The sequence below is a fragment of the Ilumatobacter nonamiensis YM16-303 genome, from assembly GCF_000350145.1.
Classification (GTDB): domain Bacteria; phylum Actinomycetota; class Acidimicrobiia; order Acidimicrobiales; family Ilumatobacteraceae; genus Ilumatobacter_A; species Ilumatobacter_A nonamiensis.
The window spans coordinates 1-55,188 of the sequence record NZ_BAOL01000040.1 but is presented as its reverse complement, the minus strand read 5'-3'; the positions used below and the strand labels follow the sequence as shown (position 1 = coordinate 55,188).

53 protein-coding genes are annotated in these 55,188 nt (G+C 66.9%); 38 read left to right on the top strand and 15 right to left on the bottom strand.

The window, feature by feature from the left end; genetic code table 11:
* Positions 1-21 precede the first annotated feature (21 nt).
* From ON45_RS21100 to ON45_RS05350, 8 genes are all read left to right on the top strand, one after another.
* The gene (locus tag ON45_RS21100; protein WP_083914405.1) at positions 22-1,023 is read left to right on the top strand and encodes a transposase; all 1,002 of its coding nucleotides are present in this window, start codon (positions 22-24) and stop codon (positions 1,021-1,023) included.
* A gap of 11 nt (positions 1,024-1,034) precedes the next feature.
* The gene (gene ndk, locus ON45_RS05380) at positions 1,035-1,445 is read left to right on the top strand and encodes a nucleoside-diphosphate kinase (protein ID WP_040492530.1); all 411 of its coding nucleotides are present in this window, start codon (positions 1,035-1,037) and stop codon (positions 1,443-1,445) included.
* 124 nt (positions 1,446-1,569) lie between these two features.
* Positions 1,570-2,604, top strand: a complete 1,035-nt coding sequence (locus ON45_RS05375; protein WP_040492529.1) for a rod shape-determining protein — start codon at positions 1,570-1,572, stop codon at positions 2,602-2,604.
* 25 nt (positions 2,605-2,629) lie between these two features.
* Positions 2,630-3,892 (top strand): rod shape-determining protein MreC, encoded by a 1,263-nt coding sequence (gene mreC / locus ON45_RS05370; protein WP_040492527.1) that lies wholly within the window; start codon positions 2,630-2,632, stop codon positions 3,890-3,892.
* A 13-nt stretch (positions 3,893-3,905) separates the two neighbouring features.
* Complete coding sequence (locus ON45_RS05365; protein ID WP_040492525.1) at positions 3,906-4,445, top strand: rod shape-determining protein MreD; 540 nt, start codon at positions 3,906-3,908, stop codon at positions 4,443-4,445.
* 85 nt (positions 4,446-4,530) lie between these two features.
* Positions 4,531-6,741 carry a penicillin-binding transpeptidase domain-containing protein gene (locus tag ON45_RS05360; RefSeq protein ID WP_040492524.1) on the top strand — a complete coding sequence of 737 codons (2,211 nt, stop codon included), beginning with the start codon at positions 4,531-4,533 and terminating at the stop codon, positions 6,739-6,741.
* Between the two features lie 45 nt (positions 6,742-6,786).
* Entirely contained in the window at positions 6,787-7,938 is a 1,152-nt protein-coding gene (locus ON45_RS05355; protein WP_040492523.1) for an FtsW/RodA/SpoVE family cell cycle protein, read from the top strand.
* A gap of 392 nt (positions 7,939-8,330) precedes the next feature.
* Complete coding sequence (locus ON45_RS05350; RefSeq protein WP_083914402.1) at positions 8,331-10,121, top strand: Rne/Rng family ribonuclease; 1,791 nt, start codon at positions 8,331-8,333, stop codon at positions 10,119-10,121.
* 36 nt (positions 10,122-10,157) lie between these two features.
* Here the strand turns inward: ON45_RS05350 and ON45_RS05345 are convergent, their stop codons facing one another.
* Positions 10,158-10,562, bottom strand: a complete 405-nt coding sequence (locus ON45_RS05345; protein WP_040492522.1) for a VOC family protein — start codon at positions 10,560-10,562, stop codon at positions 10,158-10,160.
* A 167-nt stretch (positions 10,563-10,729) separates the two neighbouring features.
* On the opposite strand from ON45_RS05345, the gene ON45_RS05340 reads away from it, so the two are divergent.
* From ON45_RS05340 to rpmA, 3 genes are all read left to right on the top strand, one after another.
* Positions 10,730-10,936 carry a hypothetical protein gene (locus tag ON45_RS05340; RefSeq protein ID WP_040492521.1) on the top strand — a complete coding sequence of 69 codons (207 nt, stop codon included), beginning with the start codon at positions 10,730-10,732 and terminating at the stop codon, positions 10,934-10,936.
* Between the two features lie 84 nt (positions 10,937-11,020).
* Entirely contained in the window at positions 11,021-11,332 is a 312-nt protein-coding gene (gene rplU / locus ON45_RS05335; RefSeq protein WP_040492520.1) for a 50S ribosomal protein L21, read from the top strand.
* 15 nt (positions 11,333-11,347) lie between these two features.
* Complete coding sequence (gene rpmA / locus ON45_RS05330; RefSeq protein ID WP_040492519.1) at positions 11,348-11,605, top strand: 50S ribosomal protein L27; 258 nt, start codon at positions 11,348-11,350, stop codon at positions 11,603-11,605.
* Positions 11,606-11,736: 131 nt separating this feature from the next.
* Here the strand turns inward: rpmA and ON45_RS05325 are convergent, their stop codons facing one another.
* The 3 genes from ON45_RS05325 to rpmB form a co-directional block, all read right to left on the bottom strand.
* The gene (locus ON45_RS05325; protein ID WP_040492518.1) at positions 11,737-13,524 is read right to left on the bottom strand and encodes a phosphoenolpyruvate carboxykinase (GTP); all 1,788 of its coding nucleotides are present in this window, start codon (positions 13,522-13,524) and stop codon (positions 11,737-11,739) included.
* 179 nt (positions 13,525-13,703) lie between these two features.
* Positions 13,704-13,925: a hypothetical protein gene (locus ON45_RS05320; RefSeq protein ID WP_040492516.1), complete on the bottom strand. Its 222-nt coding sequence runs from the start codon at positions 13,923-13,925 to the stop codon at positions 13,704-13,706.
* A 17-nt stretch (positions 13,926-13,942) separates the two neighbouring features.
* On the bottom strand, positions 13,943-14,134 hold the full coding sequence (rpmB, locus tag ON45_RS05315; protein WP_040492552.1) for a 50S ribosomal protein L28: 192 nt from the start codon (positions 14,132-14,134) through the stop codon (positions 13,943-13,945).
* 138 nt (positions 14,135-14,272) lie between these two features.
* Here rpmB and fakA point away from each other — a divergent pair, with 138 nt between their 5' ends.
* The 5 genes from fakA to ON45_RS05290 all read left to right on the top strand — a co-directional run bounded on the left by fakA (position 14,273) and on the right by ON45_RS05290 (position 22,361).
* Entirely contained in the window at positions 14,273-16,009 is a 1,737-nt protein-coding gene (fakA, locus tag ON45_RS05310; RefSeq protein WP_040492514.1) for a DAK2 domain-containing protein, read from the top strand.
* Positions 16,010-16,104: 95 nt separating this feature from the next.
* Positions 16,105-18,243 (top strand): ATP-dependent DNA helicase RecG, encoded by a 2,139-nt coding sequence (gene recG, locus ON45_RS05305; protein WP_051062523.1) that lies wholly within the window; start codon positions 16,105-16,107, stop codon positions 18,241-18,243.
* Positions 18,244-18,279: 36 nt separating this feature from the next.
* A complete protein-coding gene (locus ON45_RS05300) occupies positions 18,280-20,346 on the top strand; it encodes a prolyl oligopeptidase family serine peptidase (protein ID WP_040492549.1) in 2,067 nt (688 codons plus the stop codon).
* A 41-nt stretch (positions 20,347-20,387) separates the two neighbouring features.
* Positions 20,388-21,035, top strand: coding sequence for an endonuclease III domain-containing protein (locus tag ON45_RS05295; RefSeq protein WP_040492512.1), 648 nt, complete (start codon positions 20,388-20,390; stop codon positions 21,033-21,035).
* A gap of 3 nt (positions 21,036-21,038) precedes the next feature.
* Positions 21,039-22,361, top strand: coding sequence for a cation:proton antiporter (locus tag ON45_RS05290; protein ID WP_051062515.1), 1,323 nt, complete (start codon positions 21,039-21,041; stop codon positions 22,359-22,361).
* A gap of 20 nt (positions 22,362-22,381) precedes the next feature.
* On the opposite strand, the gene ON45_RS05285 is transcribed toward ON45_RS05290, so the two are convergent.
* A complete protein-coding gene (locus ON45_RS05285; RefSeq protein WP_040492510.1) occupies positions 22,382-22,573 on the bottom strand; it encodes a hypothetical protein in 192 nt (63 codons plus the stop codon).
* A 74-nt stretch (positions 22,574-22,647) separates the two neighbouring features.
* Here ON45_RS05285 and rsmD point away from each other — a divergent pair, with 74 nt between their 5' ends.
* From rsmD to ON45_RS05270, 3 genes are read left to right on the top strand one after another with little or no spacing between them, the layout of a single operon-like run.
* Complete coding sequence (rsmD, locus tag ON45_RS05280; RefSeq protein ID WP_040492509.1) at positions 22,648-23,166, top strand: 16S rRNA (guanine(966)-N(2))-methyltransferase RsmD; 519 nt, start codon at positions 22,648-22,650, stop codon at positions 23,164-23,166.
* A 12-nt stretch (positions 23,167-23,178) separates the two neighbouring features.
* On the top strand, positions 23,179-23,700 hold the full coding sequence (coaD, locus tag ON45_RS05275; protein ID WP_040492508.1) for a pantetheine-phosphate adenylyltransferase: 522 nt from the start codon (positions 23,179-23,181) through the stop codon (positions 23,698-23,700).
* A gap of 7 nt (positions 23,701-23,707) precedes the next feature.
* Positions 23,708-24,343 (top strand): ATP synthase subunit B family protein, encoded by a 636-nt coding sequence (locus ON45_RS05270; protein WP_040492506.1) that lies wholly within the window; start codon positions 23,708-23,710, stop codon positions 24,341-24,343.
* Between the two features lie 6 nt (positions 24,344-24,349).
* On the opposite strand, the gene ON45_RS05265 is transcribed toward ON45_RS05270, so the two are convergent.
* The 3 genes from ON45_RS05265 to ON45_RS05255 form a co-directional block, all read right to left on the bottom strand.
* Entirely contained in the window at positions 24,350-25,885 is a 1,536-nt protein-coding gene (locus ON45_RS05265; RefSeq protein WP_206537648.1) for an aldehyde dehydrogenase family protein, read from the bottom strand.
* Entirely contained in the window at positions 25,882-26,919 is a 1,038-nt protein-coding gene (locus ON45_RS05260; RefSeq protein ID WP_206537647.1) for an NAD(P)-dependent oxidoreductase, read from the bottom strand. The genes ON45_RS05265 and ON45_RS05260 overlap by 4 nt, the downstream gene beginning before the upstream one ends.
* Before the next feature lie 84 nt (positions 26,920-27,003).
* Positions 27,004-28,458 (bottom strand): aminotransferase-like domain-containing protein, encoded by a 1,455-nt coding sequence (locus ON45_RS05255; protein ID WP_040492504.1) that lies wholly within the window; start codon positions 28,456-28,458, stop codon positions 27,004-27,006.
* 19 nt (positions 28,459-28,477) lie between these two features.
* Here ON45_RS05255 and ON45_RS22970 point away from each other — a divergent pair, with 19 nt between their 5' ends.
* From ON45_RS22970 to ffh, 10 genes are all read left to right on the top strand, one after another.
* Positions 28,478-28,828 carry a hypothetical protein gene (locus ON45_RS22970; RefSeq protein WP_158412213.1) on the top strand — a complete coding sequence of 117 codons (351 nt, stop codon included), beginning with the start codon at positions 28,478-28,480 and terminating at the stop codon, positions 28,826-28,828.
* A 9-nt stretch (positions 28,829-28,837) separates the two neighbouring features.
* Positions 28,838-29,350 carry a YceD family protein gene (locus ON45_RS21095; RefSeq protein ID WP_051062513.1) on the top strand — a complete coding sequence of 171 codons (513 nt, stop codon included), beginning with the start codon at positions 28,838-28,840 and terminating at the stop codon, positions 29,348-29,350.
* Positions 29,351-29,488: 138 nt separating this feature from the next.
* Complete coding sequence (rpmF, locus tag ON45_RS22105; protein WP_083914393.1) at positions 29,489-29,668, top strand: 50S ribosomal protein L32; 180 nt, start codon at positions 29,489-29,491, stop codon at positions 29,666-29,668.
* Positions 29,669-29,693: 25 nt separating this feature from the next.
* Positions 29,694-30,677, top strand: coding sequence for a phosphate acyltransferase PlsX (gene plsX / locus ON45_RS05240; RefSeq protein ID WP_040492500.1), 984 nt, complete (start codon positions 29,694-29,696; stop codon positions 30,675-30,677).
* 47 nt (positions 30,678-30,724) lie between these two features.
* Positions 30,725-31,003, top strand: coding sequence for a phosphopantetheine-binding protein (locus ON45_RS05235; protein WP_051062512.1), 279 nt, complete (start codon positions 30,725-30,727; stop codon positions 31,001-31,003).
* A 25-nt stretch (positions 31,004-31,028) separates the two neighbouring features.
* Positions 31,029-31,703, top strand: a complete 675-nt coding sequence (rnc, locus tag ON45_RS05230) for a ribonuclease III (RefSeq protein WP_051062510.1) — start codon at positions 31,029-31,031, stop codon at positions 31,701-31,703.
* 1 nt (position 31,704) lies between these two features.
* Positions 31,705-32,541, top strand: a complete 837-nt coding sequence (gene mutM / locus ON45_RS05225) for a bifunctional DNA-formamidopyrimidine glycosylase/DNA-(apurinic or apyrimidinic site) lyase (RefSeq protein WP_040492498.1) — start codon at positions 31,705-31,707, stop codon at positions 32,539-32,541.
* 51 nt (positions 32,542-32,592) lie between these two features.
* A complete protein-coding gene (gene smc / locus ON45_RS05220) occupies positions 32,593-36,078 on the top strand; it encodes a chromosome segregation protein SMC (RefSeq protein ID WP_040492497.1) in 3,486 nt (1,161 codons plus the stop codon).
* 47 nt (positions 36,079-36,125) lie between these two features.
* On the top strand, positions 36,126-37,286 hold the full coding sequence (ftsY, locus tag ON45_RS05215; RefSeq protein ID WP_040492542.1) for a signal recognition particle-docking protein FtsY: 1,161 nt from the start codon (positions 36,126-36,128) through the stop codon (positions 37,284-37,286).
* A gap of 67 nt (positions 37,287-37,353) precedes the next feature.
* Positions 37,354-38,799, top strand: a complete 1,446-nt coding sequence (gene ffh / locus ON45_RS05210; protein ID WP_040492496.1) for a signal recognition particle protein — start codon at positions 37,354-37,356, stop codon at positions 38,797-38,799.
* Positions 38,800-38,815: 16 nt separating this feature from the next.
* On the opposite strand, the gene ON45_RS05205 is transcribed toward ffh, so the two are convergent.
* Positions 38,816-40,588, bottom strand: a complete 1,773-nt coding sequence (locus ON45_RS05205; RefSeq protein ID WP_040492495.1) for an SLC13 family permease — start codon at positions 40,586-40,588, stop codon at positions 38,816-38,818.
* A 116-nt stretch (positions 40,589-40,704) separates the two neighbouring features.
* Between ON45_RS05205 and rpsP the strand changes: the two genes are divergently transcribed.
* From rpsP to ON45_RS05175, 6 genes are all read left to right on the top strand, one after another.
* The gene (gene rpsP, locus ON45_RS05200) at positions 40,705-40,977 is read left to right on the top strand and encodes a 30S ribosomal protein S16 (RefSeq protein ID WP_040492539.1); all 273 of its coding nucleotides are present in this window, start codon (positions 40,705-40,707) and stop codon (positions 40,975-40,977) included.
* Positions 40,974-41,240, top strand: a complete 267-nt coding sequence (locus ON45_RS05195) for a KH domain-containing protein (RefSeq protein WP_085946507.1) — start codon at positions 40,974-40,976, stop codon at positions 41,238-41,240. Before rpsP ends, ON45_RS05195 begins: the two co-directional genes overlap by 4 nt.
* On the top strand, positions 41,209-41,757 hold the full coding sequence (locus tag ON45_RS05190; RefSeq protein ID WP_083914388.1) for a ribosome maturation factor RimM: 549 nt from the start codon (positions 41,209-41,211) through the stop codon (positions 41,755-41,757). Before ON45_RS05195 ends, ON45_RS05190 begins: the two co-directional genes overlap by 32 nt.
* 37 nt (positions 41,758-41,794) lie before the next feature.
* On the top strand, positions 41,795-42,541 hold the full coding sequence (gene trmD / locus ON45_RS05185; protein ID WP_040492535.1) for a tRNA (guanosine(37)-N1)-methyltransferase TrmD: 747 nt from the start codon (positions 41,795-41,797) through the stop codon (positions 42,539-42,541).
* 90 nt (positions 42,542-42,631) lie between these two features.
* Positions 42,632-42,979 (top strand): 50S ribosomal protein L19, encoded by a 348-nt coding sequence (rplS, locus tag ON45_RS05180; protein ID WP_040492493.1) that lies wholly within the window; start codon positions 42,632-42,634, stop codon positions 42,977-42,979.
* Positions 42,980-43,081: 102 nt separating this feature from the next.
* Positions 43,082-43,465 (top strand): YraN family protein, encoded by a 384-nt coding sequence (locus ON45_RS05175; RefSeq protein WP_051062507.1) that lies wholly within the window; start codon positions 43,082-43,084, stop codon positions 43,463-43,465.
* A 1-nt stretch (position 43,466) separates the two neighbouring features.
* Here the strand turns inward: ON45_RS05175 and ON45_RS22965 are convergent, their stop codons facing one another.
* Complete coding sequence (locus ON45_RS22965) at positions 43,467-43,613, bottom strand: hypothetical protein (protein WP_158412206.1); 147 nt, start codon at positions 43,611-43,613, stop codon at positions 43,467-43,469.
* Between ON45_RS22965 and ON45_RS05170 the strand changes: the two genes are divergently transcribed.
* Entirely contained in the window at positions 43,600-44,427 is an 828-nt protein-coding gene (locus ON45_RS05170; protein ID WP_040492492.1) for an enoyl-CoA hydratase/isomerase family protein, read from the top strand. The two genes, ON45_RS22965 and ON45_RS05170, sit on opposite strands and share 14 nt — an antisense overlap.
* A 52-nt stretch (positions 44,428-44,479) precedes the next feature.
* Positions 44,480-45,364: a hypothetical protein gene (locus ON45_RS05165; RefSeq protein ID WP_040492491.1), complete on the top strand. Its 885-nt coding sequence runs from the start codon at positions 44,480-44,482 to the stop codon at positions 45,362-45,364.
* Positions 45,365-45,387: 23 nt separating this feature from the next.
* Here the strand turns inward: ON45_RS05165 and ON45_RS21090 are convergent, their stop codons facing one another.
* From ON45_RS21090 to ON45_RS05145, 4 genes are read right to left on the bottom strand one after another with little or no spacing between them, the layout of a single operon-like run.
* Positions 45,388-46,248 carry an alpha/beta fold hydrolase gene (locus tag ON45_RS21090; RefSeq protein WP_051062506.1) on the bottom strand — a complete coding sequence of 287 codons (861 nt, stop codon included), beginning with the start codon at positions 46,246-46,248 and terminating at the stop codon, positions 45,388-45,390.
* A gap of 57 nt (positions 46,249-46,305) precedes the next feature.
* The gene (locus ON45_RS05155; RefSeq protein ID WP_158412204.1) at positions 46,306-49,680 is read right to left on the bottom strand and encodes a UvrD-helicase domain-containing protein; all 3,375 of its coding nucleotides are present in this window, start codon (positions 49,678-49,680) and stop codon (positions 46,306-46,308) included.
* On the bottom strand, positions 49,673-52,732 hold the full coding sequence (locus ON45_RS05150) for a PD-(D/E)XK nuclease family protein (RefSeq protein WP_158412201.1): 3,060 nt from the start codon (positions 52,730-52,732) through the stop codon (positions 49,673-49,675). Before ON45_RS05150 ends, ON45_RS05155 begins: the two co-directional genes overlap by 8 nt.
* A 34-nt stretch (positions 52,733-52,766) precedes the next feature.
* On the bottom strand, positions 52,767-53,765 hold the full coding sequence (locus ON45_RS05145; RefSeq protein WP_040492489.1) for a mevalonate kinase family protein: 999 nt from the start codon (positions 53,763-53,765) through the stop codon (positions 52,767-52,769).
* A gap of 50 nt (positions 53,766-53,815) precedes the next feature.
* Between ON45_RS05145 and ON45_RS05140 the strand changes: the two genes are divergently transcribed.
* On the top strand, positions 53,816-54,442 hold the full coding sequence (locus ON45_RS05140; protein ID WP_040492488.1) for a GNAT family N-acetyltransferase: 627 nt from the start codon (positions 53,816-53,818) through the stop codon (positions 54,440-54,442).
* Between the two features lie 10 nt (positions 54,443-54,452).
* On the opposite strand, the gene rpe is transcribed toward ON45_RS05140, so the two are convergent.
* Positions 54,453-55,136: a ribulose-phosphate 3-epimerase gene (gene rpe, locus ON45_RS05135; protein ID WP_040492487.1), complete on the bottom strand. Its 684-nt coding sequence runs from the start codon at positions 55,134-55,136 to the stop codon at positions 54,453-54,455.
* Between the last annotated feature and the right edge of the window lie 52 nt (positions 55,137-55,188).

Sequence of the window (55,188 nt, the reverse complement as noted above, 5' to 3'; positions counted from 1 at the left end):
CCATCGGGTGTCAGACACCCGATGGCACGCAACGTTGACGTACCCGCTCGTCATGATCGGGACATGGGACGATCAACGAGAATCGATGCACCCGGAGCGTGGCATCACGTGATGAATCGCGGTGCCGGGCGACGGGTGACGTTTCGGAACGACCGCGAGCGGGTTGCATTCGTGGAGTTGGTGTCCGAACTGGATCGAAGGTTCGAGATCGAGATCCACGCCTACTGTCTCATGAGCAACCACTACCACCTTCTCGTCAGGTCTCGCGGCGGCCGGCTGTCCGAGGCGATGGCATGGCTCGGCTCGCAGTACACGCGATGGGTCAACGTCCAGCGGGACGTGGACGGGGCGATCTTCCGCGGTCGCTTCCATTCGGTCCACGTGATACGCGATGCCCATCTCGAGTGGCTCTTCCGGTACGTCAACGCGAACCCGCTCGATCTCGGATGGGAGCAACCGCTCGCCGACTACCGATGGTCCGGACTTGCAGCGTCACTGGGTCGCGATGACCGCACGAATTGGCTCCACACCGAGTTCATCCGGGAGCGCTTCGGAGGTGACCGGTCGCAGCTCGAAGCCTTTGTCGAGCGGTCGCGGATCGACAGCGCCTCGCCGCAGTCGGCTCTCGCCGGCACGTGTGGAGCGGATTCCATCGTGGCAGCGGTGGCGACCGCTCGCGCTCCCGGTCCGGACGTGAACAGTGATGCCGACGTGCGCGCTGTCACGACGTACCTCTCGCTGGCCGTCGGGATCCCGGCCACCAGCGTGGCGACGATCGCCCACCTCGACGAGCGTCAGTCGACACGATTCGCACGACGCGCCGAGCGACGCTGCCATCGGCCGGGACCCGCTGCTGACCTCGTTCGCCGCGTCACCTCGTTGCTCGAACACGAACAGGATCTCGCCGAGCGGTCGTGCACCATTCCGTGTCTGACACCCGATGGCACGGAACCTGAATGGAAGCTGAATGATCCGCGTGGTGGGGTGGACCATCGGGTGTCTGACACCGGATGGTCCAGATAGGTTTGTCAGCCATGTCTGATCGCACTCTGGTCCTGTTGAAGCCTGATTCCGTCGAGCGCAAGCTCGTCGGTGAGATCGTGTCGCGTTTCGAGGCGAAGAACCTCGACATCGTCGCGATGGACCTGCGCACGCTCGATGCCGACACCCTCGCTCGCCACTACGAAGAGCACGTCGGCAAGGGCTTCTACGCCGAGCTCGTCGAGTTCATGAGCCGCGGCCCGATCGTCGCCATGGTCGTCGAAGGCCCGGAGGACACCTGGCAGGTCGTGCGCACGATGATGGGCACGACCAACCCCCGTGACGCCGCTCCCGGAACCATCCGCGGCGACCTCGGAATCCTGTTCACGGAGAACCTCGTCCACGGCAGCGACTCGCTCGAGTCGGCTCAGCGCGAGATCGGGATCTTCTTCCCCAATCTGTAACATTCGCAGGCGGTGGAGCACCAACTCCGTCCGTCCGAACTAGTTTCAGATCGCAGTCGAGTGCGACGCCCAGCGTGCGTCCGTTCGACGCCACCATTCACAGCTCGCGAAGGGAGGGCCCGACGTGGCCCGCAACAACCCACTCAGTCTGGGGCGTGACCTCGCCATCGACCTCGGAACGGCGAACACCCTCATCTACGTGCGCGGCCAGGGCGTGGTCCTGGACGAGCCGTCGGTCGTCGCCATCAACGTGAACGACGGCCGCCCTGTCGCGGTCGGGCTCGAAGCGAAGCGGATGATGGGTCGGACGCCGAACCACATCAAGGCCATCCGACCGCTGAAGGACGGTGTCATCGCCGACTTCGAGGTCTGCGAGAAGATGCTGCGCTACTTCATCCAGAAGGTCCACGCGTCCAAGTGGAGCAAGCCGCGCATGGTGATCTGCGTGCCGTCCGGGATCACCGGCGTCGAGCAGCGCGCCGTGCAGGACGCCGCCGAGTACGCCGGCGCCCGCAAACCGGTGCACATCATCGAAGAGCCGATGGCGGCCGCGATCGGTGCCGACCTGCCGGTGCACGAACCCTCCGGCAACATGGTCGTGGACATCGGTGGCGGCACGACCGAGGTGGCCGTCATCTCGCTCGGTGGCATCGTCACCGCGCAGTCGGTCCGGGTCGCCGGCGACGAACTCGACGACGCCGTCCTGCAGTACGTGAAGAAGGAGTTCTCCCTCGCGATCGGTGATCGCACCGCCGAGGAGATCAAGATCCAGATGGGCACCGCCTGGCCGATGGAGGAGGAACTGACCGCCGACATCCGCGGTCGCGACCTCATCTCCGGGTTGCCGCGCACCATCCAGCTCACGACCGAACACGTCCGCGAAGCCCTTGCCGAGCCGATCTCTGCGATCGTGGACGCCGTGAAGACCACACTCGACAAGACCCCGCCCGAACTCGCGGCCGACATCATGGAGGACGGGATCACCATCACCGGTGGTGGTGCCCTGCTCGGTGGCCTCGACGAACGCTTGGTCCACGAGACGGGGATGCCGATTCGGATCGCGAACGAACCCCTCTACAGCGTCGTCATCGGATCCGGTCGCGCCCTCGAGAACATCGATGCGATGCGCGGCCTGATGTCGATGGGCGGCGAAGACTGAACCGACCCGAAGGGGTCAACATCTCATGCCCATCTACACCGTCGGTCGCCGACGAGTCATCATCGCGCTGCTGCTGTCGGGAGCGCTCCTGCTCACGCTCGACCTGCGCGGCAACGCCGTGCTCGACACGATCCGTGACGGCTTCTCGCGGGCGATGACGCCCGTCGAACAGGCGGCCGACGTCGTCACCTCGCCGGTTCGGCGAGCCTGGAACTCCTACGACAACTACGACGATCTGGAGCGCGAGAACCTCGCGCTGCGCGACGAGATCGACCGGCAGCGCGGCACGCAGGCGGCGGCCGAGGCGAGCATCATCGACTACCAACTCCTCCTCGCGTTGAACAACCTGCCTTCGCTGTCCTCGATCGATTCGGCCAAGGCGCAGGTCGTCGGTGGCGCGACGAACAACATCGACCAAACCGTCGAGATCAACAAGGGCACCGATGACGGGATCGACGTCGGTATGCCGGTCGTCAACCAGGCCGGGCTGATCGGCAAGATCACGAACGCGAACGCGCGAAGCTCGACCGTGATGCTGGTCACCGACCCGCGGTATTCCATCCCGGTCGAGATCCTCGCCGGCACCGCCGACCTCGAGTTGGAGGATCCGTCGAACACCACGCCATCGGGCCGGACCGACGACGAGAACGACGACCTGGTCGAGCAGTCCGAAGCGGAGCAGGCGGCCGAGGAAGCTGCCGCCGAAGCTGCCGAGGCGGAGCAGGCTGCCGCCGAAGAGACTCCTCCCGGCACGTCGCCGGAGGACATCTTCGCCGACGAGGTCGACCTCCCGCAGGCCGGTGACCCGAACGACCCGGCGAATTCGACGACCACGACGCTTCCGGAGGGGCCGCCGGAGACCGACGCCGACGGGAACCCGATCCTCGAACCGTTCACCACGGACGCCGACGGCAACCCCATCGACGTGCCGGAGACGACGACCACCACCACGAGCACGTTGCCACCGGATCCGGAACAGCTGGAGAAGGAGTTCGGTGTGTTGCAGGGACGCGGGCAGGGTCGGCCGCCGCAGGTCCGGTTCCTGCAGGACATTCCGTCGCTGGCCGAGTTGCAGGTCGGCGATCTCATCGAAACCGCCGGCGGCTCGGAGAGCCTCGCTCCGCCCAACATCCCGGTCGGCCGCGTGATCAACCGCGCCGATCGTGCCGGCGTGGGCGGACCGCTGCTCGAGATCGAGTTGAACGCCGATCTCGACAAGCTGAACTTCGTTCGCGTGGTGCTCTTCCAACCGTTGACGGAGGTTGACGAGCCGGAAGTCGCCGAGTAGTCGGCGACGTCCGATGTTCGCGGCACTGTTCCAGAGTTCACTCATCCGATTGATTCCGGTCGGGATGATCCTGTTGGCGATTCAGCGCACCGTGTTCGCCGACATCAAGGTGTCCGGTGTGGTGGTGCAGGTCGTGCTGGCGTTCGTCGCTGCAGCGGGAGCGAGCGGTGGGTCCGAGCGCGGCGCGGTCGTGGGATTCGTCCTCGGCTCGATGTACGACATGGTCGAGGGAACCCCACTCGGATCGACCGCGATCGCGTTCACCGTCGCCGGCATCGTCGCCGGGCTGTTGGCCCTCATCGCCGCCGATCCGCAATGGTGGCTGAAGGCGATCTTCGTCGGGCTCGGCTGCGCTGCGGGGGAGGCGATGCTGCCCGTCGTTCGATTGTTCATCGGCGAGGAGCATCCGTGGCCGGCCAACATGCCGAAGGTGATCTTCATCGTCGCGGTGTCGGGCGCGATCATGTCGCCGATCCTCCTGCCGCTGAGTCGATGGTGTCTGAAGATCCGCAAGTCGGAGTGGACCGCCCCCGCCGAGCAGTCACCCGTGTAGTGGACCGACGCTGTCCGTGACGAACAACCGAGAACTTTCCGATCGTTGACCCACATGACGGTTGTGTGACGGGCAGACTGGTCCGATGGCTCTCGACAAGCGCGCAACGCGACTCGGCGTCCTCGCCGTCGTCGGCATGCTGCTGTTCGGACTCGTCGGCGCGCGGCTCTGGTTCCTGCAGACCGTCGAGCAGGCGGGGTTGCAGGAAGAGGTCGAACAGACGAAGCGCCGCGAGGTTCCGCTGCTCCCCGAACGCGGCCGGATCTTCGACGCGGACGGACGAATCCTCGCGGACAACGAACGGGTGCTCACCGTCGGGGTCGACTGGGACGTGATCCGTCGCGAGGACGATCGGGCCGAGATCTTCCGGCGTCTGTCAGGGTGGATCGACGTGCCCGTCGAGGAGATGGAGGAGCGTTTCGACAGCCAGGTGTACAGCCCGTTTCTCCCGATGCCGGTCGCCGAGGACATCGATGAGCCGACGGCGGCAGCCCTGCTCGAGCGCGTGGAGGACCTGCCCGGCGTCCAGATCATGGAAGAGGCGCGGCGGGTCTATCCCTATGCACCGACGGCGAGTCACGTGGTCGGGTACATGGGTCGGATCACCGCGGAGACCATGGAGGCATACACCGCTGACGGCTATCAGCTGAACGAGCGGGTCGGGAAGTTCGGGATCGAGCTGTCGATGGAGGAGGAGCTCCACGGAACGCCGGGGAAGGTCGTGTACGAGGTCGACAAGTCGAGCCGCATCGTGCGCGAGATCGAGCGGATCCCCGCCGTCAACGGTCAGGACATCCAGCTCACCATCGATCTCGACCAACAGCAGTACGCCGAGCAGGCGCTGGAGAGCCAGCTCAAGCTGCGTCAGTTGGAAACCGCTCGGAACGGCTTGGATCCCGAGACCGACTTCAAGACGCGCTTCTTCACCGACTACCCCTCCGAGGTCCCCTTCAAGGCACCGGCGGGCGCCGTCGTCGTCGAGAATCACGAGAACGGACACATCGTCGCGCTCGCCAGCTATCCGACCTTCGACAACCGCTGGTTCGAGGCGGGTCTCGGCATCGACGACTTCGAACAGGTCTTCCCGTCGACGAACGAGGACGGCACCAAGATCGACCCGGACAAGTCGACCCTCGTGAACCGCGCCATTCAGGGTCGGTACAACCTCGGTTCCACGTTCAAGCCGTTCACCGCCTACGCGGCGCTGAACACCGGCTTGTTCGGGACGAACGACTACTACCGGGACACCGGCACCTACAAGATGACGTCGATCGAGGATGACCAGTGCAACACGGGCGCCGTGCGCTGCGTGTTCAAGAACGCAACGTGCTCGGGTACGGGTCGTCCCTGTGTGTACGGAATGGTCGATGTCGAGACCGCGCTCGCGGTCTCGAGCGACGCGTTCTTCTACCGCATCGGTGAAGACATCATGGTCGAGAACGACTACGAGCCGATCTTGCAGGAGCAGGTGCGGCTGTTCGGCTTCGGCGCCGACACCGGGATCGACCTGCCGTTCGAGTTCGACGGCACCGTGCCGGACAAGGAACTGAAGGCGCGCTACGGCGAGCTCGGCGTCATCAGCGAGGACGAGGGTTCGGGGTACTTCACCGGAGACAACGTGCAGTTGGCAATCGGGCAGGGTCTGCTCTCGGCGTCGCCGCTGCAACTCGCAACCGGGTACGGCGCGATCGCGAACGGCGGTTTCGTCATGCGGCCGGAGATCATCAAGGCGGTCTACGAGCCGGGTGTTCCCGACGCCGAGGAGCCCGGTTTCGCCGATCTCTCGCAGGCCCGCTTCGCAGAAGAGCCGAACCTGCGCGGCGACCTCGTCCGACAGATCCCGATGCCCGACGAGATCAAGAACGAGATCACCACCGGTCTCCGGCGTGTCATCACGGGCCCGGGAACGACGAGCGACTACTACCACTCGACCACCGGCGAGAAGCTGTTCTACACCTACCCGTCGAGCGCCATTCCGGTCGCCGGCAAGACGGGGACGGCACAGGGAGCCGGCAACTACCCGTGGAACGACTCGTCCGCGTTCGCCGCGTTCAGCATCGATCCGGAGCGGCCGTTCACGGTGTCGGCGTACCTCGAGAAGGCCGGATACGGGTCGCAGGCGGCCGGACCGGTCGTCAAATGCATCTACCTGCAGCTGTCGGGGATGGCCGCGGCAGACCCGGTCGAGTTGTCCGATCCGCTCGACACGTCGAACCTCGAACCGGCGCCGTCGAACCACTTGCGCGACCAATCGTGCTATGCAGGACGTTTCTCGCCGACAGCGGTGACCGAGTGAGCTGACGGCGACGTCAGCACACCTGTACACCCGAACACGTTCGACATGGCGACCTCATTCCTCTCTCGCAAGCCCGATTCGGGGCTGGGCAACATCCGGGCCAGCCCTGCCGATCCCACGCGCAACATCGACTGGGTGCTGATGACCGCGCAGATGCTGCTCGCGGTGATCGGCTGTTTCGTCGTGTTCTCGGCGACTCGACTCCGGTTCACCGACGAGTACGACCTCGTGACGAAGCAGGTGATCTTCGGCATCCTCGGGATCGTCGCGATGATCATCATGATGAGCGTCGACTACGAGTACTGGAAAGAACGTGCTCGACTGCTCTACATCGCCACGATCGTCAGCCTCGTGCTGCTGCTGGTGATGGCCGTCGCCCAGGGCGAGGCGCTGATCTCGTTCGACCTCGGGCCGATCAACTTCCAACCGGCCGAGTTCGCCAAGCTGACCACCTTGCTGATGCTCGCCTCGTTCCTCGCGGAGGAACGTAGCGACGAAGTGTCGTACGCCCGTTTCCTGGGCGGCCTGATCATCGTCGGCATCCCCGCCGTGCTGATCATCATCCAACCCGACCTCGGTTCAGCGTCGGTGATCGTGTCGATCGCGATGGGCGTGCTGCTCGTCGCCGGGGCGAAGCTGCGCTACATCTTCCTGATCTCGTTCCTGTCGCTCGCGACGGTCGCCGCGGCGTTCTTCGGCCGACTGGTCAACTCGTACCAGCTGGCCCGCATTCGAGCGCTCATCAACCCCGACGCGGTCGATTCCAGCGACACCTACCAGGTCGACAACGCGATGCGTGCGCTCGGAACCGGGGGCGTGTGGGGCAAGGGCTACCTGAAGGGACCGCTCACCAACGACGGTGACATTCCCGTCATGTGGGCGGACTTCCCGTTTGCGGCAGTCGGCGAGCAGTTCGGCCTGGTCGGCTGCGCGGTCGTGCTCGCGCTGATCTCGGTGTGTCTGGTCCGGATCTGGCGCATCGCCCACCTGTCGCGAGACCTGCTCGGCACGTATCTGTGCGCCGGCGTCTTCGTCATGTTGCTCTGGCAGACGTTCCAGAACATCGGGATGACGTTGAAGATCATGCCGGTCACCGGTCTGCCGCTGCCGTTCATCAGCTACGGCGGATCGGGACTGATCGTCTACTTCGCGATGTTCGGCCTCGTGCAGAGCGTCCACATGCGGCGGATGCGCTGAGCGAGCTCAGCGCCGGCGCCTGGCGGCGCCTCACCTCGCCTGGCGGCGAGGATCCGCCCTTTCTCCGGACTGGCCTCCGGACTCGCTGCGCTCGCATGTGAGGCCTGGCAGCTCGGACCTCCGGGCTGGTGGGTCCATCGGTCGGTTGGGTCCATCGGGTGTGACCCTTGGCCCAGTAGGATGTCCCGCCAGTGATCGACACCGATGAACACACCCCCTCACCGGCAGTAGTCGCCGGCGCGGCGCCGGTGGTGTCGACCCCGACGACCCGTCCCATCAGCCGATGCGGCGGTACCCACACCACGAATGCCGAGGTCCGCCCGTGAGCGGCCCGACCTCGGCGACGGGGCCACAGCATGGTCTGTCGCCCCTGAGAAGGGATTCCATCCACCATGGACAACAACCAGAGCACCGCCTCAGACAGCGCGGCGCCCGACACGCAGGAGTCGAATCGCTCCGCTGAATCCGGGTCCGCACCGGTCGGGAACGACGATCGCAACGACGTCGAACTGCCCGAGAAGATCTCCGAAGGACGACCGTCCGCAGCGGCGTCCGAACGCGCACTCGTCCGGAAACCGAAGATCGGCGACACCATGCCGGTCCCGAGTGCCCCGCCCCCCGGGCGGGCGGCATCGGCTCCAGCGGACGACGAGAAGTCGAGCGCCGGCGGTGGCGGTGGCAAGCGGCGTCGCCGTGGCGGCCGCGGGCGTGGCGGATCGAAGTCGTCCGAGAGCGGCGAGGGTCGTGACCAGCAGCAGTCGCAACAGAAGACCAAGGGCGGCGGCGACGCCAAGAGCAAGTCGCCCGGGTCCAAGCGGAATCGGCGCGGGCGCGGCAAGGGTCGCGACCGTCAACCCGCAGCGGACGATGCGTTCCTCGAGCAGCGCAAGGGGCGCGAGCGCAACGGCAAGCCGGTCGGCCGTTACTTCATGTGCGTGCAGGTCCGTCCGGGCATGGCACAGGTCGCCGTCCTCGAAGGTCGCAACCTGATCGAGCACTACGTCAGCCGCCCGGCCGACGACGTCTCCCAGATCCACGGCAACATCTACATGGGCAAGGTGCAGAACGTCCTTCCCGGCATGGAGGCCGCATTCGTCGACATCGCCACCCCGAAGAACGCCGTGCTGTACCGCAGCGACGTGCAGTACGACCCGGGCGACATCGAGGTCAAGGGCAAGAACCCACGCATCGAGGACATCCTCAAGAACAAGCAGATGATCCTCTGCCAGGTCACGAAGAACCCGATCGCACACAAGGGCGCGCGGCTCACGCAGGAGGTGTCGCTCCCGGGGCGGTTCGTCGTGCTGATCCCGAACTCGAAGACCTACGGCATCTCGAAGCGACTGCCAGACGACGTCCGCAAGCGCCTCCGCAACATCCTCGATCGGGTCAAGCCCGACGAGCACGGTCTGATCGTGCGGACCGCGGCCGAGCACGCGACCGAGGACGAGCTGGTCGGCGACATGACCCTGCTGCTCAAGCAGTGGGAGGAGATCGAACGCAAGGCCGCCAAGGTGCAACGCCCGACGCTGCTGTCTCGCGAACCCGAACTCGCCGTGCGCGTCATCCGCGAGGAGTTCAGCGCCGACTACCGCGGCGTCATGATCGACGACAAGCGCCTCTACGAGGAGTTGCGGGACTACGTCACCGCGTTCAATCCCGAACTCGCGGATCGCATCGAGTACTACGACGCCGAGGACGAGGGTCTCTCGCTGTTCGAGCGGTTCCACGTCCACGAGCAGGTCCACAAGGCGCTCGACCGCAAGGTGTGGCTGCCGTCGGGTGGGTCGCTCATCATCGAGCACACCGAAGCGCTCACGGTGATCGACGTGAACACCGGCAAGAACGTCGGCAAGTCGAATCTCGAAGAGACCGTGTTCCATAACAACATGGAAGCGGCCGAGGAGGTCGCCAAGCAGCTGCGGCTCCGGGACATCGGCGGCATCATCGTCATCGACTTCATCGACATGGAGATCAAGGACAACCGGGCCAAGGTCGTCGGGGTCCTGCGTGACGCGCTGGCTCGCGACAAGACCCGGTCGCAGGTGTTCGACATCGGTGAACTCGGACTGGTCGAGATGACGCGCAAGCGGATCGGGGAGGGGCTGCTCACCGAGTACAGCCAGATCTGCCCGGATTGCGACGGCCGCGGCGTGCAGGTCGACTTCTCGATGCTCGAGTGACCGGGGTCGCGCCTTCGGCGTCGGTTCTCCAGGTCGTCAGTGGAGGCAGAACTCGTTGCCCTCGGGATCGAGCAACGTGATCCAGCGACCTTCGGGTTCGTCGAACTCGCGGACGACCTGTGCGCCGAGCGCGACCAGTTCGTCGGCGCGAGCCCGGAGCCGATCGGGCTCGGTGTGCACATCGAGGTGCATCCGGTTCTTGGCGGACTTGTGCTCGGGAACCTTCAGGAAGAACACTCGTGGACCGACGCCATCGGGATCGACGATCGCGTAGGCGCGATTGGCGTCCGATCGATCGATGCCCATCGCATCGAGGGCCTCGTCCCAGGTCGTGAATCCGGGTGGCGGCGGTTCTTCCACGTAGCCGAGCACCTCGCCCCAGAATCCTCCGAGTCCCCGAGGATCCGCGGCATCGAAGGTGATCTGCAGCGCGTGCACCATGTGGCGAAGTCTTTCACCGGTCACCCTCGGATGTCGAGCGGTCGACGACCTACGATCGGGACATGCAGATCGAGATCACCGACGACGCGCAGCGCCTCCTCCAGAAGAAGGGCGGAACGATGTCGATCGACTTCATCCGCCCGACCGGTTGAGGCAAAGTCGCCGAGGTGTCGGTCGACACCAATGTCAAGGGAAAGAACCTGCAGCCGTACCGCACGCTGCGTCACGAGCGGTTCAAGATCCTGATCACGCCGCAGCTGATCGGGATGGCCGAATCGATGCGGATCGTCGCGAAGGGTGGCCTCGGCAAGAAGCTGAAGGTCGAGTTCCAGGCCGCGCCCGGCTCTGCCGACGGGGGCTGCGACGTCTGCTGAATCCGACGATGTGACGGTCGTCGGGCGACAGCGTCGTCAGCGGGGTGTCGGGGAGCGATCCCGCCGATAGTGTTGCTCCTCGCTATGTACGCAATCATCGCTTCGGGCGGCAAGCAGGAAAAGGTCGCCCCCGGTCAGCAGGTCCGTGTCGAATTGCTCGACGGTGACGAGGGCAGCGAGGTCTCGCTGCGTCCCGTCATGCTCGTCGACGGCGACACGATCCTCTCGACCCCCGACGAACTCTCGAAGGCTTCGGTCACCGGCAAGATCGTCGGCAAGACCAAGGGGCCCAAGATCAACGGGTTCACCTACAAGAACTCCACGACGTACCGCCGTCGCTACGGCCATCGTCAGAAGTACCACATGGTCGAGATCACCTCGATCTCCGCGAGCTGAGAACAGGAGCACGTCATGTCAAAGACCAAAGGTGGCGGTTCAACCCGCAACGGGCGCGACTCCAACGCACAGCGCCTCGGTGTGAAGGCCTTCGACGGTGAGAAGATCACCGCCGGCTCGATCATCGTGCGCCAGCGTGGCACCCGGTTCCATCCGGGCCACAACGTGAAGATCGGCAAGGACGACACGCTGTTCTCGACGATCGACGGGTCGGTCAAGTTCGGATCCCGCAAGGGCCGCAAGACCGTCGACGTCCTCGAACTCCAGGACTGAACGTCCCGGCGCTCACGCAGCGCCCCATGAACTGAAGAAGCCCCGGCCGATCGGCCGGGGCTTCTTTCGTTCTGCGCGTCGATCGAGAGCGTTACGTCACGGGTCAGACCCGTGACGTAACGCTCGGACGATCAGAGGGCGGCTTCGAGTTCGTCGACCTGCTGGACGAGCTCGGAGGGGAGGCGGTCGCCGAAGCGGGCGAAGTGATCGCGGATCTGGGGGACCGCTTCCTTCCAGCCGACCGAGTCGACCGACAGGATCGCATCCAGGTCGGCGTCGTCGATCTCGAGACCGTCGAGGTCGAGTGCGTCCTTCGGCGGCAGCTTGCCGATCGGGGAGTCGACCGCGTCGGCGGCGCCGTCGCAGCGCTCGAACACCCACTTGAGCACACGGCTGTTCTCGCCGAACCCGGGCCACAGGAAGCGGCCGTCCTCGTCACGGCGGAACCAGTTGACGAAGAAGATCTTCGGCAGCTTGGAAGCGTCGGTCTTGTCGTTCATCGACAGCCAGTGGGCGAAGTAGTCGGCGTAGTTGTAGCCACAGAACGGCAGCATCGCCATCGGGTCGAAACGCAGTTCACCCTGGACGCCCTCGGCCGCAGCGGTCTTCTCCGACGCCATGATCGAGCCCAGGAACACGCCGTGCTCCCAGTCGTTCGCCTCGGTCACGAGCGGAACCGTTGTCCGGCGGCGACCACCGAACAGGATCGCCGAGATCGGTACTCCGGCGGGGTCTTCCCACTCGGCGCCGATCGACGGGCACTGTGACGCCGGCGCGGTGAAGCGGGCGTTCGGATGCGCTGCGGGGGTGTCGATCTCCGGGTTCCACGGGTTGCCGCGCCAGTCGGTGGCGCGTGCCGGGGGATCGTCGGTCATCTCCTCCCACCACACGTCACCGTCGTCGGTGAGCGCGGTGTTGGTGTAGATGCAGTTCCCCCAGAGGGTCTCCATCGCGTTGTGGTTCGTGGCGTGGCTCGTACCGGGTGCGACCCCGAAGAAGCCGGCCTCCGGGTTGATCGCGTAGAGCTGGCCGTCGTCGCCGAACTTCATCCAGCAGATGTCGTCACCGATCGTCTCGGCACGCCAGCCCGGAATCGTCGGGACGAGCATCGCGAGGTTGGTCTTGCCGCAGGCGGACGGGAACGCGCCGGCGATGTACTTCGACTCGCCCTGCGGGTTCGTGAGCTTGAGGATCAGCATGTGCTCGGCGAGCCAGCCGTCGTCACGGGCCATCACGGAGGCGATGCGGAGGGCGAAGCACTTCTTGCCGAGCAGTGCGTTGCCGCCGTATCCGGACCCGTACGACATGATCTCGCGGGTCTCGGGGAAGTGCACGATGTACTTGTTCTCGGCGTCGCACGGCCACGGGACGTCTTCCTCCCCGGCTGCGAGCGGTGCGCCGACGGAGTGGAGGCAGGGGACCCACTGGTCGTTGCCGAGCGCGTCGAGGGCGCCCTGGCCCATGCGGGTCATGATCCGCATGTTGGTGGCGACGTACGCCGAGTCGGTGAGCTGCACGCCGATGTGGGCGATCGGCGATCCGAGCGGGCCCATCGAGAACGGCACGACGTACATCGTGCGGCCCTTCATCGCACCGGTGTAGAGCCGGGTCATCTCGGCGCGCATCTCATCGGGATCGCGCCAGTTGTTGTTCGGGCCGGCCTCTGCCTCGGTGGGCGAGCAGATGAACGTGCGGTCCTCGACGCGGGCCACGTCGGCCGGGTCGGAGTGCGCCCAGTAGCTGTTCGGGCGCTTGGCCTCGTCGAGCTTGGTGAAGGTGCCGGAATCGACGAGCACCTGCGCGAGCCGGTCGTATTCCTCGGCACTGCCGTCACACCAGTAGATGTCGTCCGGCTCCATGATTTCGGCCCACTCCGCGACCCAGTCCTGCAGCCGTTGGTTGGTGGTGGTTCCGCTCATGTGTGACTCTCCGTTGAGTTGTTTCACGGGAGTTTCCCCGCGTGTGCTCCACGGTAAACGCGAGATGACACGGCGCGCGAAACCGGAGGGGATGTAATCGCTTTCATCACAAACACACATCGAACCATCTCACGAAGAGATGATCGGAGGGGGCGGAATCGCTTTCCGCGATGGGAGGGTCAGTGCCCGGGTGTGCCCATGTCGACCTCGGAGCCGAGGCGCAGCGCGGTGGCGCGGCCGGCATCGTCGAGGTCGAAGACGACCCGCTGGCCCTGGCGCAGCATGCGGAACACCGACCCCTCGAGCGCGTTCGCGGCGAGGTCGTAGTCGGCGAGGTCGGTGTCGGCCATGACGAGGCCGTCACCGGTCTGGGGATCGTAGGCCTTGATGACGCCCTGCATGATCGAACGAACCGGCGTCAGCCGGCCTTGACGACCTTGCCCGACTTGATGCAGCCGGTGCAGACGTTGACGCGCTTGGTCGCGCCGTTCACCGACGCACGGATGCGTTGGATGTTCGGGTTCCAACGGCGCTTGGTCCGCCGGTGGGAGTGGGAGACGGACATGCCCCACGACGGGCCCTTGCCGCACACTTCACACTTCGATGCCATCATCTTCTCCTGGAGAACGTTTGCTGTCCGGCGTCGGGTGCCCCGTGTGGGCGTACCGAACGGCCAGATGATGCTAGCGGCGCTTTCGCACCGTCCAACCGCCGACACATCTCCACGACCCCTCTACACTCCGATGCCGTGCCCACTCTGGAACGGTTCAGCACCGAGTCGCTGCGCGATCTCGTCGTCACCTTCCGGGACACGGTCAAGGCGCATGCGGGCGGACTCAACCGCCTCAATGTCTATCCGGTTCCCGACGGCGACACCGGGACGAACATGGCGCGCACGCTCGATGCCGTCGTGACCGAGATGGAGACGGCCGACGCCGACGACCTCGATGCGACCTGTGACGCGATCAGCCACGGCTCGCTCATGGGGGCACGCGGGAACAGCGGCGTCATCCTCAGCCAGATCATGCGCGGCTTCGCGACGACGATGAAGTCGATGACCCCCGACAGCGACGAGCGGGGCAAGCGCTTCGCGGACGCGCTCCAGGCGGCGTCGGCCGGTGCCTACCAGGCGGTGTTGAAGCCGATCGAGGGCACGATCCTCACCGTCGTGCGCGAGAGCGCCGAGGCCGCCCGAACCGCGTCGGACGATGGCGGCTCGCTCGCCGACGTCGTGCGGACGGCGCGCGAGGCGGGCAAACGCGCCCTCGACAACACCCCCGAACAGCTCCAGGTCCTGAAGGATGCCGGCGTGGTCGATGCCGGCGGCGCAGGTTTCCTGCTGTTGCTCGACTCGGCGCTCCACGTCGTCGCCGGCGACCCGCTTCCCGAGGCCGAGAAAGACGACGGGACCGGCGGGGCGGTGGCCGCCGCGTTCGACGCTCCCGCACCCGAGCGGAGCGGAGCATTGAAGGTCGGTGGGGCCGGCGAGGTCGACGTTGCCGACCAGCGCTACGAGGTCATGTACTTCATGGACCTGCTCGACGAACGGATCGAGGATTTCAAGCAGGGATGGGGTGCGATCGGTGACTCGATCGTGGTGGTCGGCGGTGACGGGATCTGGAACTGCCACGTTCACACCAACGACATCGGCGCCGCGGTCGAGGTCGCGCTCGACCTCGACGGTCGGCCGAAGCAGATCCGAGTCACCGACCTGTTCGAGGAAGTCGACGACGAACACGCGAAACGCGAGGCCGCCATGACCGGGGACCGGTCAGCGAGCCCGTCGGCGCCGCAGCCGGCGGCGGCCGGCGCTGGTCTCCCGCCGGTCACCACCGCCGTCGTCGGCGTGTGCAGCGGCGACGGCCTCGTCGAGCTGTTCGCCCAGCTGGGCGTGCAGGGTGTGGTCACGGGCGGACAGACGATGAACCCGTCCACGGCCGAACTGCTCGACACCGTCGAGCACGTCAACGCGCAGCAGGTCGTCATCCTCCCGAACAACAAGAACATCATCCCCGTCGCCGAGCAGGTCAACGCCTTGACCACGAAAGCCGTGGTGGTCGTTCCCACCCGCTCGGTCGCCGAGGGCCTCGCCGCGCTCATCGTCTACGACCCCGAGGCGACGAGCGCCGCGAACGGAACCGGAATGGTCGAGGCGGCGGCGTCGGTGACCACCGGCGAGGTGACGCAGGCGGTGCGGGACACGAACGCCGAGGTCGGAGCGATCCACAAGGACGATTGGATCGGCATCGTCAAGGGGGACGGCATCGTGTCGTGCGCGCCAGACCTCTTCACGACGGTCGTCGGTCTCCTCGACGAGATCCTCGACGACGACTCCGAGCTGATCACCGTGATCACCGGCGATGGCGCCGACGCCGCAACGACGGAATCGATCGAGGGATGGCTCGGGGATCACCACGGCGCCGTCGGGGTCGAGGTCCACGACGGCGGACAACCCCTCTACCCCTACCTCTTCGGTGTGGAGTAGAGGCGCCGCATCCGAGCGCTGCTGGGAGAAGAATTTTGACCGGCCTCGAGCACGTCCGATGACGGGTGATGCGGGATCGGGCAGGATGGCGTTCGATGAGTGAGCCGATCACGTTGCGGGACTTGGCGGGGATGTCCGTCGAGCGGCTGAAGGGCGTCGGCCCGAAGAAACTGGCCTCGCTCGAGAAGGTCCAGATCGAGAACCTGTTCGATCTGGTCACGACCTACCCGCGGCGTTGGGTCGATCGCACGAACGAGGCGCGGATCGCCGACCTCGTCCCGGGCGAGGAGGCGCTGGTGCTGGTCACCGTGCGCTCGGTCAACAAGCGGATGACGCGGAACCGGCGCGCGATGGTCAACGTGAACGTCGGCGACGGGTCGGGGCGGATGGACGTCGTGTTCTTCAATCAGCCGTGGCGCGAGCGGCAGCTGAAAGAGGGCCTGCAGATCGCACTCTTCGGCAAGGCCGACACCTATCGCGGCGGCCTGCAGATGTCGAACCCCGTCGTCGATCTCATCGGCGACCGCACGGGGAGAATCGTTCCGATCTATCCGCAGAGCGAGAAGGCCCAGATCAACACCTGGGAGATGGCGGGTTGGGTCGAAGAGACGCTTCGCAGATGTGCCGCTCGCGGAATTGCCGATCCCGTGCCGTCGGCGGTGCGCTCGGAGCACCGTCTGATCCCCCGGTCCGAAGCATTGGAGGGCATCCACCTCCCCGAGGACATGAAACAGAAGGAACGTGCTCGTCGGCGGCTCGCGTTCGACGAACTGCTGCGGGTGCAGTTGGTGCTGGTCCTGCGCAAGCGCGCTCTCGAACGAGGCCAACACGGTGTCACCCACACGCCCGAGGGTGAACTGGTCGAGCGCTTCTACGATTCGTTGCCGTATCCGCTCACGGGTGCGCAACGACGCACCATCGACGAGATCTTCGCCGACCTCGCGAACCCGCATCCGATGCACCGGCTCCTCCAGGGCGACGTCGGCGCGGGCAAGACCGTGGTGTCGGTCGCCGCCATGCTCGTCGCGGTGCAGAGCGGACACCAGGCGGCGCTCATGGCCCCGACGGAAGTGTTGGCCGAACAGCACGCCACGAGTGTTCGCGAGATGCTCGACGGGGTGACCGTGCCCGACCCCGACAACCTGTTCGGAGATCGCCCGTTGCGGATCGAACTGCTCACGAACCGGGTGACGGGCGCCGCGCGCAAGGACGTGCTCGCGGGACTCGCCGACGGATCGGTCGACATCGCGATCGGGACGCACGCGTTGATCCAGGACGCGGTCGGGTTCGAGTCGCTCGGCATGGTCGTCGTCGATGAACAGCATCGCTTCGGCGTGGAGCAACGGTCGGCGTTGCGGGACAAGTCGGCGGGCGGCCGGATGCCCGACACGTTGGTGATGACCGCGACGCCCATCCCGCGGACGGCAGCGATGACCGTCTACGGAGATCTCGACGTGAGTGTGCTCGACGAACTTCCGCCGGGTCGGACACCGATCGTCACGATGTGGGCCAACGGGACGCTGATGGAAACCGGTGTGTGGCGCGATGTGCGCTCCGAGGTCGAAGCGGGCCGTCAGGCGTACGTGGTCTGTCCGTTGATCGGCGAGAGCGACAAGCTCGAAGTGGCGTCGGCCGAGGAGACGTTCGAACGTCTGGCGAACGACGAACTGGAGGGGCTGTCGTTGGGTCTGCTGCACGGCAAGCTCACGCCCGACGAGAAGGAGGCGACCATGGATCGCTTCCGCAGCGGAGAGATCGACGTGCTCGTCGCCACGACCGTGATCGAGGTGGGAGTCGATGTTCCCAACGCGACGGTGATGGTGATCCTCGACGCCGACCGGTTCGGGATCGCACAGCTCCATCAGCTGCGCGGTCGCGTCGGCCGCGGCGAACATGCCTCGACGTGCTGGTTGGTCACACAACAGACCGATCCGGAGGTCGACGCGAGCAACCCGCGTGTCGAGGCACTGGTCGAGACGACCGATGGGTTCGCGCTCGCCGAGGTCGATCTCGCACTGCGGGGAGAGGGGACTCTGATGTCGAGCGCGCAGAAGGGCCGCAGCGACCTGAAGCTGGCGTCGCTGCGACGCGACCGCAACCTGGTCGAACTCGCGCGGGAGGCGGCCTTCTCGATCGTCGATTCCGATCCCGATCTTGCGCAACATCCGCTGCTGGCCGACGAACTCGACATGATCTTCAGCGACCAAGACGAGGAGTTCCTGTCCCGTTCGTGAATGCGCCCACTCTCGTGCGTCGGTACGGTCACGCGGGTGACTGATGCTGATGAGTTCCAATGGTTGGAGGACGTCGAGGGGTCCGACGCGCTCGAGTGGGTCCGGGAACGCAATGAGCGCGCCGAGGCGTCGCTCTTCACCTCTGCGGAGTTCGAATGGTTGCGCACCTCGACGCTCGCGGTACTCGAAGCCGACGATCGGATCGCGTATCCGACGCGACACCGCGACGTCGTCCACAACTTCTGGACCGATGCCGACCATCGCCGCGGTCTGTTGCGACGCACGAGCTGGGACGACTACCGCGGCGGCGATCCGGCGTGGGAGACGATCCTCGACGTCGACGCGCTCGGTGCCGACGAAGGTGAGTCGTGGGTGTTCCACGGAGCGTCGGTTCGACGGCCAGATCGACGGCGGGCACTGATCGATCTCTCACCCGGGGGGTCCGACGCGTCGGTCACGCGTGAGTTCGATCTCGTCGAGAACCGCTTCGTGCCGGAGGAGGAAGGCGGTTTCGTTCGCCCACTGGCGAAGGGAGGCCTGACGTGGATCGACGACGACACGGTGTACGTCACGAGTGACTTCGGCGCCGGAAGCCTGACCCGCTCGGGATACCCGCGGACCGTGCGCCGCTGGCGGCGGGGGACACCGATCGAGGCGTCCGAGATCGTTTTCGAGGGGGAGGAATCCGACGTCGCGGTCGGCGTGTCCGTGTCGACCTTGCCCGGCTTCGAACACCACGTGTTCGAGCGAGCACCCGACTTCTTCACCAGCCGCACCGCGGTCCTGCGCGACGGCGAGACCGTTGAGCTGGCCGTTCCCGACGATGCCGAGGTGCGGGTCCACGAACGATGGATCTTCGTCGTGCCGCGCAGCGATCTCGAGGACGACGGTGCGGTGCACCCGGCGGGGTCGCTGTTGGTTTCCGACCTCGACGGCTTTCTCGACGAACGCTCGTCGCTCTCGGCCCTCTTCGTTCCGAGCGCGACCGCATCGCTCGTCGACTTCACGTGTACACGCAACCTCGTCGTCCTCGACGTGCTCGACGACGTGCGCAACGTGCTGTCGGTCGCAACGCCGCCGTCGTCGGTCGACGGTGACTGGATGGTCGAGCCGTTGACCGGACTGCCGGACGTCTGGTCGCTGTCGGTGAGTGCGGTCGACGCCGACGCGCGCGACGACATCTGGTTGATCGCCAACGACTTCCTGACGCCCGAGCAGCTGTACGTCACGTCGCTCACCGACGACGGACCTCCCGAGTTGCTGCGCCAGGCGCCGCCCCGTTTCGACGCTGCCGAGATGGCGATCGAGCAACATTTCGCCCCGAGCGCCGACGGCACGCGGATCCCGTACTTCGTCGTGGGGACCCGTGAAGCGCTCGCGTCGACGGATGGTTCGCAACCGACGCTGCTGTCCGGATACGGCGGTTTCGAGGTCCCGCGCGTCGCCGCCTACTCACCCGTCGTCGGACGCTCGTGGCTCGTCGAGGGCGGCGTCTACGTGCTGGCGAACATCCGCGGCGGAGGTGAGTACGGCCCGGCATGGCACCGCGCCGGTCGCCGTGACCAGCGCCCACGGGTGTACGAGGACTTCGAGGCCGTCGCCCGAGCGCTCATCGAGCGCGGCATCACGTCGCCCGCCCGTCTCGGGATCACCGGCGGCAGCAACGGCGGCCTGCTCGTCGGAAACATGTACCTGCGGACCCCGGAGCTCTTCGGAGCCGTGGTCTGCCAGGTGCCGTTGCTCGACATGCAGCGCTACCACCTGCTGTTGGCCGGAGCGTCGTGGATGGCCGAGTACGGAGATCCGGACGATCCGAGCGACTGGTCGTACCTCCAGGGCTACTCGCCGTATCACCTCGCAGACGCCCTGCGCGGCACCGACATCGACCTGCCGCCGATCCTGCTGACCACCTCGACGCGAGATGATCGCGTCCACCCCGGGCATGCACGCAAGATGGCGGCCAAGCTCGAGCGTGAAGATCGTGACGTGACGTACTGGGAGAACATCGAGGGCGGCCATGGGGGAGCGGCTGACGCGGCTCAGCAGGCGACGATGCAGGCGCTGATCTTCACGTTCCTCCGTGATCGGCTCATGAAGGGCTAGCGGTTCGGGACCCGGCGAGCACCGACGGGTATGGTCGCCGGATGCGTCGCCAGGACAAGGCCGATCGGATCGGTGAGATCCTCGACGAGCTGTACCCGAACCCGCCGGTCCCGCTCGATCACACCGATCCGTACACCCTGCTCGTGGCGGTGATGCTGTCGGCGCAGACCACCGACAAGAAGGTCAACGAAGTCACCCCGGGCCTCTTCGCTGTCGCCGACACGCCGCAGAAGATGGCGGCCCTCGACCCCGAGGACATCCTGGCCCACATCCGAACGGTCGGACTGGCGCCGACGAAGGCGAAGAACCTGTGGCTGATGGCAAACCAGATCATCGACGCCGGAGGCGAGGTCTACGGCGACTGGGACTTCCTCGAGTCGCTCGCCGGCGTCGGCCACAAGACGGCGTCCGTCGTGATGGCGGGGAGTTTCGGTGTGCCGGCGTTCGCAGTCGACACGCACATCCATCGGCTCGCCGCGCGATGGGGACTGTCGAACGGTTCCAACGTGGAGCGGACCGAGCGGGACCTGAAGGCGGTGTTCCCCATCGACACCTGGGGCGACCGGCACCTCCAGATCATCTACTTCGGGCGGGAGTACTGCCCGGCACGTCGCCACGACCTCTCGACGTGCCCGATCTGCGGCTGGGCCGCCTCCAAGAAGCGCATCGCCCTCGAGTCCGGACGCTGATCCATGGGCCCGGGCGAAGTCGCGGCGCTCGGTGTGGCCGTGATCGCGTTCGCGGTGGTCTCCATGCGCATCGAGCGGTGGCCGCTGACGATGCCGATGGTCTTCGTCGCCGCGGGAGTACTCGGCGACGCCACCGACATGGTGGACGTTGCTCCGGACAACGAGACGATCGTTCTGCTCGCCGAAGTCACGCTCGCGATCATTCTCTTCAGCGATGCCGTGCGCATCGACATCCGCCGCCTGAGGCGCTATCTCGTGATCCCGTCCCGGCTGCTTGCCATCGGCCTCCCGCTCACGATCGTGCTCGGCACCCTGATCAACGCGTTGCTGTTCCCGGAGCTGCCGCTGGTCCAGGTCGCGCTCATCGCCGCGATTCTGGCGCCGACCGACGCGGCGCTCGGAACCGCGGTCGTCGAAGACGAGACCGTTCCGGTGCGCGACCGGCTCGCGCTCAACGTCGAGTCGGGGGTCAACGACGGACTCGTCGTTCCCGTCGTGGCGGTGATGACCGCGATCATCCTCGAAGAGGAGCAGAGCGCCGCCGACTGGGTGGTCTTCGTGACGCAACAGATCGGCCTCGGGATCGTGCTCGGGGTGGTCGTCGGCGGTGGGACGATCATGGCGCTGCGGTGGTCGGACGATCGGAACTGGGCCGACGCCCGGTTCCAGCAACTCGCCACCTTCGTGGTCCCGATCGTGGCGCTGTTCGCTGCCGAGGTCGTGGAGGGCAACTCGTTCATCGCCGCGTTCGTGGCCGGGCTGATGTTCGGCTCGTTCCGGTCGCGCCCGGACGAAGCGGTTCCCACGCTTCCGGTGCGGCTGGGTGCCTTCACCGAAGATGCCGCACAACTCTTCGGATTGGCCGCGTTCTTCGTGTTCGGCAACGTGCTGCTCGCCGATGCGCTCGCCGACGCGACGGTGACGATCGTGGTCTGCGCAGTGCTGAGCCTGACGGTCGGTCGGATGGTCCCGGTCTGGGTCTCGCTCATCGGAACCTCGCTGAAGCCACCCTCACGCCTGTTCCTCGGCTGGTTCGGTCCGCGCGGACTCGCCTCGATCGTCTTCGGCCTGCTGTTGCTCGAGGACACCGAGTCGCTCGTCGGCGTCGGGGAGCAGGTGTTCGGCGTGATCGCGTTGACGGTCGCGTTCTCGATCGTGCTCCACGGTGCCACGGCGGCTCCAGGTGCCCGTCTCTACGGAGCATGGGCGGCGCGGGCGATGGAGACCGGCGACGAGTCCGATCGTGCCGAGATGATGATGGAGCACGAGCTCAGCGATGAGGAGCGATCGATGATCCCGAAGGGCCGCTGGTCGCTGAAGCGGTGACGCTCGCGCCCGCCCCGGTGTCACCAATCGGCGCGACCGTCGCTCTCGATGTCGGAGTCCTCCAGCACGAGGTCCCAGCGGTCGAGGCAGTCCTCGCACCGGTACGCGACGGCGTCGCCGGCCTCCCAGTAGCCGTCCTCCCGTGGCGCGGTCAGGAGAAAACACCGTCCACCGCAGTCGATGCACGTGATCTGCGGAGGCGGAGCGAACATGGAACCAGTCTGCCTGCTCGTGCGGGTGGTCCGGTCGACCGGTCGACGACGGGTGGCGTCGATACAGTGCGCCGATGCGCGTTGTAGCGGGAGAACTCGGTGGTCGCAAGCTGGTGTCGCCGGAGGGAACGTCGACGCGGCCGACCACGGACCGGGTTCGTGAGGCGATCTTCAATGCGCTCGGGTCCGCTGGTCTGATCGACGGAGCGCTCGTTGCGGACCTGTTCGCCGGCACCGGTGCGATCGGGATCGAGGCGCTCAGTCGCGGAGCGGAACGGTGCACGTTCGTCGAACGCGATCGCGTGGCGCTTCGTGCGCTGGAGGAGAATCTCGACACACTCGACCTCGGCGGGCGTTCGAAAGTCGTCCGGTCGGACGCGGCGCAGGCCGCTGGACATCTCGACGTCGACATCGTGTTCGCCGACCCGCCCTACGACTTCGACGGGTGGGAGGCGTTGCTCGGAAGTGTGAGTGCTCCCTTCGTCGTGGCCGAGTCGGGGCGCCCGTTGAGCGAGGCCGACGGCTGGACCGTCGTGCGTTCCAAGCGGTACGGGCGAACGTGGGTGACCTTTCTCGAACGAACGGCGCAGTAGCGTTCCGCAGGCATGAGTGACGATCCCACTGCGACGGCGCCGGCACGGCGGGTGCTCTATCCGGGGAGCTTCGACCCGCTGCACCTGGGTCACCTCGACGTGATCGAGCAGGCACACGAACTCTTCGGGGAGGTCGTGGTCGCCGTCATGTACAACTTCGCGAAGCCCGCGGGGATGTTCGAGGTCGACGAGCGAGTTGCATTGATCGAGTCGGCGACCGACCACCTCGGCGGCGTCACGGTCGAAAAGCACTCCCGCCTGGCCGTTCAGGCCGCCGCGGACGCCGGCGCCGACTTCGTCGTCAAGGGCCTGCGGACACCCGGAGACTTCGAGATCGAACAGCAGATGGCCCAGATGAACCAGTCGGTGACCGGGATGCGGACCGTGTTCGTCCCGTGCCGTCCCGACCTCGGTTTCGTGAGTAGCCGTTTCGTCCGTGAGATCGCCAACTACGGTGGGGACGTATCCCACCTGGTACCGCCGGTCGTCGCCGACGCTCTGGCTCGCCGGGTGGCGGAAGACGAAGAGGACTGAACGCGCCATGACCTACGACGATCGCTACGACGACCGGTACGACGAGACCTACGAGCAACGGGACCCCCGAGACGCCTACGACGACGTCGTCGACGACAACGACTATTCGGCGGTCGGGGAGGCCGGCAACTTCGTCGGCGACGCGGAAACGCTGCTCCGGCGGGCGATCGACATCGTCGCCACCGCTCCGACGATGCCGCTGTCGTCGTCACCGCGCATCGACCGTGACGAGATCATCGAGTTGCTCGAGGAGTCGCTCAACCGTCTGCCGGACGAACTCCGTCAGGCGCGCTGGATGCTCAAGGAGCGCCAGGAATTCGTCGGCAAGACCCGTCGCGAGGCCGATGAGCTGCTCGAGGCCGCCCGGGTGCGCGCCGAGCGGATGGTGCAGCGCACCGAAGTCGTCCGCGCCGCCGAACAGCGGGCGCGGCAGGTCATGGAGACGGCCGAAGCGGATTCACGTCGACTGAAGCACGAGACCGAGGACTTCCTCGACCAGCGTCTCGGCTCCTTCGAGATCCTGCTCGACAAGCTCGGCAAGACCGTCCACGCGGGCCGCCAGCGCCTGTCGATCGGCGGCGAAGTGGTCGAGGTTGCCGACGACACCGTCGACGACCACGGATTCTTCGATCAGGAAGCCTGACCCGGATCAGGAAGCGCTCTCGCCCAGCGAGAACCAGGCGGACTTCTCCTGGGTGTACTCGATGAGGCTCTCGATGCATTTGTCGCGGGAGTTCCCCGACTGCTTCCACCCGCCGAAGGGCTGGGTCATGTCGCCGTCGTTGAAGGTGTTCACCCAGATCGTGCCCGCCTCGAGGTCGCGGACACAGCGGTGTGCGCGGTCGAGGTCGCTCGTCCAGATTCCGGCCGCGAGCCCGTACTCGGAGTCGTTGGCGAGATCGATGGCCTCTCGCTCCGAGCTGAACGGAATGATCGCTGCGACCGGTCCGAAGATCTCGTCGCGCGCGATCGTCATCGAGGGATCGACGTCGGCGTAGGCGATCGGTGCGACGAAGGCCCCGTCGCGGAGTCCGCCCGGCATCACTTCGGCGAAGATGCTGCGCGCCCCCTGGCGAGCGGCCGTTGCGATGTGCTCCGTCACCCTCGCGCAGGACTCCTGGTCGACGAGTGGACCGCAGCGGGTCGCAGGGTCGAGCGGGTCACCAGGTACGTAGCGACCGGCGGCCCGTTCCGCGAATCGCTCGCAGAACTCGTCATGGATCGCGACGTCGACGAGCAACCGTGAACCGGCGTTGCACACCTCGCCCATGTTGTCGAAGATTCCGTCGATGGCCGAGTCGACCGCGGTGTCGAGGTCGTCGAGGTCGGCGAAGAACAGTTGGGGGCTCTTGCCGCCGCACTCGAGCGCGACTTCCTTCATGTTGGAGTTGCCGGCGCTGACGAGCAGCTCCTTGCCCACTTCGGTCGAGCCGGTGAAGGTGATCTTGTCGACGCCGGCGTGGAGTCCGAGCGCGCGTCCCGCGTGCTCACCGAGACCGGCGAGCGCGGCGAACGCGCCGGGCGGTCCGCCGGCCTCGAGGAACAGGTCCGCCATGCGCAGCGCGCTCAGCGCAGCCTGTTCGGCCGGCTTCAGGATCACGCAGTTGCCCGCCGCCAGAGCGGGCGTGAACTTCCAGGTCGCCATGAGGAGCGGGTAGTTCCACGGGGAGATCGCGGCGACCACTCCGTACGGCTGACGCAGCGTGTAGTGCAGCACCGCGGGATCGGTCGCGGTGGTGGTCCCGGTGATCTTGTCGATGGCTTCGGCGAAGAAGCGGATGGTCGTGACCACCTCGGGAAGGTCGTACTGGACCATGTCCGAGATGGGGCGGCCCATCTCGACGGTGTCGAGCGCGCAGAGTTCGGCGGCGTTGGTCTCGACCAGGTCGGCCCAGCGGAACAGCACGGCGGCACGCTCTCGTGGAGGGAGCCGTGACCAGTCGCCGCGCCGGTGTGTGGCCCGGGCGGTCGCAACCGCGGCATCGACGTCGGACGCACCGCTTCCGGCGATCCGTCCGACGATCCGGCCCGTCGTCGGGTCGACCGAGTCGATCACGCTCCCGTCGAGCGCGTCCCGACGTTCACCGTCGATCACGTTGCGCCCGTCGACCGTCAGTTCGGCGGCGAAGGACTTCCAGGTCGCGTGGTCCCACTCGGCGATCGCCTGCAGTGATGTGTCGGTCACGATCCGGCGTCCTCGGATCCGACGACCACGGCCAGATCGTCGAGTCGGTCGATCATGACCTCCCAACCGAGCGCCTCGGGTTCGTCATCGACGATCTGGGCGGGGAATCCCGGCGCGCGTATCTCGACACCGCACTGTTCCTCCAGCCGTCGCGTGACCATCGGCGACCAGGCACGCCCGCCGTACCGGACGGCCGAGTCGGCGAACGCGTCGGTGACCGCCGTGGCGACGTCGGTCGGAACCTCGTACCGGTCGGCGAGGGCCGTGAACAGGCCGAGGTCCTTGGCGACGAGATCGAGCGTGAAGTTGATGTCGTAACTCCCGTTGAGGATGACCTGGCTCTCGGTCTCGTGGACGAACGAGTTGCCCGACGACGCCTTGATCGCCTCGTAGGTGGTCGCCATGTCCATCCCGGCCTTCTTGGCGACCGTCCAGGCTTCGGCCAGCGCGGCCAGATGGGCGGACGCGAGGTAGTTCGTGATGACCTTCTGGACCGATGCGGTGCCGAGCTCGCCGGTGTGCAGGATCCGTCGACCGAGACACTGGAGCACGGGAAAGGCTTGCTCGAAGGCAGCCCGCTCACCACCGACGAAGATGGAGATGTTGCCGGTCGCGGCGCGGTGGCAGCCACCCGAGACCGGGGCATCGAGGGGTCGGGCTCCCCGTTCCGCGACGAGTTCACCGAGGCGGCGGACCTCCGATGCGTCGGTCGTGCTCATCTCCAACCAGAGCGCTCCGGGTGTCAACGCCGAGAGCACTCCGTCCGGGGCCTCCATCACCGCAGCGCTGATCGCCGGCGACGGCAAGCAGGTGATGACCAGGTCGGAGTCTGCGGCGAGCTGCGCGACGCTGTCGGCGCGGCGGGCACCGAGGTCGACGAGCCGCTGAGCCGCGGCCCCGTCGAGGTCGTGCACGGTCACGTCGAAGCCGTTCCGTGCGAGGTTGGCGGCGAGTTTGCCGCCGACGTTGCCGAGTCCGATGAAGCCGATGTGCTCGACGGTGCGGGACTGAGGGTCAGTGGAAGAACTGGGCACGAACACTCCTGGTGCTTCGGGGATTTCTCGTTTCCGAGAGTCGCCAGGGTAGACCCACGGGTGTCGACAATCGAGGTTCCCGGATCAGACCACGGTCGCCGCGACGGGTTGCCGGTCGAATGTGCGCCAGGCATGGCTGAGGCGTTGGAGACCTTCGGCCAGCTGCGGGTACGGAGCGGTGAAGGGGATGCGAATGTTCGGGCAGTCGGCGTCGATCGCACCGAACTGACGCCCGGAGGCGATGAGCACACCGTGGCGATTGGCGTGTTGGACGAACGCCGTCGCCGAGGTGTGCTCCGGGAGCGACGCCCACACCGACAGCCCACCTCGGAGCGGGGCGTACGACCAGTCGTCCAACTGTTCGCGCAGCGTGGCGAGAACGAGATCGGCGGCCGGACGAAGCTGGTCCAGCCGACGGCCCGTCAACTCGTCGTAGCGTTCGACCACGGCGAGACCGAGTGCCTGGCTGATCGCCGGTGTGAACATGTCGGCCACCGCTTTGTGGGACCGGAGCCGGTTGATCACCTGGGCGTCGGCACGGAGCCATCCGAGCCGCAAACCGGGCCAGGCGACCTTGCAGATCGAACCGGCGATCAGTCCGTATCCGCCGGTGTCGTGCTCGTCGATCGCTGGCAGGTGTCGGCGGTCGAAACCGAGGTCCGCTGCGACTCGATCCTCGAGGGTGGGAATGCGGTAGCGACGCGCGAGTGCTGCGACGGCGGCCACTCGTTCGGGAGGCAGCCGTGAACCGGTGGGGTTCTGGTGCTGGGGATTGAACGCCATCAGGCTGGGTCGAAAGCGGTCGATCTTCGCTTCGAGATCGTCGACGACGAGTCCGTCGCGGTCGAGCTGCACCGGTTCGAAGCGAGCGCCGATGTGCTGAACGGCATCGATCAGCCCAGGCCAGGTGTCCTCCTCTCCGAGAACCACCTCGCCCGGATGCGCCATCGCGCCGGCAACCAACGAGATCGCCTGCTGCGCGCCGGAGGTGACGAGGACCTGGTGCGGTGATGTCGGCAGCCCTTGGCGAGTGTGCAGGGCGGCGATGGACTCGCGGAGCCGCCACCATCCGAGTGGCTCGGCGCCATCGAGGTCGGCTGCGTGCGGGGTGAGATCGATCGAGCTCACGAGGTCGGCGACCTCGGGCAGCATGATCGGAATCGCCTTGAGCAGATCGACTGCTGCGCCTTCGGTGGCCCACAGGCGTTCGCCGATGAAGTCGTCCGAGCGCGTTCCCGTGGTGACCGGCCGACCGGCGACGATCGTCCCACTCCCGCGGAGTCGTTCGACGGCCCCATCCGACGCGAGCTGGTCGAACGCTCGCACGATGGTTCCACGCGAGACCGAGAGGGCGCTCGCGAGTGTCCGTTCCGGAGGGAGTTGTTCCCCCGCCCGGAGGCTGCCGGACGCGATCAGCGTGGTGATCTCGGCCGCCAGCTGCTGATAGAGCGGTCCGTCGTGAGTGGACCACGGACCAAGTAATTGGACCAGTCGATTGGTACCCACCTTCGGGGCATTGGAGCTCGAAATCGGGGCCATGGAGTTCGAGAATAGGTCCATGACTTCCCTCACGACAGAGCCAATTGAGACCGATTGGATCACCGAACCGCCCGCCCGTCGACCGATGGGTGCAACGGCGGCAGATGTCAACGGGCTGTTGGCCCGAGTCGAGGTCGCCGACGTGGACGAACGCCTGGTCCCCTTCCTCGCCGCTGCTGCCGCCGAACTGGCACTGCTCTCGGGCGTCGGATGGAAGTTCAGCGGCGATGACGCCCCGGTCGCCCTGCTGCGAATGATCGCCAGGGCCGCGATCATCCACCCGCTGGTCGGTGGCCCACACACCGCGCGCCTCCACGACGAGCTCACGCGAGCGGCAGGGACATCCGGGACGGACAGCGTTCGGTCGTAGGCTGCGAGCATGGATGCACCGACGAAACGTGCACTACGGATCAACGCGATCGAGCTGCTGCGTCAGCCCGGTGCGGTCAAGACCGTCGACGTCGAGGTCTCCGGCGAGGACCTGGACGTCGTGCACGATGCACTCGCCGGCGACATTGCGATCGAGGTGGACCTCGAAGCGCTCAACGACGGGATCGTCGTGCGCGGACACGTGGCCGCACCGTGGGCCCGGCCGTGCCGTCGATGCCTGAAGCAGCTGTCGGGAGTGGCCTCGGCAACGATCGACGAGCTCTATCAGGTGGAGGTCTTGGACGAGGACGCCTATCCGATCGAGGACGGACAGCTCGACCTGGCACCGATGGCTCGGCAGGCCGCCTTGCTGGAACTCGACGACGAACGGCTGTGCCGGGAAGCGTGCGCCGGGTTGTGCCCGCAGTGTGGGGTCGATCGCAATGTGGAGAGTTGTGCGTGCGACACCGAGGTCAAGGACCACCGGTGGGCGGCCCTCGACGGCCTGGTGCTCGACGACTGATCGGCGGTCGAGGAGTGCGGACCGGCACGTTGGAGCGCCACGAGGTCCCGATAACGTGATGCGGCCCTGACGACCGGCCCTGACCCGACCTGAGTGACCGCTCAGGACATCGTCGCACGGAGAGAACGAGAGCAAGAGATGGCTGTCCCGAAGAAGAAGACTTCCAAGATGAAGACCCGCAGCCGCCGCGCCAGCGCGTGGCAGCTGAAGGCTCCGTCGCGCAGCGTCTGCCCCAAGTGCAGCGCCGCCAAGACACCGCACACGGTGTGTGGCACCTGTGGTTGGTACCGCGACCGGTACGCCATCGACGTCAGCTGACGCTGCGGTCCTCACGCTGACCGACATGCTCCCCGTCGCTCTCGACGCCATGGGCGGCGATCACGGCCCCGGCCCGAACCTCGACGGAGCCCACGCGGCCGTCGCCGCAGGGATTCCCGTCGTGCTCGTCGGACCCCCCGACCTCCAGGGGCGGGAATCCGCCGATGGCACTGTTCTCGACCTGATCGAGGCGTCCGAAGTCATCGGCATGCACGACGACCCCGCGTCCGGAGTCCGTCGGAAGAAGGACTCCACGCTCGTCCGCGCCGCCGAGGCGGTCCGCGACGGACGCGCCGCAGCGATGATCTCTGCGGGCAACACCGGCGCGACGATGGCCTCCGCGCTGTTGCGGATGGGCCGGATCAAAGGCGTCAAGCGACCCGCGATCGCCACACCGATTCCCGTTCCCGGCTCGTCCCCGACGGTCATGCTCGATGCCGGTGCCAACGCCGAGGTGCAGCCCGACTGGCTCGCCCAGTTCGCGCAGATGGGCTCGATCTACGCCCGCCATCGCTTCGACATCGACAACCCGCGCGTCGGGCTGCTGTCGATCGGCGAGGAGGCGACCAAGGGTGACACCCTCCGCAAGGAGACCCACGAACTGCTCGTGCAGACGCCGGGCATCAACTTCATCGGCAACGTCGAAGGTCGCGACATCATGAGCGACGAACTCGACGTGTGCGTCACCGACGGGTTCACCGGCAACGTGGTGCTGAAGACCCTCGAAGGTGGGATGAAGGCCATCATCGGCGCGCTCCTCGAAGCGTTCTCCGCCGAGGAGTACCAGGAACACGCCGAGGCGCTGATGCCGGCGCTGATGCCGCTGTACTCGGCGCTCAGCCCGGACACCTACGGCGGGGCGATCCTGCTCGGGGTCGACGGCGTGTGCATCATCTCCCACGGTTCATCCAGCGCCGAGGCGATCCGGAACGGGATCGGGGTCGCGCGGGACATGGTCGACCACGAGATCACCGCCGAGATCACCGCGGCGATCGCTGCCACTCGCTGAGCGCAGCGCTCCCTTCCGGACGGGATGCCCCAGGTAGGGTCTGCGCAATGTCCTCGGAAAACACCATCGAGCGCGACGAGATCCTCCGGATCGTGCGTGACCGCCTCGCCGACATTCTCGAGATCGAGCCCGACACCATCTCCGAAGGGCAGTCCTTCGTCGATGACCTCGATGCCGACTCGTTGGCGTTGATCGAACTGGTCGAATCGCTCGAAGAGGAAGTCGGCGAACGGGCCGCCGGTTTCCGCATCGAGGACGAGGACCTCGAAGACCTGAAGACGGTGCGCGACGCCGTCGACTACGTCTTCGAGAACGCCAACGACTGACGCTCCCACGGCTTCGACGACTGCGGTGGACCTCGACGAGCTGAGCGAACGGATCGGCTACCGATTCGAGCGCGTCGAACTCCTCGATCGGGCGTTGGCGCATCGTTCCTGGTGCGCGGAGCACGACGGTGCCGACAGCAACGAGCGGCTCGAGTTCCTGGGCGACGCAGTGCTCGGCTGGGCGATCGCCGACATCGCATATCGCCGTTTCGACGACCTCTCGGAGGGTCGTCTGACCGACCTCCGGAAGAGTGTGGTGAATGCCCACACGCTGGCCTCGGTCGCCGGCGAGATCGGTCTCGGTGCCTACATCAAACTGGGTCGCGGAGAAGCTGCGGCCGACGGAGCCGGAAAGCCGTCGATCCTGTCGGACGCGTTCGAAGCGGTGCTGGGCGCCGTCTACCTCGATGGTGGCACCGAGGCCGCGTTCGATCTCGTCGAACGACATGTCGCCACCCGGCTCGCCGCGACGATCGACGGTCTCGGCCATCTCGACTGGAAGACCGAGCTGCAGGAGCGGTGCGCTCGTCACGGTCGTCCCGCACCCGAGTACCAACTCACCTCGACCGGTCCCGACCACGAGAAGGTGTTCACCGCCGTCGTGCGCGTCGGCGACGACCGGCTCGGCACAGGTGAGGGACGCTCGAAAAAGGCCGCCGAGCAGATCGCTGCCGAAGCGGCGTGCCGCGTACTCGACTGACATGCCCGAACTCCCCGAGGTCGAGACGGTCCGGCGTGGACTCGATCGACACCTGGTGGGGCGTCGCATCACCCGGGTCGAGGTCGGTCGGGAACGAGTGGTGCGGCGCACGTCGCGCGAGGAGCTGATCGCCGGGCTCACCGACACCGTGGTGCTCGCTGCCGATCGGCGCGGGAAGTACCTGTTGTGTCCCCTCGACAGCGGCGAGTCGATGATGATCCACCTCCGGATGACCGGGCAGGTGCTGCTCGCCGAGGGTGGCGCCGTCCGCCCGCCGCACACGCATGTCGTGATGCATCTCGACGACGGACGCGAGGCGTGGTTCGTGGACCCTCGAACGTTCGGTGAGGTGGTGGTGTTCGATCCGGACCTCATCGAGGAGCAGCTTCCCGGTGTGGCGGCGTTGGGCGTCGATCCGATCGCCGACGAGTTCCCGCGGACCGAACTCCGGCGGATCGTCCGGTCGACGTCGCGGGCGTTGAAGCCGCTGCTGCTCGACCAACACGTGATCGCCGGGATCGGCAACATCTACGCCGACGAGGTGCTGCACCGGTCCCGTCTGCGCCCAGATCGTGCGGCGAACTCGATCGATGCCCCGGCGACCTGGAGGATGCACGACGCGATCGTCGACATCCTGTCGGCCTCGATCGCCGCCGGCGGATCGACGCTCGGCGACAACCAGTACGTCGACCTGATGGGGCAGTCCGGGTCGTATCAGGACGACCACCGAGTGTACGGCCGCACCGGCGAGCGCTGTTCGACGTGCGGACGAGGCTGGATCCGGCGCACCGTGAGCGGTGGCCGCAGCACCCACTTCTGTCCCGTCTGCCAGCGCTGACCCGGCGGTCACGGTGGGTTCGGGGGCGGAGCAAGTAGCTTCTTGGACGCTGTGTTCTTGAAGAGTCTCGCCCTCAAGGGCTTCAAGTCGTTTGCCGATTCGACGAACATGGTCCTCGAACCCGGCGTCACCGTCGTGGTCGGGCCGAACGGGTCGGGCAAGTCCAACGTCGTCGACGCGATGGCGTGGGTGCTCGGTGCCCAGTCGCCCAAGGCCGTGCGCAGCCAGAAGATGGACGACGTGATCTTCGCCGGCACGGCGACCCGACCGGCGCTCGGCCGTGCCGAGGTCAGCATCACGATCGACAACTCGGACGGAACGCTCGGCGTCGAGTTCAACGAAGTGACGATCACCCGTGTGCTGTTCCGCACCGGAGAATCGGAGTACCAGATCAACGGCGTGGCGTGTCGTCTGCTCGACGTCCAGGAGATGCTGTCCGACGCGGGAGTCGGTCGCCAGCAGCACGTGATCGTCAGCCAGGGCCAGATCGACGCCGTCCTCAACGCGCGGCCCGAGGAACGCCGAGCGATCATCGAGGAAGCCGCCGGGGTGCTCAAGTTCCGCAAGCGCAAGGAGAAGGCCGAGCGTCGCCTCGATGCGACCGAGGCGAACCTGCTGCGGGTCCAGGACCTCCTGCGTGAGGTGCGGCGACAGTTGCGACCACTCGAACGGCAGGCGAAGGCGGCCGAACGCCACGGATCGCTGATCGTGGAGTTGACCGACCTGAAGACGTTCGTCGCCGGTCGCGAGATCGACGGATTCCGCACGAAGCTCGAAGCTCTGGCCACGACGAAACTCGATGCAGCGAGCGCCGAGCAGGAGATCAAGACGACGCTGTCGGGACTCGACACCTCGGTGATGTCGATCGAGGCCCAACTCAGCGCCCGTGGTGCGAGCGACGTCAGCGACAAGCTCGTCCGGGTCGAGCAACTGCGCGAACGGGCTCGCGGACTGACCGCCGTGCTGGTCGAGCGTCGACGGTCGCTCGAGCGGGACAAGGGGCAGCTGATCGATGCCGGTGTCGTCGCCAACCTCGAGGCGGACGCCGCACGATTCCGGTCCGAACTCATCGACGTCGTCGCCGAACTGGAGACGTTCGAGCCGGCCGCCGCGGAGTTGCTCGACGAAGAGCAGGCGTTCGCCGCGGAGCGCTCCCAGGTGCTCGACGCAGTCGGCTCGGATCAGCCGACCGCTCAGGCTGCCAGCGCCGCTGCGGAGGTCCGTGGTGAGGCACGATCGGTCAAGGCGAGCCTCGAACGCTCGCTGGGCGATCTCCGACGCTCGCGGAGCCGCCAGGAGTCTCTCACCGAACGCATGCAGTTGGCGGTGGACGAGGCCGAGCGATACCGAGCCGAGTGCGAGCAGGCGGGCTCGGTCGAGGGGCCGCTCTTCGATCGCCTGGCCGCTGCCGAGGACGCCCTCGCGACGGCCGAGTCGGATGCCGAGGCGGCGCGCGTCGAGCGAGCGGAGGCCGCCGATGCCGCATCCACGGCGACGGCGCGGGTGGAGGCGTTGCAGTTGGCGCTCGACTCGGCGCGAGCGCGGGCTGGGGCCGAGCGTCTGCAAGGTGTCGATGGTGTGCTCGGCACGCTGCTCGATCTGATCGAGATCGATGCCGGGTGGGAGGCCGCCGTCGAGGCGGCACTCGGCGAGTCGTTGACCGCGGTCGTCGTGTCGGATCCCGATTCAGCGCGCAACGCGCTCGATGCGCTGCGTTCGTCGGACACGAGCGGAGCCGTGCTCGCACTCGGATCGAAGTTCTCCGCACACGAGCCGACCACGTCCGGTCGGCCCGTTCGGGAACACGCCCGCTCGGCGAACCCCGACGTGCGTGCACTGCTCGACGGGTTGCTCGGCGGGGCCGTCCGCATCGATGACATGCCTGCTGCGCTCGACGCAGCGATCACCCATCCGGACGCCGTGATCGTCACCGAGGCCGGCGATCGTTTCGGCCTGAGCGGTTGGCGGATCGGAGCAGCAGGTTCTGGTGCGACGGCGGCGGCGCTCGACGAGGCGCAGGCTCTGGCCGATGGGGCCTCGTCGCGTCTGGAGATCGCCGATGCCGCGCTCGCTACGGCGACGGCAGAACTGGCAGCGGCACGCCGGAGCGAGTCCGACGTGAGTCGACTCCTCGACGACAACGACACCAAGTTGTCGGCCGCCTCGGATGGTTTGGCGCGGGCGCAAGGCGAGCAGCGCAGCGTGCAGGCAGAGCTCGAATCGGTCGGCAGGTCGATCGAGGAGGCGGCGGAGAACAGCGAGCGTGAGCAGCGGCGGGTCGACGAACTCGAAGCGCTGCTCCCTGCCTTGGAGTCCGACGAGCAGGCCGAGGCCGATGCGGCACGGGCTCGCGGTGAACTGCGGGCCAACCTCGAGCAGCGCGCAGCCGCCCTGGCATCGAAGCGCAAGGACCTCGAGGTTCGCAACGCCGGTTTGATCGAGCACCGTCAGATCCTCGAGAAGCGCATCGCCGAGACGGAGCGGCGACTGGAAGCCGACGCGGAGGCTCGAGCATCGGCAGAGGAACGGCGCGTCGTCATCGAACGATCGATGGGTGTGATCGATCGCTTGGCGGCGGTCGTCGGCTCCCATCAGGAGGTCGTCGAGGCGCACCATGGCGAACTCGTCGAGGCTCGCCGGAAGCAGAGCGTCGAGGTGCGCGGCCTCACGACCGAACTGGATACGTTGCGCCGCGAACGTACGGACAAAGAACGCGAACTCGATGTCACTCGCGAACGCGCCCGGAAGGCCGAGATCGAAGAGGCCGAGGCGAAGCTCCGTCTGGAGAACTCGATCGAGACGCTGCGCCGCGACCTGGACATCGAACCGGCGGTCGCGGTCGCAGCGGAGATGCCGGAGATCCCCGAGGGGGCGACTCCTGCGGGGCGCGTCCGCGAACTCGAACGCGAGCTCCGGCTGCTCGGCCCGATCAACCCGTTGGCACTCGAGGAGTTCAACGAACTGGAGACCCGTCACGCCTTCCTCGAAACGCAGCTGGAGGATGTGCGCAGCACCCGGCGCGAACTCGCGCGGGTGATCGCCGCGGTCGACGCCGAGATCCAGAACGTGTTCGCGGCCGCGTTCGCCGACGTGAGTGCCAACTTCACCGAACTCTTCGGGCTGCTGTTCCCGGGCGGCACGGGCCGGCTGAAGCTGACCCATCCCGACGACTTGCTGCAGACCGGTATCGAGGTCGAGGCGAAGCCGAGCGGAAAGAACGTCAAGAAGCTGTCGCTGCTGTCCGGCGGAGAACGCAGCCTCACCGCGCTCGCGTATCTGTTCGCCGTGTTCCGTTCGCGTCCGTCGCCGTTCTACGTGATGGACGAGGTCGAGGCCGCCCTCGACGACGTGAACCTGCACCGGTTCCTGGGGTTGATCCAGGAGTTCCGCAAGGACGCCCAGCTGATCATCGTGTCGCACCAGAAGCGGACGATGGAGGCCGGCGACTGCCTGCTCGGCGTGAGCATGCAGCCGGGCGGTTCGTCGAAGGTGATCACCGAACGCATCGACACGGCGCGCTCGTCGGCCGACACCTGAACCAGCCTGCTCAGTGCCGGGGCCGGCGGCGGTAGCGTCGCATGGCGATGGGTGCCGTAGAAGTTCTCCTGCTCGTACTGCTCGCCTTCGTCCTCGTCTTCGGCGTGGGCGTGGTGGTCCTGAACCGTCGCAACCAGCGACAGCTTCCGCCGTCGTCTCCCGGCGTCGACGGTCCGGGCAGAGGCGGAGCCGGTACGAAGTCGGGCACGATTCTCGAGGAGCGTTCGTCGGCGACGATCACCGACGAGGATGAGGCTGACACCGCGGTCGTCGAACCCGAGGTCGAGCCGGAACCCGCCCCGGGAACGCTGCGCGAGCGTCTCGCCAAGGCCCGGTCGACGTTCGCCGGTGCGATCTCGGGCGTCCTCGGTCGCTCCGGGATCACCGACGAGAGCTTCGACGATCTCGAGGAGGCGCTGTTGCGCGCCGATGTCGGCGTCAAGATCACCGACGAGCTGCTGGAAGGCCTGCGCGAGCGGGTCGCCGCGAAGGAGATCACCGAGCCGAGCGAGCTGCTCGACGCGTTGCAGGAGGAGATGGCGAGCCGCCTGCGGGGGAGCGAGCGTTCGCTCACATTCGAGGCGCGCGCCGAGGGCGAGCCGAACGTCTGGATGTTCGTCGGCGTGAACGGCGTCGGAAAGACCACGACGATCGGCAAGCTCGCGAACCAACAGACCGTCGAGGGTCGTTCCGTGCTCCTCGCGGCGGGCGACACGTTCCGCGCCGCTGCCGCCGAGCAGCTGAGCACGTGGGCCGAACGAGCGGGAGCGGATTTCGTCCGCGGAGCCGAGGGTGGCGACCCCAGTTCCGTCGTGTTCGACGGAGTCGAGCGGGCCGCGGCACGCAACACCGATCTCGTGATGGCCGACACCGCCGGTCGGCTGCACACGAAGTCGAACCTGATGGACGAGCTGAAGAAGGTGCGCCGCGTGGCCGAGAAGGGCGCGGGCGAGGTGACCGAGACGCTGCTGGTGATCGACGCGACCACCGGTCAGAACGGTCTGATCCAGGCGCGCGAGTTCCACGAGGCCACCGACGTGACCGGAGTGGTGTTGACCAAGCTCGACGGCTCGGCGAAGGGCGGAATCGTGTTCGCGATCGAGACCGACCTCGGGATCCCGGTGAAGCTGGTCGGCATCGGCGAGACGATCGGCGACCTGATCCCGTTCGACCCCGACGAATTCGTCAACGCCCTCTTCGAACGCTGACCGTTACGTCACGGGTCAGACCCGTTACGTAACGCCTGGAACGGTCGCCGGTAGCGTTGATCGACGTATGTTCGACAATCTCTCCGGCCGGCTCGAAGGCATCGTCAAGAAGATCCGCGGCAAGGGCCGCCTCACGGAGTCCGACGTCGACGACGTGATGAAGGAGATCCGCTCGGCGCTCCTCGAGGCGGACGTCAACGTGACCGTCGTCCGGTCCGTCTGCAACCGCATCCGCGAGCACGCGATCGGCGCAACCCGGTCGAAGGCGCTCGACCCGGGCCAGCAGGTCGTCAAGGCCGTCAACGACGAGCTCACCCGAGCGCTCGGTGGCGAAACCCTCTCGATCCAGTTCGCCTCGAAGCCGCCGACGGTGGTGTTGATGGCCGGTCTGCAGGGCTCGGGCAAGACCACCAACACCGCGAAGCTCGCGAGCTGGTTCAAGGCCCAGGGACGCCAGCCGCTCCTCGTCGGTGCCGACCTCCAGCGACCGGCCGCCGTCGAGCAGCTCCGTACGCTCGGCGCCCAGATCGACGTGCCGGTCTATTCCGATCCCGAGGATCCGGTGCTCACCGCCTTCCAGGGACTCGAGGAGGCGAAGCGGCTCGGGCGCGACGTCCTCATCGTCGACACGGCCGGACGCTTGTCGATCGACGCCGAGATGATGGAGCAGGTCCGGTTGATCTCGGGAGCGGTCGATCCCGACTACACGTTCCTCGTGATCGACGCGATGACCGGCCAGGACGCCGTGCAGACCGCCGAAGCGTTCCACGAGACGCTGAAGATCGATGGCGTGATCATGTCGAAGATGGACGGCGACGCCCGCGGTGGCGCCGCGCTGTCGGTCAAGGAAGTGATCGGGCGACCCATCGCGTTCGCTTCCACGGGCGAGAAGATCAACGAGTTCGAGCAGTTCCACCCCGACCGGATGGCGAGCCGCATCCTCGGGATGGGCGACATGCTCACGCTGATCGAGCAGGCCGAGCAGGCATTCGAAGCGGACCAGGCCGAACAGGCCGCGCAGAAGATGATGGAGGGGCAGTTCACCCTCGACGACTTCCTCGACCAGATGCAGCAGATCAAGAAGATGGGTTCGCTCGGCAGTCTGATGTCGATGATGCCGGGCATCCCGAAGGAACTGAAGGACGCGAACATCGACGACGACGACCTCAAGCCGGTCGAAGCGATCATTCGGTCGATGACGATGGAGGAGCGCACGTTCCCGAAGGTGATCAACGGCAGTCGGCGCGTTCGGATCGCCGCAGGGTCCGGCACCCAGGTGGGCGACGTCAACCGTCTCGTGAAGCAGTTCGACGAGATGCAGAAGATGATGAAGAAGATGGGCGTGCTGGGCGGCGGAATGCCGGGCGGAAAGCGTGGCAAGAAGGGGAAGAAGGGCAAGGGCGGCCCGAAGCGTCCGCAGGGACTGCCCGCCGGTCTCGACCTCGAGAACATGGATCTGCCCGGCATGCCCGGCGGCCCGGGTGGCCCCGGGATGCCCGGACTCCCACGCTGATCGAGGGCGTCGGTCGTCAGCCGAACGCGACGGGGATGATGATCGCCGATGTGATCACGGTCGCCACGGTGAGCGGCGCTCCGACGCGCGTGAAGTCGCTGAACTTGTAGCCGCCCAGGCCGTACACCATCAGGTTCGTCTGATACCCGACGGGTGACAGGAACGAACACGACGCTCCGATCAACACCGCGATGGCGAGCATCCGCGGTTCGGCCTCGGCGTCGGCTGCGACCGAGAGCGCAATCGGCAACATCACGGCTGCCGCCGCGGTGTTCGTGAGCAGCTCGGTCATCACGAGCGTCGCGAGCATCACCGCGACCACGAGTCCGACGTTGCCGAAGCCGAGATCGTCGGAACGCTCGACCAGCCCGGCGATCTCGCCCGCGAGTCCACTTTGAGCGACCCCGGCGCCGAGGCTGATCGCAGCGGCCATCGTCAGGACGACGTTGAGGTTCACGGCGCGCCAGCCTTCGCGCAGCGTGATCGCTCCACCGAGGATCACGGCGGCTGCGGCGATCAGCGCCGATTCGAACAGCGACAACCACCCCGTTGCCGCGATCGCCACCATCGCGATCGTCGCCGTGACAACGAGCCAACTCCGGCTGCGACGGGCGGGAGGCGGCTCGCTGATGGCGGCGACGAGTGAGAAGTCGGCATCTCCCCGCCACCGCTTGCTGAACGACTCCTCGGCGAGCACGAGCAGCACGTCGCCGGCGCGGAGCGGAATGCGTCCGAGTTGACCGCCGAGCGTGGCGTCGGAGCGGTGGATCGCCATCACCGCCCCGCGGTACCGGCTGCGAAAGTCGACCGAACGCAGCGACTGGCCGACGAGGCGCGACGTGGGCGAGACCACGGCCTCGAACACCTGCGTTCCGGCCCCCTCGGCCCCCAGCACATGTGATTGCTCGGTTGCTTCGAGGCCGGCGAGTTCGTGGAGATCGATGACCCGTGCAGCGTCGCCGACGAAGCAGCACACGTCACCCGCCTCGAGCATCGTGTCGGGTGCCGCGGAGACCGACGCGATCTCGCCGCCGTCGGATCCGCCGCGCTCGATCATCGCCAGGAAGATCCCGTCGAGATTTCGGAGTCCCGATTCGCCGATCGTTCGCCCGACGAGGGGCCCGCCCGTCGTGACCCGCGCGGCCATCTGGAACTCGCGTGCACGCTGGCCCAGGTCGTCGGCGATCCCGGTCCGCTCGGGGAGCAGACGGACGCCGATGGTGGACAACACCACGACACCGACGACGGCGACAGGAAGACCGACGACGGTGATCTCGAAGACCCCGAGCGGTTCGTCTCCGGATTGCTCGAGCAGATCGGAGACGACCAGGTTGGTCGATGTGCCGATCAGCGTGACGACTCCACCGAGGATGCTGGCGAACGACAGCGGGAGCAGATATCGAGACGCGTCGTTCCCCGTGCGTTGCGACCAGCGGACGACGCGTGGCGCGAACATTGCGATCAGGGGAGTGTTCGGTACGACCGCGGAGAGCGCCGCCGTGCTCCCGGCGAGCGCGGGGAGTGCACCGCGTCGGTTCAGCGTGCGATCGACCAGCCCGGCGAAGGTCCCCGTCGCCGTGGCCGCGCCGGCGAGCACGTAGAGGGCGGCGATCGTGGCGGGTGCCGGGCTCGACAATCCGCTCAGGGCCACGTCGGGCTGGATCACGTCCGTGAACAGCAGCGCACCGACCGCACATCCGAGAACCACGACGGGCGGGAGCCGATCTGTGACGAGCACGGCGATCGTGGCGATGAGGACGATCAGAGCGATCCACGAGTCGGCGCTCATCGGTGCGACGGTAGCCGCTGACCAGCCGATCAGCGAAGATGCCGACGAGGGGAACGATCGTGTCGCCGCTAGCCTTTCGACGTTCTCGAATTCGATCCCCAGGAGTGACGATCAAGATGGCAGTCAAACTGCGACTCACACGTGTCGGCAAGACCAAGCAACCCCAGTACCGCATCGTGGCGGCGGACTCCCGCTCGCCCCGCGACGGCCGTTTCATCGAGATTCTCGGCCAGTACAACCCCCGCGAGGAGCCCTCGCTGATCAACGTCGACAACGACAAGATCGTGAAGTGGCTGAGCGAGGGTGCGCAGCCGACCGAGCGCGTCGCCAAGATCATCAAGATCTCGGGAGCGCAGGAGCAGTTCGAAGCCTCCAAGGCATCGAAGTGAGCGACGACGCCAACAACGAGTTCGCCGGCACCGCGGTTGCGGTCCTGACCCACATCGTCAAGTCGATCGTCGATGATCCCGATGCCGTCACCGTCGAGGTCGACGAGTCGGGCAACCGTCCGGCGCTGAACGTCCGCGTGGGCGACGGCGACCTCGGTCGCGTCATCGGCCGCCGTGGGCGCACCGCTGCAAGCATCCGCACCGTCACCCGGGCGGCTGCGAGCAAGGACGATGTCGAGATCGACATCGAGTTCCTCGACTGAGCGCGTTCCGATGAGGCCGTCAGGCCGCCAGGACACACCACCGGCTGGTTGGCTCACCATCGGGCACTTGCGGCGACCGCACGGCCTGAAGGGCGACATCTTCGTCCAGCTGACCACCGATCGTCGCGAACGCGTCGACGCCGGTGCCGAACTCTTCGCCCGTGGGCAGATGCTGTCCGTCGTGTCGAGTCGCGTGCTCGGAAACGGCCGGATCATCGCTCGGTTCGAGCAGATCGCCGATCGGACCGACGCCGAGAAGTGGACCAACGTCGAGCTGTTCGCCGCGCCGATCGACGATCCGTCAGCCCTCTGGGTTCACGAGTTGATCGGTCAACGGGTGGTCGACCAGGACGGCATCGATCGGGGAGTCTGCACCGCGGTCCTCGAGAACCCTGCCGCGGAGATCATCGAGACCGACACCGGTGCGCTCGTTCCCGCGAACTTCGTCGTGACCGCCGCGGACGGCACGATCACGGTCGATGTGCCCGACGGGCTGTTCGAGCTGAACGATGACTGAATCGGCGTCCGGCGCAGCTTCGTCCTCGTCGGCGACGCTGCGGATCGACGTCTTCTCACTCTTCCCCGATCTCGTCGATCAGTTCTGCGCCGAGAGTCTGCTCGGCAAGGCGCGATCCGGCGGGGTGCTCGACCTGCGTTGCCACGACATCCGTGACCAGGCGACCGACGTCCATCGGACCGTCGACGACGCTCCGTACGGTGGGGGAGCGGGCATGGTGATGAAGCCGGACCCGATCTTCGCCTCGGTCGAAGCGAACGATCCTCCCCGTCCGCTGTTGCTCCTGAGCCCCGGTGGACGGCGCTTCGACCAGTCGATGGCGGCCGAGCTCGGTGACCTGGCGGAGACGACGGGTGGATTCAGCCTGCTGTGCGGCCGCTACGAGGGAGTCGACCATCGTGTCCGACGCCACCTCGTCGACGACGAGGTGAGCATCGGGGACGTGGTGCTCAGCGGCGGCGAGGTCGCAGCGTGCCTCATCATCGAGGCGGTCACCCGCCTGCGAGCGGGAGCGATGGGCAACACACAGAGCCCGATCACCGAGAGTTTCGGTGCATCCGGACTCCTCGAGGAACCGCAGTACACCCGGCCGCTCGAGTTTCGTGGCTGGGACGTTCCCGAGGTCCTCCGCAGCGGCGATCACGCCCGAATCGAGCGATATCGCCAAGCGCAACGGCTGCATCGCACGATCCGCGAGCGTCCCGATCTCGTCGAGTCGCGAGGCGGTGTGACCGTGGACGAACAGTCGCTGTTGGAAGAGTTCCCTCCTGACCCGTATCATTGACCGGCCCACCGGGACCGGTGGGCAACGCAGACAGCCAGTGATCCGACGGTCGCGGGCACATCTTTCGACTCGACCCAGCAGGTAGACGCCATGCAAGCCACCGACTTCATCGATTCCGATTCGATTCGTGACGACATTCCCGACTTTCAGGCGGGCGACGAGCTGAAGGTGCACGTGCGCGTCGTCGAGGGCGGCAAGGAGCGCGTCCAGATCTTCCAGGGCGACGTGATCGCTCGTCAGGGTGGCGGGTTGCAGGAGACCTACACGGTCCGCAAGCTCAGCTACGGCGTCGGAGTCGAGCGGACGTTCCCGCTCCACGCGCCGACCGTGCAGAAGATCGAGGTCGTCAAGCGCGGCGACGTCCGTCGGGCCAAGCTGTACTACCTGCGTGACCGCAAGGGCAAGGCCACGAAGATCCGCGAGAAGCGCGACTTCTGAGCGCCGATCGCGTGCACGCCACGCGATCACATCGACATCGCATCGACGCACGAGCGTCCGTTCGGCCGTTCCGGCCCGTCGTCCACGACGAAAGGACCGTCGATGCACTCTTCATCCCCACGCGAGCCGGTACCGGCTCCACACGACCTGTCGAAACGCGCCCGTGGACAGTGGGGCGAGGACCTCGCCGCCGCTCACTATCGGCGGCTCGGCTATGACGTCCTCGACCGCAACTGGCGATCACCGTCGGGTGAACTCGACCTGATCGTCGAACGCGACGGAATCATCGTGTTCAGCGAGGTGAAGGCGCGGCGCTCCGATCGATACGGTCCCGCCGCAGCGGCGGTCGGCCCCACGAAACAGCGCCGCATCCGTCAGCTCGCGATCGAGTACCTCGACGCACATCGACGCCCCCGTGGCGGGGTGCGCTTCGATGTCGTCGCGATCACCGGCGTGCGCATCCAGGTGATCGAAGCCGCCTTCTGATTCAGCCGAGGAAGGCCCAGGCGACGAGGGCGATGGCGACGAGAACGGCGCACGCCACGAGGACGTAGTCGCTCGAGCGCGCCTTGAACTTCCGATACGGGTTGTAGCCCACGATCCTCAGTATCGTCGCCAACATGGCCACTGACACCCGAGAGACCATCATCGTCGAGCGCGAGGAGGGCATCGTGACCGTCACGATGAACCGACCGCACCGCAAGAACGCTGCGAGCGGGGTGATGTGGAACGAACTGCTCGACGTGTTCCGCGAGATCGACGACAGCACGACGGACCGGGTGTTGGTCCTCACCGGGGCCGAGGGCGACTTCTGTTCGGGCGCCGATGTCGGCGGGATGGACGAGACGACCAACTCATCCGACGAGTCGTCGGAGCAAGCGGCTGCGCCCCCCAAGCACCAGCTCGCGTCGATGCGTCACATCACCGACATCTGCTTGACGCTCAACCGGTTGCGTCAACCCACCATTGCGAAGGTGCGTGGTGTGGCGGTCGGAGCCGGACTCAACATGGCGTTGTCGTGCGACCTCGTGGTCGGTGACGAGACATCCCGCTATTCCGAGATCTTCGCTCGGCGTGGACTGAGCGTCGACTTCGGCGGTTCGTTCCTGCTGCCGCGACGAATCGGACTGCACAAGGCGAAGGAGCTGGCCCTCCTGGCCGAGGTCATCGACGCCAAGGAGGCCGAGTCGATCGGTCTCGTCAATCGCATCGTTCCGAGCGGCGACCTCGACGCGTTCGTCGACGACTGGGCGGCGCGGCTCGCGGCTGGTCCGCCGATCGCGCTCGCGATGACGAAGCGCCTGCTGAACAACTCGATGAACGTGACCCTCGAGGAGGCCCTCGACGACGAGGGGCTCTCGCAGACCGTGAATTTCTCGACGGCCGACACCGCGGAGGCGATGCGCGCCTTCGTCGAGAAGCGCGACCCGAACTTCACCGGTCGCTGAAACCCGAACGAGTGCCGCCACCGGCGTGAGCGGTGTCGTTAGCCTCGTCAACGTGAACTGGTGGAAGGTGGTGCTCGTCGGACTGGCTGCGGCCGTCGTGGGAGCATCACCGGCCGCCGCGGCACCGGAGCCACCGCCCCCGGCGGAGCCGGCGACGCCGTCCGAACCGGCGCCGGCTCCGTCCCCTGCGACCGACTTCGTGACACCACCGTCGGCGCTGATCCAGATTCCCTCCGGTTGCCCCGCGCCGGAACCCGCCGAGTTGGCATTCGTCGGCACGGTGCTCGCCAAGGACGAGTTCGTCGAGAAGGGCACCGTCCGTTTCCAGATCGATCACGTCCGTGCAGGAAGCGCGATCCCGTACGCGGTCGACGGGGTGATCGACGTCCGCTACGGACCCGACTCGCAGTACATCGACATCGACGATCAGGTGCTCGTCTCGGCGGCTGTCGACGCGAACATCGGCGCCCTCGCGTCGAAGGTGGCGCCGGAATCCCCGTTGTTCGGCGGGGACGCCGTCGTCGGGTTGGAGGACACCGAGGTGATCTGTCCGGTCGTCGACGATCCGGTGCAGACGATCAACGTCGACGGGACGCCGATCGAATCGAGTCTGTTCACCCCGTTGCTCGATGACAAGCGACTGTTGCTGTCGACGATCGCGGTACCGGCAGCGATCGTCGGTGTCGTCCTCATCGGCTTGGTGCTCCTGCGACGGGGAATCGATCTCGGGTTCCGGGGGATCTTCGCGCTCGGTCGGGCGGCCGTGATGCCGACGGGTGATCACCGTGCTGCGCGGGTTCGTCGGCACGTGAGTGACACCGAGGCACACCGCCTCGGGTTGGACATCGACGACATCGATGATGACGACGACGTCGCGGACGCGGACGATGACGCGGCGGACAGCGATCGAGCCGAGTCCAAACTGATCGACGTGTAGGCCGCGTCGCAGCGACCCAGCGGTCAGCGGGCGGCGTCGGTCAAGAACTCGACGAGGTGCCGATTGAACGCGGCCGTATTGTCCTCGTGCACGATGTGCGACGCTCCGGGGATCTCCACCCGGCTCGAGTGAGCCATCAACGAATCCAGGTGGTCGGTCAGCAGCCGCCACAGCCGCGGACTGTCGGCTCCGGACACGAGCAGTGTCGACGACTGCACCGAGCGCACTTCGGTCTCCGTCATCGGATCGAAGATCTCACTCAGGTACTCCGCCCGGATGTTGTTGTCGAGGATCTGTTGCCACCGATCGTCACCGAGGTTCGCGAAGCTCTGCGCGCCGAGAACGGCCGTGCCGAACTTGCGGATGGCGTGGTCCATGTCATTCTGCTTCGCGGCTTTCTTCGCCGGAGCGACACCCGTCGCGCCGAATCTGACCAGTGCGAGAGCGAGCGCTGGTGAGCGGGTGACGACCCGAAGCATCTCGGATGGCTTCGGTGGTTCGCTCAGGAACAGCGCGATCACCGGCGGCTCGATCAGCACGAGGCTGCGGACGAGACTCGGGTGACGAATCGCCGTGGTCAGCGCGACGACGCCCCCGTAGGAGTGTCCGACGACATGTGCGGGCCCGATATCGAGTGATCGGACCAGAGCCGCCAGATCCTCGACGTGTTCGGACATCGAGTAGGTGGCGCCGTCGGGTGCGGGTTCGTTCGGCCAGTGGGACCGACGGCTGTACGTGACGACCCGAAACCGTTCGGCGAGCGGTTCGATCTGGCCGGTCCAGGTGCGGGCGTCACTCGCGGACCCGTGAACGAGGACCACCGGGTCGCCGCCACCCGCCTCGGCGACGTCGAGCATGGTCTCGTTGATCGATCGAGACACCATGCCCGAATCTTCTCACCTCGATGCCGTGCGTGCACCGAGATTCGGTCGGCCGCCCGGTCACACGAGTTGGTCGGAGGTGACGATCGAGCGCACCTCGTCGAGAGCGGCCGACCAGTCGGGAATCTCGATCTGCTCCGGCGGCTCACCTGCTCGACAGCGCACGAGGACCCCGCCGACCACCGCTTCGTCGAGGGTCGCTTCGAGCGCGGCACCGTACGCGGCCAGCTGCGTGCGGTAGCGGCCGATCCGCTCGGCGGTCTGGACCGGTCCGGACCACTTGTCGGTCTTGTAGTCGACGATGACCAGCCCGCGGTCGGTGCGCACGAGCAGGTCGATGTAGCCCTCCAGCACGCGCGAGCCGACGGGCGCGGCGATGAACAACTCCCGCCAGTGCTCGGCTCCGTTGACGACCTCACGCACGATGGGTGCCTCGATCGCCGAACGGGCGAGCGCCGCCACGGTTCGGTCGAGTCCGAGGATCGACTCGGCTGCGCACTGCGAGAGCGCCAGGTCGTCGATGTCGTCGCCGCTCGCGAGGTCGCAGAACTGCAGCGTGCCGTGAACCGCCCGACCGATCGACGTTCCGTAACGCCCACGTTGCCACGGGGGAAGATCGATGTTGACCGGCTGTTTGTCGAGCCCCGGATCGTCCTCGCGCTCTCGATCCCGCAACAGTCGCACCTCGTCGGCCAAGCGCGTGGCGGCAACGGCACTTCGCCGACGGGCGTGTGCGGTCACCGCCGACAGTTCGGCGCGCCAGGCCTCGATGTCGTCGACCGGGTCGGGAGCGTCGTGGGTGCCGGAGCGAGCGACCTCAACCGCCGTGAAGGTGCGAGCGATCGAGCCCGACGCGTCGCCGGCGGCATCGCAGTGGAACAGCAGCTCGGCCGAGGTGTAGCCCTCGGCGCCCTGATTCGGAACGTGGTCGTCGGCGGATTTGCGATGCAGGGAGACCACCAGGTGGTCGACGGCGCGCGTGCACGCCACGTAGAGCAGGCGACGACGCTCGGCGTCGCTCATCAGCTCGTCGATCGGCTTGACATCGGCGAAGCTGCCGTCGTCGCCGCGACCGGTGAGGTGCCATTCGTCGTCGTGCCAGACGACTTGCACCCCTCGACGTCGGTTGGGCTGGGTGGTCATACCGCTCACCACGGTGATCGGGAATTCGAGTCCCTTCGACGCGTGGATCGTCATGATCCGCACAGCGTCGTGGTCGCGCTCGGGGAGGATCGTCTCGGACACCTGCGCGTCGGAGGCCTGCAACCGCGCCCATGCGAGGTAGCGGCGGATGCCTCGACCTCCGGCATCGGCCCATGCGCGGGCCTGGTCGATCACGAAGCGCAACCGACGCCACACGTCGCGCGCGTCGGTGCTGGCCAGGGCGACGTCGAAGACCCGGCGCTCCTCGGCCAGAGCGCTCAGCAGGTCGGCCGCGCCCAGGACGGGTACGCGAGCGTTCAACGATCGGATGTGGCGGATCGACTCTGCGACCGGATGCTCGTCGAGGCCCTCCGGTGGTGAGCGGAACATGCCCCACGTACCGCCGGCCTGCTTCCACTCCCACAGTTCGACATCACTGCACGCGTACAGCGGTGAGCGCAGCGCGGCGACGAGCGCGAGCTCGTCGGTCGGATCGTCGGCGGCGCGCAGTGCGATCAGCAGGTCGCGGACCTCGGCGCTGGCGTAGACCACCGATGCGTTCTCGGCACGATACGGCACCTCGATCGAACGGAGCGCAGCCTCGAGCGCGGGGAGGGAGAGTCGGGTGGGAAGCAGGATGCAGATGTCGCCGGGTCGGCACGGACGCAGTTGCTTGGTGTCCTCGTCGACGACCTGCCAGCCCTCGTCGAGTGCCGTGGTGACCGCACCGACCACGTCGACCGCCTCACGTCGCCGCAGTTCGTCGGCGGCACCCGTTTCTCCGACCCAGGTCTTGTCGGCCAGGTCCTCGTGGTGCTCCGCTCCCAACACGGAGACCGACCCGTGATGCAGCAGCCGGTCGTCGCGGCACGCATCGAGGGTCTGGAACCCCGGTTGGGTGTCGGTCTGTTCGGTGATCATCCGACCGAAGACGTCGTTCGTGAAGGAGATCACCGACGAAGTGGAACGGAAGTTGGCGGTCAGCCGAGCCGTGTCGGCGCCGACCTGATCGGCGGCCTGGAGGTATTGCTTGATGTCCGCTCGACGGAACCGGTAGATCGATTGCTTCGGATCGCCGACGATGAACAGCCGGCCGGGGATCGGCGTGAGGCTGCGCCAGTCGCCGTCCTGGCCCGCATCGGACGGGTCCGCGGTGAGGCGCACGGCGATCTCGAGCTGAATCGGGTCGGTGTCCTGGAACTCGTCGAGCAGCACCCGGGGATAGCGGTCGTGGAGAGCCGCGCGCACGGTGGCGTCGGTGGCGAGCAACCGGCGGGCGCGCACCAGCAGATCGTGGAAGTCGAGGACGCCGGCGTCGACCCGGCTCGCTGCAGCGTCGAGGACGAAGCGCCCACAGATCGCTCCCGCCAGCCGCTTCCGGTAGCGACGAACCTGGTCGAGCGTGGTCTCGATCCGTTCGACGAGGTCGGCTTCGCGGTCGCGGAGTTCGTGGAGTGCGGCTTCTCCGAGTGCTTTCCAGTTCGCCTTCGACCCCTTCCGGTCGGGCTTGCCGATCGTCTTGGCCAGCGCCGTGAGGAGCTCGAGCTGAACCGACAGTTGGCCGGCGGACGCGAGCTCCTCGGCTGCAGCGGCGATCGTGGCGACCAGCGCCGCCTGTTTGTCGCCCGGAGGCGTCTCGGTCCGTCCGAGGTCGCGCGCCTCATCGATGACCGGAGCCAACGGAAGTACGAACGGTCCGGGATCGGAGCGGTCGACGAACGACTCGACGAGGTCCCAGTTGTAGCGGAAGTCGATGGCAACCCGCTTGAGGTCCTTGTCGACGCCGAAGTTCTCGAAGTCGCAGAGCTCGACCAGCACACGACCACCGTCGAGTGGGCTGGCCGGGTTCGGCTCGTTCAGCAGCGTGTCGAGCAGTTCGGTCCACTCGTCGTCGAAGCGAAGGTTGCTCTCGAGTTCGTCGAGGACGCCGAAGCCGGGTGGCAGGCTCGCCTCGATGGGGAAGTCGTTGAGGATCCGCCGCGCGAACGCGTGGAGTGTGCCGATCGGCGCGTGGTCGAGGTCCATGAGCGCCCGTGAGGATTCGGCGGAGTCTCGCTGAGTGAGCTCGCGGCGGACACGGGTGCGCAGTTCGGCAGCGGCCTTCTCGGTGAACGTGATCGCTGCGATTCCGACGATGGGGACGCCCGACTCGACCAGGTTCACGACGCGCTGCACGAGCGACGAGGTCTTGCCCGCGCCCGCGCCGGCCTCGACGAAGAGGGTGGAGTCCAGGTCGGAGCGGATGCGAATGCGGTCGCTCTCGTCCGGGGGCGGCGTCATCTGATCAGTCATCGGAGGTGACTCCGTCGGGATCGTCCTGGACGTCGGGGCCGAACCAGCGGGCGATCCGCTCATCGGATCGTTTGGCGGTCCAGCGTTCGAAAGCATCGGTCGTTCCGAGTTCGTCGGGTTCGCAGTAGTGACAGTCGACCCACATCCGAAAGCCGGGTGCCTGCGGCACCTGCGGAAACCAGCCGGACTCGATGCCGTCGATCACGTCGCCGAGGTGCTCGCCGACGACCGACCAGACCTCGTCGTCGAACTCGATGCCGAACCGTTCGTACTTGCCCCGCCCGAACATCGAGTACTCGGCGAGCACGCGGTCGTTCGCCCCCTCGGTCACGGCACGTGCCGCCGCAGCGTAGGTGGGGAGCTGGAAGACGGTTCCGTCGAGCGTGGGATCCGCGGCGGACAGCTTCTTGTATCGTCCGACGCCGCCGGTCTTGTGGTCGGTGACGATCAGGCCGCCGTCGCGCCGCCGGTCGAGGCGGTCGATCGAACCCCGCACCGGGAGCTGACGGTCTCCGGGGAGAGCGAGGACGACCGCTGCAGCGTCTTCGTCGGACCCGTCGGGGAAGCGCAGCTCCGACCCGATGATCGTGATTCCTCGCGCTCGATTCTCCTCGCTGTCACGCTCGAACCATCCGAACAGGTCGCGGTGCATGCGTTCGCGCTCGGATGCCCAGACGGCCGGTCGACCGGTTCGACCCAGGCGTTCGGCGTCGGCACAGGCGGTGTCGAAGTGGGCCTCGAGTGCCTGGCGATGTTCATCGGTCCAACCGGTGTCGGTCGGCTGAGGCAGCACTCCGCTGAGAACATCACGGTGCAGCGCATCGAGCGCGTCGTGGTGGAGCGATCCGCGGTCGAGTGCGTTGATGCTGAGCTGGCTGTCGGGCTCGTCGACCGGCGAGACGCCGAGGAGGTAGTGCACGAAGTAGCCGTGCGGGCACGACACCCATTGCTGGATCTGTGTGGGTGAAATCGACCGGCGCGGGTCGAAGCCGGAGCCCGTCGGCACGGACAACGTCGGGAGATCGATAAGCGAGAGGTCGCCGTCGAACTCGCTGAGCGTTTCGCCGCGACGTGCCTCGACCAACGCCAACCCGCGTCGCGTCGTGATGTCGTCGACCATCGTGTCGCCGTGGGTGAGCAGCCCGGTGGCCGCAACGTGGCGGAGACGGTCTCGGAGGCGTCGTTCGCGCTCGCACGGAGCGAACGGCAACTGCTGAAGTCCGAGCGTCGACGAATCGACCTCGTCGATGTCGGGCGATTCACCTGCCTCCTCGGCGGGGATCCAGTGGGACGCCTGGTTCACGGTGGTGGACCGAAGGTCGCCACGTGGCATGGTGACCACCGTGTGGGCGGAGCCGAGCGTGGAGACGAACTCGTGGTGGAGGCGATGCGCCCGTTGATCGGCGGATGCCAACCCGGCTCGCTCCCGATCGGCTGCGCTGAGCAGCGGATCGGTCCGTGGGCTGGGAGGCAGGAGACCCTCTGCGGCGCCGAGCACGATCGCGACGTCGATGACCAGCCCTCCTGCCGACGCCAGTGAACCGATCGCGACGCCGGTTCCGATCCTGCCGTCGCGCACTGCGGCGTCGGCGAGTTCGTTCTCGAGCACCGTGCGGAACTCGGAGCGCGTGACCGGTTCGGCCACCGTGTCGAGGAACTTCAGGCGCTCGAGCGCACTCACCAGCGCTTCCCATGCGCGGTACTCGGAGTCACTCAGGTGGGCGATGGCATTGGACCCGAGCCGGGAGGCGAGTTGCTCATCGCACCAGTCGACCCACTCGGCCCAGGTCCGCGTCGCCTGAGGGTGGCCGAGGATGCTGCGCAGTTCGACGATGAACTCGCGGAGCGACGTGGCCGGCGGACCCCAGCGCTTGTGTTCGCTGAGCGCGCCGAGGCGTGGAAGCCAGTCTTCGTCACGGCTCACGCCGGCGCGTCGGCTCACCCGCTCCCACTCGGCGGTGGGCAGCGTGAGACCGTCGGCGCCCTTGGCGGGGACGTCGGCGAGGAGTTCGAAGAGCGAGCGCCGTTGGAGGCCGCGACGGTCGACGGCGAGCAGGTCGAGCAGGAACCGTGGCGCGATGCGTTCGGTGAGTTCGGTACCACTTCGCCCGTTCCACGGGATTCCATCCGCGTTGAGGTGGTGCTCGACGAGCCGGGCGTAGGGCTGCTGCGTCGGCCACAGCACGGCGATGCGTTCGAACGGGACCGGGTCGCCGGTGACGGCGCCACGGGCCGCGTCGATGATCGTGCGGACGGCGACTCGGACCTCGTCGTCGGCGTCGGTGGTGGAGACGACCCGAGCGGGCCTGGCCCGGTGTTCGACCGGCTCCGTGTCGTCCTCGCGGATCGAGATCCCGAGCTGTTCGAGCAGGCGGTGCTGTTCGTGGTCGGCGGTCCGGTTCCCGGTGAGTGCGGTGACCAGGTGGACGACACGGTCGGTCGAGAGTTGGCGGACGAACTCGGATCCGAGCGCGTCGAACGGCGCGGGGAGATAGAGCACGACTCGGTCCAGCCCGGGAACCTGTTCGGACCTGAGGCGGTCGGTCGCCCCGGCCAGGAGGTCGGCCTCGTCGTACCATCGACGTTGGAGAATCCGGGTCACCGCGCGGCTCACCCGGACCGCCTCTCGGCCACGAGCGCTCTGGGCGAGCAGCTCGGCTCCCGACTCGCCGGCGAGCCGGAGCTCTTGATGCAACTCGCGAAGCGCCACCACCGTGGCGGGGTGATGCGCAACGACGCCGTAGCTCCCCGGCGCCTCGTCGAGGACCCGCCGCACGGTGAGTTCCAGGAGCGGGGTGGAGACCGGCTGGCGCTTGTCGTGAGCAAGCGACGGACCGGCGAGCAACTCGGCCAGCCGATTGATCGTGACCATGTCGACCCGGAGGATCCCCGAATCGGAACCGAGCGCTCGCCGCGCCATGACGCCGGCGACATTCGTGGGCACGACGACCGTCACCGACGCAAGCGGATCAGACCCCTTCGCCTGTGCGATCGCGGTTGCCAGCGTCGAGAGCGCCGCGGATGGCGAGCAGATCAGAGGCTGGAAGGTCACCCGTGCCATGGTAGGGACGGGGTGCTCCAGAGTTTCAGGGGATCGGAACGGTGAGACACCCGAGGTCGTGCCGGAGCGCAGCGCAGATCGGTGCGAGTGATTCCTGGTCGGCAGCGAGCACCACCACGGCACCACCCGAGCCCGTGTAGTTGGCCGACGCTCCGTGGGCCCGAGCGACCTCGATCATCTGCACGTGTCGCACGTCGAGATCCATGACCGAGGCGCGCAGGTCGAACGTTGCGTCCATCGCTCGACCGAGCGCCACGCGATCTGCCGCATCGATCGCCCGGAACGCCCGACGTGCCTGCTCGGCGGATTCGGCCATCGTCGCGACGAATGCGGGGTCGGTTCCTTCCGGGCGGCGATGGACCGCGCCGCTGTCGCCGCCGGTGTCGGGGCGATAGGCGATCGCGAGCGCGCCGGGTGGTGCGGCGAGGGATCGGTACGTTCCGGCCGCGAGGCGGTCGATCGTGCGGAGGTGGGCCTCGCCGAATTCCATCGCGACGGTCCCGCCGAACGACTGGACCACCCGGTCCTGCAGGCCCGCCGCGATGCCGAGCACGTCTCGTTCCGCTGCGAGCGCCAGCGACGCGAGGAGCGACGGATCGTCGTCGAGTCGTCTCGACCAACTCTCGTGTGGGCGATGCCTGGCGATCGCACGCAGCGTTGCGATGATGATCGCACTCGACCCCGCGAGCCCGACCGAGCGCGGGATCGTCGTCTCGAGCTCGATGGCGACGGGTTGCAGATCGGCTCCGAGGTGTTCTCGAAGAGCGATCAGCGCGGCGGGGATGAGCGGGTGGTCGATGTCGGTGGGGACGGAGGTGACGTACTCCGCCATCTGGTCGACGGATCGGAACGTCGGGATCGTTCCGTCGATGCGGAACACGTCGGCGTCCGTGACCTCGACGGTCGCGTTCAAGCGGTTGACGGTCATCGCGACCACCGCGCCGCCGTGCCCGTCCGACGGATTCCCCGCGAGCGCGGCTCGCGCCGGACAGGACGCAGTCGAGGTCCTGTCGGCTGCGGTCATCGAACTCGTTGTATCACTGTCGGCCAGGACGGGTTGCGTACGTTGGGTCGATGCAGATTCGTCGCGCCACACGCTCCGACCTTCGTCAACTCTGTGTGACGGCCATGCGCGCGTTCGCGGACGACCCGGTGATGCGTTGGCTGCACCCGGATGACGAGGCGTATCTCGAGGACGGCGGTGAGGTCTTGCGTGGGGCGATGACCGGTTGGCTCGACCACGACGAAGTGTGGTGCACGGACGACGTGAGCGCCTTGGCGGTGTGGATCCCACCGGGTCGACCGGAGTCGACGAGTGAAGCCGATCCTCCCGTCGCTCCACCGTCACCCGAACTGCTCCAGCGTTTCGAGATCATCGGTCCGTTGTTGAACGAGCACACTCCCGAGGAGCCGCACTGGTATCTCCAGTTGCTCGCGACGCATCCGGATTGGCAGCGCCAGGGACTCGGTGGCGCGCTGATGGGCGTGATGTTCGAGCGTGCCGACCGCGAGGGGCTGCTCTGCCACCTCGAGACCGAGACGCTCGTGAACGTCGCCTACTACCGTCGACACGGGTTCGAGGTCGAGGCGGAGTTCGACGTCCCGACCGGTGAGCACCTCCATCGTTTCTCGTCGTGGGACGGCGATCCAACGTCCGAGGTCGGCCCGCACATGTGGGGGATGGATCGACAGCCCCGATGACCGGAGTGGGTCAGCTGCGGGCGGCTTCGGCGCGCGCCCGCAGGTCCGACACGGCGTGTTCCAGACCCTCCGGATCGCGATACAGCGCACTTCCCGCGATGAGCACGTTCGCGCCGGCCGCCGCCGCACCGGCGATCGTGGTGGGTCCGATCCCGCCGTCGACCTCGATGTGCACGTCGTCGGCTCGGCCGGCGGCTTCCAACATCGTCCGGACCTCCGCGATCTTCGGCTCCATCGTGGAGATGTAGGCCTGACCGCCGAAACCGGGGTTCACGGTCATCACCAGCACGAGGTCGATCAGGTCGAGGACGTGCTCGACCGCGGACACCGGCGTGGCAGGGTTGAGCGCGACGGCTGCCGAGGCGCCGAGTTCGTTGATGTTCCCGCATGTGCGGTGGAGGTGGGTGCAGGCCTCGGCGTGCACGATCAGGCGCGAGCAACCGGCATCGACGTAGTTCTCGGCCATCACGTCGGGCGTGTGGACCATCAGGTGCGCCTCGAACGGCACCGAGCAGTGTTGCCGAGCCGATCTGATCACATCGGGTCCGAATGTCAGGTTCGGCACGAACTGGCCGTCCATCACGTCCCACTGGATCAGGTCGACGCCGGCCGCTTCGAGGGCGGCGACTTCCTCGCCGAGCTTGGAGAAGTCGGCGGGCAGCACCGACGGGGCGATCATCACGGGTCGGGCCATCGCCCGCACGCTACAAGCCCTGGCCAACTCGTGAACAGTTCGCGCACGGAGC

What these genes read in the sequence shown, in the direction of transcription:
- ON45_RS21100 (WP_083914405.1), top strand. Translation starts at nt 22, where the DNA reads ATGGCACGCAACGTTGACGTACCCGCTCGTCATGATCGGGACATGGGA.
- ndk (WP_040492530.1), top strand. Translation starts at nt 1,035, where the DNA reads ATGTCTGATCGCACTCTGGTCCTGTTGAAGCCTGATTCCGTCGAGCGC.
- mreC (WP_040492527.1), top strand. Translation starts at nt 2,630, where the DNA reads ATGCCCATCTACACCGTCGGTCGCCGACGAGTCATCATCGCGCTGCTG.
- ON45_RS05365 (WP_040492525.1), top strand. Translation starts at nt 3,906, where the DNA reads ATGTTCGCGGCACTGTTCCAGAGTTCACTCATCCGATTGATTCCGGTC.
- ON45_RS05360 (WP_040492524.1), top strand. Translation starts at nt 4,531, where the DNA reads ATGGCTCTCGACAAGCGCGCAACGCGACTCGGCGTCCTCGCCGTCGTC.
- ON45_RS05355 (WP_040492523.1), top strand. Translation starts at nt 6,787, where the DNA reads ATGGCGACCTCATTCCTCTCTCGCAAGCCCGATTCGGGGCTGGGCAAC.
- ON45_RS05350 (WP_083914402.1), top strand. Translation starts at nt 8,331, where the DNA reads ATGGACAACAACCAGAGCACCGCCTCAGACAGCGCGGCGCCCGACACG.
- ON45_RS05345 (WP_040492522.1), bottom strand. Translation starts at nt 10,562, where the DNA reads ATGGTGCACGCGCTGCAGATCACCTTCGATGCCGCGGATCCTCGGGGA.
- rplU (WP_040492520.1), top strand. Translation starts at nt 11,021, where the DNA reads ATGTACGCAATCATCGCTTCGGGCGGCAAGCAGGAAAAGGTCGCCCCC.
- rpmA (WP_040492519.1), top strand. Translation starts at nt 11,348, where the DNA reads ATGTCAAAGACCAAAGGTGGCGGTTCAACCCGCAACGGGCGCGACTCC.
- ON45_RS05325 (WP_040492518.1), bottom strand. Translation starts at nt 13,524, where the DNA reads ATGAGCGGAACCACCACCAACCAACGGCTGCAGGACTGGGTCGCGGAG.
- ON45_RS05320 (WP_040492516.1), bottom strand. Translation starts at nt 13,925, where the DNA reads ATGCAGGGCGTCATCAAGGCCTACGATCCCCAGACCGGTGACGGCCTC.
- rpmB (WP_040492552.1), bottom strand. Translation starts at nt 14,134, where the DNA reads ATGGCATCGAAGTGTGAAGTGTGCGGCAAGGGCCCGTCGTGGGGCATG.
- recG (WP_051062523.1), top strand. Translation starts at nt 16,105, where the DNA reads ATGAGTGAGCCGATCACGTTGCGGGACTTGGCGGGGATGTCCGTCGAG.
- ON45_RS05295 (WP_040492512.1), top strand. Translation starts at nt 20,388, where the DNA reads ATGCGTCGCCAGGACAAGGCCGATCGGATCGGTGAGATCCTCGACGAG.
- ON45_RS05290 (WP_051062515.1), top strand. Translation starts at nt 21,039, where the DNA reads ATGGGCCCGGGCGAAGTCGCGGCGCTCGGTGTGGCCGTGATCGCGTTC.
- ON45_RS05285 (WP_040492510.1), bottom strand. Translation starts at nt 22,573, where the DNA reads ATGTTCGCTCCGCCTCCGCAGATCACGTGCATCGACTGCGGTGGACGG.
- rsmD (WP_040492509.1), top strand. Translation starts at nt 22,648, where the DNA reads ATGCGCGTTGTAGCGGGAGAACTCGGTGGTCGCAAGCTGGTGTCGCCG.
- coaD (WP_040492508.1), top strand. Translation starts at nt 23,179, where the DNA reads ATGAGTGACGATCCCACTGCGACGGCGCCGGCACGGCGGGTGCTCTAT.
- ON45_RS05270 (WP_040492506.1), top strand. Translation starts at nt 23,708, where the DNA reads ATGACCTACGACGATCGCTACGACGACCGGTACGACGAGACCTACGAG.
- ON45_RS05255 (WP_040492504.1), bottom strand. Translation starts at nt 28,458, where the DNA reads ATGGCCCCGATTTCGAGCTCCAATGCCCCGAAGGTGGGTACCAATCGA.
- ON45_RS22970 (WP_158412213.1), top strand. Translation starts at nt 28,478, where the DNA reads ATGACTTCCCTCACGACAGAGCCAATTGAGACCGATTGGATCACCGAA.
- ON45_RS21095 (WP_051062513.1), top strand. Translation starts at nt 28,838, where the DNA reads ATGGATGCACCGACGAAACGTGCACTACGGATCAACGCGATCGAGCTG.
- rpmF (WP_083914393.1), top strand. Translation starts at nt 29,489, where the DNA reads ATGGCTGTCCCGAAGAAGAAGACTTCCAAGATGAAGACCCGCAGCCGC.
- plsX (WP_040492500.1), top strand. Translation starts at nt 29,694, where the DNA reads ATGCTCCCCGTCGCTCTCGACGCCATGGGCGGCGATCACGGCCCCGGC.
- ON45_RS05235 (WP_051062512.1), top strand. Translation starts at nt 30,725, where the DNA reads ATGTCCTCGGAAAACACCATCGAGCGCGACGAGATCCTCCGGATCGTG.
- mutM (WP_040492498.1), top strand. Translation starts at nt 31,705, where the DNA reads ATGCCCGAACTCCCCGAGGTCGAGACGGTCCGGCGTGGACTCGATCGA.
- ftsY (WP_040492542.1), top strand. Translation starts at nt 36,126, where the DNA reads ATGGGTGCCGTAGAAGTTCTCCTGCTCGTACTGCTCGCCTTCGTCCTC.
- ffh (WP_040492496.1), top strand. Translation starts at nt 37,354, where the DNA reads ATGTTCGACAATCTCTCCGGCCGGCTCGAAGGCATCGTCAAGAAGATC.
- ON45_RS05205 (WP_040492495.1), bottom strand. Translation starts at nt 40,588, where the DNA reads ATGAGCGCCGACTCGTGGATCGCTCTGATCGTCCTCATCGCCACGATC.
- rpsP (WP_040492539.1), top strand. Translation starts at nt 40,705, where the DNA reads ATGGCAGTCAAACTGCGACTCACACGTGTCGGCAAGACCAAGCAACCC.
- ON45_RS05190 (WP_083914388.1), top strand. Translation starts at nt 41,209, where the DNA reads ATGTCGAGATCGACATCGAGTTCCTCGACTGAGCGCGTTCCGATGAGG.
- rplS (WP_040492493.1), top strand. Translation starts at nt 42,632, where the DNA reads ATGCAAGCCACCGACTTCATCGATTCCGATTCGATTCGTGACGACATT.
- ON45_RS05175 (WP_051062507.1), top strand. Translation starts at nt 43,082, where the DNA reads ATGCACTCTTCATCCCCACGCGAGCCGGTACCGGCTCCACACGACCTG.
- ON45_RS05170 (WP_040492492.1), top strand. Translation starts at nt 43,600, where the DNA reads ATGGCCACTGACACCCGAGAGACCATCATCGTCGAGCGCGAGGAGGGC.
- ON45_RS21090 (WP_051062506.1), bottom strand. Translation starts at nt 46,248, where the DNA reads ATGGTGTCTCGATCGATCAACGAGACCATGCTCGACGTCGCCGAGGCG.
- ON45_RS05155 (WP_158412204.1), bottom strand. Translation starts at nt 49,680, where the DNA reads ATGACTGATCAGATGACGCCGCCCCCGGACGAGAGCGACCGCATTCGC.
- ON45_RS05145 (WP_040492489.1), bottom strand. Translation starts at nt 53,765, where the DNA reads ATGACCGCAGCCGACAGGACCTCGACTGCGTCCTGTCCGGCGCGAGCC.
- ON45_RS05140 (WP_040492488.1), top strand. Translation starts at nt 53,816, where the DNA reads ATGCAGATTCGTCGCGCCACACGCTCCGACCTTCGTCAACTCTGTGTG.
- rpe (WP_040492487.1), bottom strand. Translation starts at nt 55,136, where the DNA reads ATGGCCCGACCCGTGATGATCGCCCCGTCGGTGCTGCCCGCCGACTTC.